The organism is Devosia sp. Micro-HW1 (assembly GCF_056341075.1).
Genome location: NZ_CP094375.1, coordinates 2,269,753 through 2,315,000, shown reverse-complemented (window position 1 = coordinate 2,315,000; position 45,248 = coordinate 2,269,753). Strand labels below are relative to the sequence as shown.

Below are 45,248 nucleotides of genomic sequence, written 5' to 3'. Positions count from 1 at the left end.
AGACGCTGCTCAACCTGTTCAAGAACGCCTTCACGATCTTTCTTGCCGGTATCGGGCTGATGCTGGCCCTGGGACAGATCGGGGTGAACATTGCCCCGCTCCTGGCTGGCGCGGGTGTGGTGGGCCTGGCCATCGGCTTTGGCGCGCAAAAGCTGGTGCAGGACATCATCACCGGGATCTTCATTCAGTTCGAGAACATCATGAACGAGGGCGATACGGTGGAAGTGGCCGGCAAGACCGGCGTCGTGGAGAAGCTCACCATCCGCTCGGTGACCCTGCGCGACATGTCGGGCACGGTGCATCTCATCCCCTTCTCGTCGGCCGATCAGGTCAGCAACATGATGCGCGGCTACTCGTTCTACGTGTCGGAGATCGAGATTGCCTATGACGCCGACATCGAGGGCGCCAAGCAGGCCATGCGCGATGCCTTCGCAAAGGTCATGGATCGTCCCGAATTCAGCGAGGTCATCCTTGACGATCTCGACCTGCAGGGCCTGACAGCCATTACCCCGACCTCGGTGACGCTGCGCTCGCGCATCAAGACCCTGGCCGGCAAGCAATGGGGCGCCGGACGCTATTACAGCGAAGTGCTGATGGCGCTCTTTGCCGAGCGTGGCATTGATACGCCGACATCCAAGGTGCGCTATGTTCCCGGCCGGGGCGAAAGCCGCCCGCAACTGGAGCCGCCTCCGCCCATCGGGTGACCGGCACCACTGACACTGATGTGATCGGCCTGTCCCTGCGTGCCTTAAGGGCATCTTAATCGGATGCATTAATGCTTTGATACGAACGCGACCGCTGGCCGGCGCATGATGCCTGCCACTGGCGGCAGCGGCGAACCCGGATCATGCCCGATGCAAGGCGGCCCAGCGCGATCGTGACTTTCATGTAGCGTATCACGAGGCCCGACATGACCCGACCCGGCGGATTCCCGCGCCCAGGTAAGACAATCGCAGCCTTGGCCATGGCCATGCTGGCAGGTTTCGGCCTGGCTGGCCCCTCCCTGGCCAATAGCGCCGATTTTGTGCGTGGACTTTGGCCCGAGGCCGAACGCGCCGGTGTGAGCCGCCAGGCTTTCGAAGCGGCTTTTGCCAGCTATAGCCCCATCCCGCAGGTGATCGAGCTGACCGGCAAGCAGCCCGAATTCACCCAGACGGTGCAGCAATATGTCGACAAGCGGGTCACCGCTGCCCAGGCCGCCAAGGGCCGGGCGATGCGTGGAGAGTGGGCGCAGACCCTCGCCGGGGCGCAGCAGCGTTATGGTGTCCAGCCCGAAATCGTGCTCGCGATCTGGGGCATGGAAACCAATTTCGGCGGCTATATGGGGGGCAACAATACCATTCATGCCCTGGCCACGCTGACCGAGAAAGGGTATCGGGCCGACTTCTTCCGCTCCGAACTGGTCACCGCCCTGCGCATCGTTTCGGACGGGCATATTTCGCCCAATGCCATGGTCGGCTCCTGGGCCGGCGCCATGGGACATACCCAGTTCATGCCCTCGAGCTTCATGCGCTATGCGGTCGACTACAATGGCGACGGGCGCAAGGATATCTGGAATTCGGTGCCCGACGCGCTCGGCTCGACCGCGAACTATCTCAAGAGCTTTGATTGGCGTCCGGGCGAGACCTGGGGCTATGAGGTGAAGATCCCCAGCGGTTTCAATTTCGCGGCGGCCCGTGACATGGGCAAGGCGCCGCTGAGCCAGTGGCAGGCCATGGGCATTACCCGCGTGTCCGGCAGCGCCTTCCCGCGCCCCAATGATGTCGGCCGGCTCTATATGCCTGCCGGTGCGGCTGGCCCGGCCTTCCTGTTGCTGCCCAATTTCGATGTGATCAAGCGCTACAATAATTCGGACTCCTATGCCCTGGCGGTCGGTCACCTTGCCGACCGCATCCTGGGTGGCGGCGGTTTTGCCACGCCCTGGCCGGCCGGGGACTACGCGCTCAACAAGGCGCAGCGTGGCGAGCTGCAGGCCCTGCTCGGACGCGCCGGCTACGATGTCGGCACGGCCGATGGCGTGATCGGACCCAAGACGCGGGCCGGCATCGTCGCCTACCAGCAGGCCGCCGGACTGCCCGCTGACGGACATGTGTCCGGACTGCTGCTCGATCGGCTCAAGCGCTGAGAGTTTGTTAACCTTTCGTTAACGAACTCGGCGCAATCTTTGCGGGCTTAAGTAGAGGGCAGGTCAGCGACCAAGATTGGCGCGCCTGCCCTCGCCCATTCTGGGCGTCACAAAATCCCCCGCTTCATCATTCATGACGCTCTCCTGCGCCGCTTCAAACATCAGAATTTCCGCCACCATGTTCGCTGTCCGACCCTTCATCTCCGTCCTCCTCGTCCTGGCATTGATCCTGCCCGCCCCGGCCTTTGCCGTGTCGATGATGGATCCCTTCAACCTGCCAGCGGCGATGGATGCCGGGACGTCGAAAGTGGCCGATGGCGTGGCCTATGCCGACGGGCCGCGGCACAAGCTCGATGTCTATGCCCCCGAACAGCGTGGTGCCCCCGCGCCGGTCGTGTTCTTCATCTATGGCGGCGGCTGGAGCCGTGGTGACCGGGCTGACTACCAGTTTGTCGGCCGGGCCCTGGCCTCGCGCGGCTTCGTCACCGTCATCGCTGACTACCGGCTGGTGCCGGAAGTGCGCTATCCGGACTTCCTCACCGACAGTGCCAATGCGCTCAAATGGGTGCAGGACAATATCGCCAATTATGGTGGCGACCCCAATCGCCTGTTCCTGGCGGGCCATTCGGCCGGGGCCTACAACGCTGTCATGCTGGCGCTCGACCCCTCGTTCCGCCAGGAATTCGGCGTCACCATGCCGATCCTGGCCGTCGCCGCCCTCTCTGGCCCCTATGATTTCTATCCGTTCGAATATTTCGAAGTGCAGGAGGCCTTCGGTCAGGCGCCCAATCCGCAGGGGACGCAGCCGATCAACCTGATCACAGCCGAGGCGCCGCCCATGTACCTGGCGACCGGCACCAGCGACCCCATCGTGCGCATGCAGAATACCGACAATTTCGCCGGGCGCCTGCGCGCCCAGGGCGTCTGGGTGACGACCCAGTATTACGAGGGTTTTGGGCATATGGAGCCGGTCATCGCCATGGGCGCCCTGTGGCGCTGGCGCATGCCCGTGCTCGACGACATGGTCGGCTTCTTCCAGCGCTTTGGCGCCTTCCCCAGCGGCGTGCCCTACCTGGCCGTGGCACCCGAGGCACCGCAAATGCTGCCTGAATCGGTGGCGCCGACCGAGGAGGTCATCGACAAGCTCAACGCCATGTTCCAGCCCATCGAGGAGTAGCATTTCCAGCATCCGGGCGTGCGAAACGGCCCGGCGATAGTGCCCCGAGTCCTCAGGAACGATTTGCCCTATCGGGCCGGGTCGAAGGGTGACGATCGGCCGGGGTGAGGGGCCTTGTCGCTGACAGTTGCTACGCCACCGCGGTCACCGGCTTGAGCAGTCCGCACGTCCGGCCGCAGGGGGATGGGCTATGGCGCTGGATCAATGACCACCGAAGCCGCGGAGCGCCTGCTGGGGCCGTGAAAGACGGCTTCGATATTGTTGCCGTCGGGGTCGAGCACGAAACAGGCATAGTAGCCGGGGTGATAGTCGCGGGGGCCGGGGGCGCCGTTGTCGGTGCCGCCGGCGGCGAGGGCAGCCTTGTAGAAGGCGTCGACCGTGGCCTGGTCTTTCGCCTGGAAGGCCAGGTGGACATGGCTGGGCATGGTTCTGGCGTCGGCGGCATCGACGAAGAGCTCGTCCACCTGGAACCAGCCATCGCCCTTGGCGGTGATCGGAATGCCGAGCACGGAGAGGCACTTTTCGTAGAAATAGCGGGTATTGGTGATGTTGCGTGCGCGCAGATGCACGTGATCGATGAGCCGGCCAGTGTGGTATTGCATCTTCGTAATCCTTGGTTCCGCCGGAGAGGGGCGGCAGGGGTCGCGACAGTCAGGACCGCGTCAGGCCCCGGCGTGGAACCCGGCCTGCGCCGGGGTGACAATTGTGTGCGGGCAGGCATTCGAGCGCCGCACGCAAAAAGACCGTCCGGCACGCGTGCCGGACGGTCTTTTCAACTGGCAGAAAAATCCGCGGTCACTCGGCCTCGTCGGCCGGGGCCGAATTCAGCTGGCCGTATTTTTCGGCGCCGATCTTGTCGAGCAGTTCGAGCTGGGTCTCGAGGAAGTCGATATGGCCTTCCTCGTCGGTCAGTAGTTCCTCGAAGAGGTTCTTGGAGACATAGTCGCCCAGCTCTTCACAGAGCTCACGGCTGGCCTTGTAGGCCTTGCGGGCGTCATATTCACCGGCGAGATCGGCCTCGAGCACTTCCTTGATGGTCTGGCCGATGCGCAGGGGCGCAACACGCTGCAGATTGGGATGACCTTCAAGGAAGATGATGCGTTCGATCAACCGGTCGGCGTGATGCATTTCCTCGATGGATTCGGCGCGCTCCTTGGCGGCGAGACGCTTGTAGCCCCAGTCGTCCAGAAGGCGATAGTGCACCCAATATTGATTGACTGCGCCGAGTTCGAGAAAGAGGGCTTCGTTAAGCCGCTCGATGACTTGTGCTTCGCCTTTCACGACGTACTCCGTTCCGTTGCTTCTTGAGCTTTTCCAGCCCTGTCTGGAGCTGAACCAGTTCAGCGGGCTGATGGGCTTGCTGTGCGTGATAATTTTCGGTGACGCGGACGATAATGTCCACCACATTCGGCACACAGCCCGAGCATTTCGCGCGACGGTTGAGTTCGGCGTAAACCTTGGCAGGCACAACGAGTTGCCAGGGATCTGCCTGGAGCAGATCGAGCACGATGTCCTCGATCTCCTTGGAAGTGATCATGTTGCACTGGCAAACAAGCATAGCGGGGCCGTCAGGTTCTCAACGGCCCCGTTAAACGCCGCTCATTCCTGAATGTCAACGTCATAAATTGTCGCAAAGAACGGCAGCCCGGGGTGAAACCCCGTGTGTCGCGCCAGCGTATATTGAGGACATAGACGCAGGAGCGACCCATCAGCATCACAGATTTGATCAGCGCCATTGTGCCCAAGGATAGAGGGGTGCGGCGGATCGCGCGGGACCTCGCCTATGGGCCGCAAGCGCGGCAGAAGCTCGACATCTATGCGCCGATAGCCGGCCAGGCCGTGGCGCGGCCGGTGATCGTGTTCTTTTATGGCGGTGGCTGGACCGATGGCACGCGCCGCCAATATGGCTTTGCGGCCCACGCCCTGGCGTCGCTGGGTTATGTCGTGGTGGTGCCCGACTATCGGTTGGTGCCGGAGGTCGAATACCCTGGTTTCGTTGAGGATTGTGCGCGCAGCGTGCGCTGGGTGCATGACCAGATCGACCTGCATTGCGGGGATCCCAACCGGATCGTTCTCATGGGTCACTCGGCTGGCGCCTACAATGCCGCCTCGCTGGCGCTCGACGGCCGGTGGATCCAAGATGCAGACGTGCAGTCGGCGATCATGGGTGTCATCGGCCTTTCGGGCCCTTACGATTTTCACCCCTTCGACGGGCCGATTTCCCGTCGCGTCTTCGGCGCTGCCGAAGATCAGCTCGCGACGCAGCCCATTGGTCATGTGTCGGAAGAGGCGCCGCCCACGCTGCTGGTCACCGGAGGTCGCGACGAGTTGGTGCTGCCCAAGAACAGCATCAATCTGGCCGCAGCGCTCGAAAGCGAGGGGGCTGTGGCACGGCTGCGGACCTATCCACGCCTGCGCCATGCCGGGACGCTGTTTGCCCTAAGCCTGCCCTTGCGCTGGCTCGCGCCGGTGCGCCGGGAATGCGCGGATTTTCTCAGCGCTGTTACAGTTCGCTAGACCCCGGCTTGCGAACCGGCGCCACCGCCTGACGGTGCCGGGCGGCAAGCACCGCGGCCGAGGCGGCGGTGCGATGGGCCGAGGAGAAGAATTCGCGATGGGCCAGGATCAGCATGGTGATGATGCAGGCGACGACGCCCAGCCATTCTGAGACGAACCAGGCGATGGTGGCGACGGAGAAATAATAGGCGCGGATGCCGGAATTGAAATTGCGCGCGCCCAAGGCATTGATCTGGGCGATGGCTTCAATTTCTTCTTCGGAGGTGACCCGATCGTGGTCGATCGCACCGAGCATGATGCAGAAATGGTTGAACTGCCGGAGCGAGAGGGTGAAGGCAAAGAAGGCCAGGACGAACATGACGAGCATGACGCCCAGATGGAGCTGGACGTCGAGCTCGGTATAGGTGCGGTCGAGCGAGAGGGAATCGAGCGCGCTCATCAGCGCCGGCAGCTGGCCATAGACGGCGAACACGGCCAGCACCAGCAGCACGGCCGTGGACGCCAGAAAGCTCACCGACTGCATGATATTGCCCGAGAGAATGGCGTCGAACGGGGTTTCGCGCCGCGTCGCATTGGCCACCCAGCGGCGGCGCTGCATGTTCATGATGACCGACAGGGAGGGCCTGAGCTTTTCGACCTGCGGCACAATGATATTGTAGGCGATATAGGCCAGAAGCGGGGCAATCGAGGTCAGAAGGGTGGTCACAGATGGCTCCGCCGGGAGATGCTACAGGCCGCGACTATAGCGCCGCGGCCGCGTTTGGCGAGGGCCCCTGTTTGCGCCCGTGCCGGAACCGGCCACCCCTTCCGGGTGAGCATGCGGACGCTCAGATCGGCCGGGGATGAGCGCGGAAGGTGGCGTCGATCTCTGCCAGCACGTCGGGCGAGAGCGTGAGGTCCTTTGCCGCGAGGACATGGGCGAGCTGGTCGGTGCTGGTGGCGCCGATAATGGTCGAGGTCATGAAGGGGCGGCTGCGGCAGAAGCCGATGGCCAGATGCACGGGATCGAGCCCATGGCGCGCGGCAACCGCGTGATAGGCGCGGGTGGCGGCTTCGCTATATTCGTTGATGCGCCAGAACCCCTTCTGGAAATCCTTGCGGCTCCCCCTGGGCGTGGCGCCATCGAGATACTTGCCGGTCAGCATGCCGCCGGCGAGCGGCGAATAGGCGAGGAGCCCCACATCCTCGTGGTGGCTCAACTCGGCCAGGTCATGATCGAAGATGCGGCGGAGGAGGCTATATTCGTTCTGCACCGAAACGACCCGCGGCAGGTCGTGCTGTTCGGACAGTTTCAGCCACTGGGCAATGCCCCAGGTCGACTCGTTGGACAGGCCGAACTGGCGGATCTTGCCCTCCCCGACCATGTCGCCCATGGCGCCGAGCACGTCCTGCATGTTGGCAAGGGTCGCGGCCCTGTCCTGTTTCTCCGGGGCGAAGCGCCAGTAATTCTCGAAATTGTAGTGGCCGCGGCTGGCCCAGTGGATCTGGTAGAGGTCGATATAGTCGGTCTGGAGGCGACGAAGACTGCCCTCGACCGCCTCGCGCACCGAAGCGGCGTCCGGGGCGCGGCCACCTCGGATATGGGCACTGCCGCCACCGACGATCTTGGTGGCCAGCACCCACTTGTCGCGATCGCCCTCGCGCGCAAACCAGTTGCCGATGATCTCCTCGGTGCGGCCGCTGGTCTCGGGGCTGCCGGGCACGGCATAGACTTCGGCCGTATCCATGAAATTGATGCCGGCATCGCGCGCCATGGCGATCTGGGCGTGACCCTCGGCCTCGGTATTCTGGCTGCCCCAGGTCATGGTGCCCAGGCAAATGTCGGTAACCTGGATGTCGGTGCGGCCAAGGGTGTTGAAATGCATGAAGAAAAATCCGTGTGGGGAGCAGGATGGGCGATCTGGCGCGGACCCTAGACGAGGTGGCGCTGGTATGGAAGTGGTCCAGCGGCATTGACCGATGAAAGGGTTTATCCACAGGCCGCGGCACGGTTTGACGCGGCATTCGGCGCAGCGTTCAAAAAACCGTCACGGAAGGCTCAAGAGGGGTTGAGGTCTGGGCGCTCTCCCCCTATATAGCCGTCACACCGCGCCGCAAGGCCAGTGTTTGACGCGGGATGGAGCAGCCCGGTAGCTCGTCAGGCTCATAACCTGAAGGTCGCAGGTTCAAATCCTGCTCCCGCAACCAAAGAGGCCCAGTGAACCAGCCGGTTCGCTGGGCTTTTCCTTTGGCTCCAAGCCTTCAGCAGGCCACGACGTTGACGGCCAACCCGCCGAGGCTGGTTTCCTTGTATTTTTCGTTCATGTCGTGGCCGGTCTGGCGCATGGTCTCGATACAGGCGTCGAGGGGGACGGCGTGGGTGCCGTCGCCTTTCAATGCCAGCGAGGCGGCGGTGACGGCCTTGACGGCGCCGAAGGCGTTGCGCTCGATGCAGGGGATCTGGACGAGGCCCCCGACCGGATCGCAGGTCATGCCCAGATGATGTTCGAGCGCGATTTCGGCGGCGTTTTCGACCTGTTCGGGCGTGCCGCCCATAATGGCGCAAAGGCCGGCGGCGGCCATGGCCGAGGCGGAACCGACTTCGCCCTGGCAGCCCACTTCAGCGCCTGAGATCGAGGCGCGGTGCTTGATGATGCCGCCAATGGCGGCGGCGGTGAGCAGGAAATCGCGGATGGCGGCGTCGCCGGTGCCGGCATTGAACTTGACCGCATAGCGCAAAACGGCGGGGATGACGCCGGCCGCGCCATTGGTGGGCGCGGTGACGACGCGGCCGCCGGCGGCATTTTCCTCATTGACCGCCATGGCAAAGACCGAGAGCCAGTCATTGGCCATCAAGGGGTCAATCTCGTTGCGCTGCCAGCGTTCGGCCAGCTGCGCGTGGATGGCGGCGGCGCGACGCCTGACCTTCAGACCGCCGGGCAGTTCCCCGCGCTGGTCAAGGCCGCGGTCTATGCAGCCGGACATGACCGACCAGATGGTATCGAGGCGGCGATTGAGTTCGGCGGGCGAGAGGCGCGCTTCCTCATTGGCGCGCTTCATGGCGGCAATGGAAAGCCCTGAGCGCCTGGCCATGTCGAGCATTTCGCGCGCATCGGCAAAGGGCCAGGGCACGTCGGCATCGGCAGGAGAGGCGTGGCGCAGCGCGTCCAGCTCTTCGGCGGTGACGACAAAGCCGCCACCGATGGAGAAATAGACGCGGCGCAGCAGCAGCTGGCCGTCGGTGTCGAAGGCGGAAAACTGCATGCCATTGGGATGGCCGGGCAGGGGTGTCTGCTTGTCGAGCACGAGATCGACGGCCGGCCGGAAGCGATAGGTGCTGTGGCCGGGAGGGGAGACCGTGCCGGTCTCGCGCACGCTGGCAATGATGGCGTCCATGGCGTCGGGATCGACGGTTTGCGGGTTCTCTCCGGCGAGACCCAGAATGACGGCGCGGTCACTGCCATGGCCAATGCCGGTAAAGGCGAGGGAACCATGCAGGCTTGCCGTGAGGGCGGCGGGGCGGGCCTGGGCGGCGCGCGGCCAGTTGCCGGCGCCCAGGTCGTCAAGGAAGCGGCGGGCCGCGGTCATCGGTCCCATCGTGTGGGAACTCGAGGGGCCGATGCCGATCTTGAACACGTCGAATACGGACAGGAACATGGGGCCATCATAGAGGGGATGGCGTGGTGTGCAATCGGGGATGCTTCTGCCCCCTGCGCACCCTCCCCGACCCTCTCCGCCAAGGGGGATGTTGCATCGGGTGTGGGAAGAGCGGTGAGAGGGGAGGAAGCAAGCGGTCGATTGTTTCGCATCGGGCAACAGTGCGTGGCGTGGCCCGCGCATTGCCCGGGCGGTGAAATCGGCCAATATCGGGGCAAAGGAGATTGCCATGTCCCGCTATCAGTTCCGCGACGATCCTCAAGTCGATCCGACCGCCCCGGTCTTCTTCCTGTTCCACGGCACGGGTGGCGACGAGAACCAGTTCTTCGATCTCGCCGGGCAGCTGCTGCCGGGCGCAAGGCGGGTGGCGCCGCGTGGCGATGTCAGCGAGCACGGGGCGCTGCGGTATTTTCGTCGCACCGGCGAGGGGGTCTATGACATGGAGGACCTGAAAGTGCGCACGGCGGCCATGGTGGACTTCGTGCGCGAACAGGCGGGCGAAGCGAGCCGCGTCATCGGGCTGGGCTATTCCAACGGCGCCAATATCCTGGCGTCGGTGCAGTTCGCCGCGCCCGATCTCTTCGACGCGACGGTGCTGATGCACCCGCTCATCCCTTTCGCGCCGCCCAAGGCGGACTTTGGCGGACGCAGGGTGCTGATTACCGCCGGACGCCGCGACCCCATCGCTCCGGCCCAGGCGACGCAGGCGCTGGCCGACTATTTTGTCGCCAATGGTGCAGAGGCAAAGCTGGCCTGGCACGAGGGCGGGCATGAGCTGCGCAACGAGGAACTGGCGGCCATCCAGGCCTTCATTTGATGAGCTGAAAATGGTCGAGCGTTAACAGGATATTGAGGCGTCTCCGACCACTGTTGCGGGGTGAATTCCGCGCTCAGGACCCTTCGCCATTTCCGGGATCAGACATCGCATAAGCGACACCCTGTCATTGCGGGTATTGCTCTTTGTGCTCCTCGGCCTTGCCGCGGTGGCCGTCCCCGCCTTTCTTGCGTTCAACTGGGTGGTCAATTCCACGGTCATCCAGCTCGGCACGCTGTTTGCGGAAAAGCAGGTGCTCTACGATCGCCATCGCGGCCTCGGCACGCTGGTGCGCGAGGTCTCGCTGGCCGAAACGCTGGCGGGCAGCCAGGCTATCAGGGACTGGGCACGCAATGAAGACGATCCGGAGATGCGGAAACGGGGCCTGGCCGAGCTTGAGCACTATCGGCAGAACTTTGCCGACCGCTCGTATTTCTTCGTCATCGATGCCTCGGGCAATTACTATTTCAACGATGCCGCCAATGCCTATGCCGGCGACCAGCGCCGCTATGCGGTGGAGGCGAGCAATCCGCGCGACGCATGGTATTTCTCGACAAGGGCACTGGGCGAGGGCTGTCATCTCAATGTCGACAATGACGCCAATCTGCGCGTCACCAAGGTGTGGATGAATTGCGTCATCCGCGAGGGCCGCAATGTGCTGGGCGTCCTGGGGACCGGGATCGATCTTTCCGCATTCATCCAGGAAGTGGTCAATGTCCCGCAGCGGGGCGTCATTTCGATGTTCGTCGACCGACAGGGGCTGGTGCAGGCGCATCGGGACGAGAACCTCGTCAACCTGGCCAGCCTTTCGAGCGAAATGCGCGACAAGCGCACTGTGTTTTCCTTGGTCGACAGCGACGCGGACCGGCAGGTGCTGCGGGAACTGCTCCAGAGCGTGACCGCAGGCGGTGCGCTGGCCCGATCGGCCTTTGTCACCATTGGCGGCAAGCAGACGCTTGTCGGGGCCGGCTATCTCGACAAGCTTGGCTGGTACAATGTCACCGTGATGGATCTCGACGCCATCATCGACCGGCGCCTGTTCGTGCCGATCGGCCTGCTGCTGCTGGCCGTGATGATACTGGTGACCGGATTGGCCCTGTTCGTCTTCAAGCGCGCCGTGCTCAACCGGGTGGAGGCGCTGGAGGGCGTGGTGCAGAGCGCCCGTGCCGGAGACTATGGTCCGGCTCTGGGCATGGGCCGGGGTCACCGGGATGAGATCGGGCGGCTCGCCGCCTCGTTTACGCAGATGGCGGCAGCGGTGGACGACAATACGCGGCTGCTCGAGGCGCGGGTGCGCGAGCGCACGCGGGAGCTCGAACAGCTGGCTTCAAGGGATGGGCAGACCGGCATTCTCAACCGGCGCGGGCTCGTCTCTGTTCATGCCGAGGCGGCGGCCACTGGCGGCTACGGCCTGCTGCTGGTCGATATCGACCGATTCAAGTCCATCAATGACCGCTTTGGCCATGCCGCGGGCGACGCCGTCGTGCAGGACGTGGCGCAACGTATCACGCAATCGCTCGGGCGCGGAGATAGCTGCGCGCGCTGGGGCGGGGACGAATTTGTGGTGCTGCTGCCGGGCTGCTCGCCCGAAAGCCTGAGGGCGGCAGCGGCGCGGGTCATGGCCGCCATGGACGAGCGCCCCGTCCTCATGGGCGAGGCTGGCGCGGCGATGGTTTCGGTCAGTGTCGGGGCGTGCCTGGCCGAACGCGGCGACAGCCTCGACGTGGTCACCGACATGGCGGACACCGCCCTCTACATGGCCAAGGCGCAGGGCCGGAACATGATTGTCGTGTTCGATGCCGACCTGATGGTGCCTGCGCGCAAAGCCCGGGGCTGATGACGTTCGTGCGCTGAGCGGCTATCCTCGCCCACCATCAGGATATTCAAGAGGCAGGCATGGTTCGCAACGGGGTATGTGCGGTGATTTTGGTGGGCGGGATGTCGGCGACGCCGTCGGCGCCGGCTCTGGCGGCCAGTTTTGACTGCGCCAAGGCGACGACACCCTTTGAACAGGCCATCTGTGGGGACGCGGACCTGTCCAGGGCCGACGAGCGGCTTGCCAAGACCTATGCCACGGCCATAGGCGGGCTCTCGGAACCCGCCCTTGCCCAGATGCGCACGAGCCAGCGCGACTGGCTGGGCTATGCGCAGCGCGCCTGTACGCGGGACGCGGAACCGCTAAGCTCCGGCAGCTATGACGAGCGGGGCGTCAGCTGTCTCAATGATCTTTTCGACAGCCGCAGCCGGGCGCTCGAGACCAGCCGCATGATCGATGGCGAGCGCTTCTACCCCGTCGCAACCTTTGCGGCCCTGCCCGACCCCTATGAAGCGGATAATCCGGACAGCAGCTGGCCGGTGGCGCAGCACGAATTGTCCATGGTGCAGATCGACAGCGACGAGGGCTATGCCCATGCCTTCAATGACCTGGTGCGCGCCGAAGGCGCGTTCATTTCGGGGTCTGCGGCGGCACAGGGCGCGCCGGAAACCTTGGCCGAAGACGCCAGCAGTGACACGACCAATTCCATCACCGTTGATGAACTGTCGGGCAATCGTATCGCCCTGCTGGTCAACACCTATTGGTATGGTCATGGCGCGGCGCATGGCAATTACACCATCACCTATCGCCACTATCTCAAGGAAGAGGGGCGGTTCCTTGAGGCGCGCGACCTGTTCCAGGGCAAGGGATGGCAGAAGGCGCTGCTGACCCTGGCGGTCGAGGCGGCCAAGGCCGAGCATGGCGACAACCTGATGCTCGACGACACCAGCTATATCGCTGAATCGGTGATCGACCCCGGCCGCTGGGACCTGTCCGATCCCTATGGGCTGGTGATCCAGTTCCAGCCCTATGAAATCTCGGCCTATGCCTATGGCGCGCCCACCGCGCGCATCAGCTGGGAGGCGCTGGCGCCCTATCTTACGGAAAATGCAGACCAGATTCGCTACGGCTGGTAGCGATCAGGCCCGCAGGTCGGCCCATTCGGGATGGCGGCGGAACTGGGCGACGACATAGGAACAGACCGGGGTGATCCTGAAGCCCTCCGTGCGCGCGTCCGATATGGCGGCATTGACCAGTCTGGCGGCTATGCCCCGGCCCTCGAAGGCCGGGGGCACGCCGGTATGGTCGATGATCATCGGGCCGCCCCCGCTTTTGCGGTAGGTCATCTCGGCCTCGGCGCCGGGCGCCAGACGGATGACATAGCGGCCCCTGGTGGGGCCTTCCTCGCGGTGGACTGTCAGTTCGGCATCGATCATCGTTATGGTATCCTTATCTTGGGTCAACTGCGGATCGGGGGATCCGCCAGTTCGGGAAAGAGCGCCCGCTCGGGCAGGAAAGGGTGGACGTCGAGGGCATCCTCGATGGCCTCCAGCGCTTCATCGCGCTTGCCCTGTTCATGCAGGATCAGCGCCCGCCCGGACAAGGCGCCGAAGTGCCGGGGCTCGCGCTTGAGGGTTTCCTCGATGTCGGCCAATGATTCCTCATATTCGCCACGCATGAAATGCGCCGTGGCCCGGAGGTTCCAAGCCTCTGAATAATCGGGGTAATCGGCGACGAGCGCATCGATCAGCGGCATTTGGCTGGCTGGTCCGGCAAAACCGCCGGCAGTGAAGATCTCGTCCACCCGGCCGGCCAGGACCGGGTCGTCGGGCTTGATCCAGATCGTCCAGATCTGGTCGGCCAGGACGCGGGCCTCGGCCTCGCTGGAGGCGGCGGAAAGCTTGTCGAAGAGCTCGTCGAGCTGGGCGGACTGGGCCGCGCTGACCGTATAGGCCTCGGCGAACACCATTGGCGCGGGCGCCGTGGACAGCAGCAGGGTGGCAATCGCGAGACGGGTAAACATGCGCATTTGCATTTGAGTGTGCTCCCATGGTGCCGCATTCGCAAGCATGGGTAATTTGCTAGCAGACTGCTAACGCCTGACAGCGCATTTAGGATGCCACGTTACACCAATGGGGAATGCCGCATGTCGGATCTGCTTCACTACATGATTGCCTCGGGGCCGCGTCCGGTCGCCCCCTTCAGCCATGCCGTCGAAACCAATGGCTTCGTCTTCGTCACCGGACAGATGCCGACCGACCCGGAGGCGCCCGATGCGCCGCTGCCCGAAGGGATCGAGGCGCAGACGCGGCGGGTAATGGCCAATCTGAAAATTGTCCTCGACGGAGTGGGGCTCGGCTTCGAGCATGTCGCCATGGCGCGGATCTACCTCACCCATTTCGAGCGCGACTATTCCGCCTTCAACGCCATCTGGCCGACCTATTTCGTGGCGGGCAAATTGCCGGCACGCACCACGGTCGGGGTGACGGCGCTGGCGGTGGGGGCGCTGGTGGAGATTGATCTCGTGGTGAGACGGGCGTGAGGGGCGGGTAGGACTCGGACACGCCCACACGCCTGATCCGCCCTCGGGCTCGACCCGAGGGCCAGTCCAAGGCCGAAGGTGGCTACGAGTGGCCCTCGGGTCAAGCCCGAGGGCGGTGTTGTGGTGTTGTCAAATCGCGGACGTTTTTCGACCAGCTCCGGGACGGCTCGACGTCAATCGCCCCGCTTCGACAGTTCGATCATGCGTTCGACTGCCAGGCGGGCCGGCGCGATGATGTCTTGGGGAACCGTCACTTCCTCGCTCATCGTATGCAGCGACCACAGGACGTTTTCGAGATTGATGCGCTTCATGTGCGGGCAGATGTTGCAGCCGCGCAGGAAGTCGACGCCCGTGGTTTCCGAGGCGACATTGTCGGACATGGAGCATTCGGTGACCATGACCACGCGCGGCGGCTTGGTGGACTTGACCCAGTCGATCATGGCGGCGGTGGAGCCGGCGAAATCGACGGCGTCGATGACCTCGGGCGGGCATTCGGGATGGGCGATGATCTTGGCCGTGGGATAAGCGTGGCGAAGCTCGGAAATATCCTCGGCGGTAAAGGTCTCGTGCACTTCGCAGGCGCCGGCCCAGGTGATGATCTTCTTGTGCGTCTTCTTGGCCGTGTTGGCAGCAAGATACTGATCGGGGATCATGATGACCGTGTCGCCCTCGACCCGATTGACGATGTCGAGGGCGTTGGACGACGTGCAGCAGACGTCAGTGACGGCCTTCACGGCGGCCGAGGTGTTCACATAGGTCACGACCGGGGCGCCCGGATACTGGGCGCGCATGGCCAGGACGTCCTCGGCGGTGATGCTTTCGGAAAGCGAGCAGCCGGCGCGGCTGTCGGGGATCAGCACGGTCTTGTCGGGGTTGAGCAGTTTTGAGGTCTCGGCCATGAAGTGCACGCCGCACTGGACGATGACCGACTGCCTGACCCTGGTGGCCTCAATGGCCAGCTGCAGGCTGTCGCCCACCACGTCGGCGACGCCGTGATAGATCTGCGGCGTCTGGTAGTTATGGGCAAGGATGACGGCGTCCTTCTCCTGCTTCAGCCGGTTGATCTGGAAGATCAGCGGCGCATAGAAGGGCCATTCCACCTCGGGGATCTTGTCCTTCACGCGGTCGAAAATCTTGTCGGTGGCGCGTTCGACCGATTTTGAGAACTTGAGGTCGAAACTGCCGGCGAGAATGGCGCGGGCTTCCGCCAGGGGCGTCACCGCATTGATCGTCTGCACCATTGGGGGCTCCTCCCGACTGGACCGGGCGGAACCTAGGTATTTTCGTCCGCGATTTCAATGAATGGTCTTGCAGTAAAAACACGGGACGCCTAACGCTGTGCCAATTCCAGCCGAGGACTTTACCGATGCCGCAGGACGCAAACGCCATCCGTTCCATCCTTTCGCTTGCTCCGGTCGTGCCGGTCATCATTCTCGATGACGTGGCGCAGGCTCGGCCCCTGGCCGAGGCGCTGGTCGCCGGTGGACTGCCGGTGCTGGAAGTGACGCTGCGCACGCCCAATGCGCTCAAGGTCATGGAGGAAATGGCCAAGGTGACCGGCGCCATTGTCGGCTCGGGCACGGTGCGCAATGGCGCCCATATGAAGGCCTCGGTCGATGTCGGCTGCCGCTTCATGGTCTCACCCGGCGCCTCGCCGCGCCTGCTCGATGCGGCAGAGGATGTGGCCATTCCGCTCTTGCCGGGCATCGGCACGCCGAGCGAAGCCATGACCGCCGCCGAGCGCGGCTATTCTTTCCTCAAGTTCTTTCCGGCCGAAGCCCTGGGTGGCGCTCCGGTGCTGAAGGCCTTTGCCTCGCCGCTGCCCGACATCACCTTCTGCCCGACCGGCGGCATCGATCCTGTCAAGGCCAAGGTCTATCTCGGCCTGCCCAATGTCATCTGCGTGGGTGGCAGCTGGATCATGCCGGCCGATGCGCTGGCCAGCGGTGATTTCGCGCGCATCGAGGCGCTGGCCCGCGAGGCGAGTGCGCTCAGGGGGTAGGCTGGTTGCCTATGGGTACCCCCACCCAGCCTTCCCCTGACAGGGGGAGGGGCCGGGCTGGTGGTGCTGGCGCGATCGTGCTCCTGACCGTGTTGTTGGCCGCAACCTCTCTGCCAGCACGTGCCGAAACCGCCCATGTGGCGGTGGCGGCCAATTTTACCGCAGTGGCGGAAGAGCTTGCATCCAGGTTCGAGGCCGATACCGGGCACGAGATCGTGCTGAGCTTCGGGGCGACCGGGCAGCTCTATGCGCAGATCAGCCAGGCGGCGCCGTTCGGCGTGTTTCTTGCCGCCGATACGGAGCGGCCGGAACTGGCTATAGGCGAAGGGTTCGCGATCGAGGGCAGTTTCTTTGTCTATGCCGAGGGGCGGCTGGCGCTTTATGCGCCAGGCGCGGACCCCGAGGCGCTGCTGCGGGCGGGCGATTTCGCCAAGCTGGCCGTGGCCGATCCGGAGGCGGCGCCCTATGGCAAGGCGGCGGTAGAAACCCTCGTGGCGCTGGGACTTTATGACGCCATAGAGCCCAAGCTGGTCATGGGCGAGACCATTTCCCAGACCCTGCAATTTGTCGAAAGCGGCAATGCGGAACTGGGTTTCGTCGCGGCGAGCCAAGTGCTCGGCAAGCCCCACCAGTGGCTGGTGCCTGGGGAGCTGCATGCACCCATTGCGCAGGGGGCGGTGCTGCTCACGGCTGGCGAGGGGAATGCGGCGGCGGTGGGTTTCCTTGAGTTTCTGAAATCCGAGGAGGCGGTGAAGGTAATCGAAGGGGCGGGATATTCGGTGCCGTAAGGGACGGGCGGGGAAGCGTGTTGCCGGACGGTCCGACACCCCCACCCTTGATCCCTCCCCACAAGGGGGAGGGAGACGATGAACACCGGCGACTAGTGCCTGCGCCTCCCTCCCCTTGATGGGGAGGGACTGAGGGTGGGGTAACGCAGGAGGCAGAACAGCGGTCCCCGCTTTCGCGGGAATGACCCTGCGAGTATGAACAGAGCATGGACCTCGCCCCCCTCATTTCCCCCATCCTGCTGACCCTTGCTTTGGCGCTGTGCGTCACGGCGATCCTCGTGGTCGTGGCGACGCCGCTGAGCTGGTGGCTGGCGCAGGGCAGGGGCGGTGGACGCGAAGCGGTCGGCGCGGTGGTGACGCTGCCGCTGGTGCTGCCGCCTACCGTTCTCGGATTCTATCTGCTGCTGGCGCTGGGGCCGAACGGGCCGGGCGGATGGATTGCGGGTCTTTGGGGCGCGAGAACCCTGGCGTTTTCCTTTGCCGGGCTCGTCATTGGCGGTGTGATCGCCTCGCTGCCCTTCATGGTGCAGCCGCTGCGCAACAGTTTTGCGGCGATCGAAGGGGAAGTGCTGGAAGTCGCCCAGACGCTGGGCGCGTCGCGGGCGCAGCGGTTCTGGCGCGTAGCCCTGCCGCTGGCGCGGCCGGGCTATCTCGTGGGCGCCATCATGGCCTTTGCCCATACGGTGGGCGAGTTCGGCGTGGTGCTGATGATCGGGGGCAATATTCCGGGCCAGACCAAGGTCCTGTCCATCGCCATCTATGATTTTGTCGAGCGGCTCGAATGGGACAAGGCGCATGTTCTGGCCGGCGGCATGGTGGTTTTTGGGTTTGTGGTGATTTTTGCGACGCTGGTGGTGGGGCGGGGGACCGAGCAAAGGTGAGGTGGCCAGGAAAGACCCCCACCTTACCTCCCCCTGAAGGAGGGGGAGGGGTAGAGAGGCTGGTGGCTCGTTGCATACCGCACCCCCCTCGGGCTTGACCCGAGGGCCAATCGCGCAGTGCAGATCATTGGTGACGCGCACATGCCGGCAGGCCCTCGGGTCAAGCCCGAGGGGGCCCTGTATTGGTGCCGATCAGGTGCCAGAGGCGGGCAGCTGTACGCAGATTGACTGCTAACATGTTAGTTGGTACGGCATGCCCGACTGCATTCCGGAGCGCCCAAAATGACCGCCATCGACAAGGTTCTCACCGTTGAGGAAATGAAGCGTCTGGCGCATCGCCGGGTGCCGAAAATGTTCTTCGACTATGCCGATAGCGGCTCCTATACCGAGGGGACCTATCGGGAGAACGAGAGCGATTTTTCGAAGATCAAGCTCAACCAGAAAGTGGCCGTGAACCTTGAGGGGCGCAATCTCAAGGTCAAGATGCTGGGCCAGGAGATCACCATGCCGGTCGCCATCGCTCCGGCGGCGACCGGCGGCATGCAGACGGCCGATGGCGAGATCAAGGCGGCCAGGGCGGCCGAAAAATTCGGCATTCCCTTCACGCTCTCGACCATGAGTGTCTGCTCGATCGAGGACATTGCCGAGAATACGACGGCGCCGTTCTGGTTCCAGCTCTACGTGATGCGCGACCGTGACTTCATCAATCGCCTGATCGACCGCGCCAAGGCGGCACAGTGTTCGGCGCTGGTGCTCACCATGGACCTGCAGATCCTCGGGCAGCGCCACAAGGATATCAAGAACGGGCTGTCCACCCCGCCCAAATTCACCCCCTATTCGGTCTGGCAGATGATGCAGCACCCGCTCTGGTGCATGCGCATGCTGGGCACCAGGCGCCACACCTTCCGCAATATCGTGGGTCACGTCGGCGGCGATCATGACCTGGCCTCGCTCTCGGCCTGGACCGCCAGCCAGTTCGATCCGACGCTCAACTGGAGCGATGTCAGATGGATCAAGGAGCGCTTTGGCGGTCCTGTCATCGTCAAGGGCGTGCTCGACGCCGATGACGCGCAGGCGGCTGTCGACAACGGCGCCGACGCCATCGTGGTGTCCAACCATGGCGGCCGCCAGCTCGATGGCGCGCCCTCGACCATCCGCGTGCTGCCCGAAATCGTCGACCGGGTCGGAAGCAAGACCGAGGTCTATCTCGATAGCGGTATCCGCTCGGGGCAGGACGTGATCAAGGCCCTGGCCACTGGCGCCAGGTCCACCTTCATTGGTCGGCCGATGCTCTATGGCCTGGGCGCCGGCGGGGAAGCCGGTGTGTCCCGCGTGCTCGAAATCATCCGCAAGGAGATCGACACGACCATGGCCTTGTGCGGCGAGCGCGACATTCTCAATGTCGGGCTGCACAACATCTATTCGAACGACATTCCGCCGAGAAACGCACCGAAGCGGGGGTAACGGCCCAGGACCGGGTCCAACCACTGATCCGTCCTCGCGCTTGACGCGAGGACCACTCGGCACGCCAACTGATGCCATGAGTGCGCTGGGACAGGCCCTCGGGTCGAGCCCGAGGGCGGCGTTGTGATGGGTACGGGCAGGGGAAACTCTCTATGACTCGCGATAATCGGGCGCGGTGGATGATGGGGTCAGCTGCGCGAAAACGGCGTTGGCCAGGGTCCGCAGGTCCGACGGCGATTGCGGGCCGACGATGGTGCAGGTGATGATGTCATTGGCCCAGTAGAGCACATTGTCCGCGCCCAGTTGCACCGTTTCGAGGTCAGGGCCATTCGCGCCGGTGGCAGGGGTGACGTAGAGGGTCAGGCGCTGGCCCGCATCATCCTCATACATCAGCTGGGCCGCACGGCCGCCGGGCACGGCAGGGGCGGGCAGCAGGCGTCCGCCGAGGAAGGTGAGGCCAGCAGCGGCCAGGTCCGGCATGACCAGATCGGTTTCGAGCCGATTGGACAGCCAGGAGGAAAGGTGCTCGGTATCGGCACCGGCGACCTCCACCGCATGGCGGTTTTCGGCCACATAGACGGTATGGGCGCTGACGGCGTCGGCAATGAGCCGGTCGTGCAGCGCCGGCGTCTGCGTCATCGGACGCAGCAGCCAGCCGGCGACCATGCCCACGCCGAGAACCCCGACGATCATGGCGGCACGGGCCATGCCCTGCCGGCGCTGGCGGGACTGCGCCACGGCCAGGCGATGGGGCGAGAGGCGCGGGGGCACCGGTTCGCTGGCGGCTGGCCCATAGAGCGTCCGGATCGCATCGGCCTGGCGCTGGAGCTGGGTGAGCTCAAGCGCAATATCGGGATTGGCGGCCAGATGTGCCTCGATCCGGGCGCGCTCGGCCGTGTCGAGCTGCCCGTCGATATAGGCCATCAAGCTGTCGCGGGTGATCTCGCTCATTTGACGGTCCTCAAATGCGGCTCCTGGGCCGTGCCGGTCAATTGCCTGAGGGTGGCACGGGCGCGGCCCAGCCGGCTCATCAGCGTGCCCAGGGGAATGTCCAGAATGGTGGCGGCTTCGGCATAGGCAAGGCCTTCAAGGGTAACGAGCAGCAGGGCCTCCTTCTGGTCAAGCGGCAGGGTGCCAATGGCGCGATCGAGTTCGACAAGCGCCAGGTGTCCCGGCTGGGGCGCGGGCGCACCAAGGTCCGGCAGGGCGTCGATGTCCAGCGGCTCGCCGCGGCGGCGTTCGCTGCGACGGGCATTGCGGTGCAGGTTGGTCAGGATGGTGAAGAGCCAGGGGCGCAGGGGCCCGCGCGGACGGAAGAGACCGCGGCGGGCGAGGGCGCGTTCGAGGCAGTCCTGAACGAGGTCATCGGCATGGTCGGCACTGCGCGTCAGCGCGCGGGCATAGCGGCGCAGCGCCGGTATGCAGGCTTCAAGCTCGTCGAGAAAATCGACCACTGCCTTCCTCAACCATGGTTCAGCAACCTGGGAAAGCGAGACCCCTCATCCGGCCCTTCGGGCCTTTATCGGCTGCCATCGCTCCACTGGAGCGATGGCGGTCGCCTCGACGTCTCCCACAAGGGGAGAAGGGGAGTCGCGGCAGGCGTTTCTACTCGATGGCAAGATGCCAGACGCCGCCGACGCCGTCACCCTTGATGTCGCCGGCCGCCATGTCCTCGTACCAGTAGTAGAGCGGCCAGCCCTTGTAGGCCCACATGGTCGAGCCGTCGTCGCGGGTAACGATGGTGAAGTCGCCCTCGGGGGCAGCGTCGGCATCGGCCATCAGCGGGGGCCATTTGACGGCGCAGTCGTCGTTGCAGACGCTCTTGCCATCGCCATTGGTGTCCTTGTCGAAAGTGTAGAGCGTCATGCCATTGGCATCGGTGAGCACCATCTTGCCGTCAATGTCGACGGACTTGACGGCGCCACCCAGATAGTCGGCGGCAAAGGCCGGGGCGGCGAAGAGAACCAGCGCGGCGGCGCCGGCCAGAAGCGAAGGCATATGCATGGGAAATTCCTCCGGTTGCGGAGCCGCTCAAGCGGTTCCACCGATACCAACACCGCAGGCGCGCGCTTAATCCCGATCGTGCGCGATTTTTACAGGCGGGCGGCGGTGGGGCGCAATTTGCTATGGGCTGTAACAACATGCTGGACAGGATCGTCGCGGATTGCTTTGTTAGCGCCAAGCATTCCGAGGATCGGCACAGATTCTGGGGTGAAACAAACGACTTGGTCTCTCGGGAGGAAACCCAATGAAAAGACGTGAATTCTTCAAGCAGGCTTCGGTTGCCACGATCGGCGCCGCCGCTGCGGCCACGCTGGCGACCCCGGCGATCGCCCAGGGCAATGTGACCTGGCGCATGGTGACCACCTGGCCGAAGAATTTCCCGGGGCTGGGCGTGGGCGCGCAGCGCCTTGCCGACCGCATCACCAAGGCTTCGGGCGGTCGCCTGACCATTCAGGTCTTTGCCGCCGGCGAAATGGTGCCGGGCCTGCAGGCGCTGGATGCCGTGATCGACGGCTCGGCTGAAATGAGCCACGGCGCTGCCTATTACTGGCAGAACAAGAGCCAGGGTCTCTCCTTCTTCACCGGTGTGCCCTATGGCATGACCAGCCGCGAGCTGACCGGCTGGGTCCGCCACATGGGTGGCCAGGAAATCTGGGACGAAATCTACGACCAGTTCGGCGTGCAGGGGTTCCTGTCGGGCGATACCGGCACCCAGGCCGGTGGCTGGTTCAAGAACGAGCTGACCGGTGTGTCCGACGTGCAGGGCCTGCGCTTCCGCACCCCCGGCCTTGGTGGCCAGGTCTGGGCCAAGCTCGGCGCTTCGGTGACCAACCTTGCCGCCGGCGAAATTTTCGCCGCGCTGCAGTCGGGCACGCTGGATGCCGCCGAATTCGTCGGTCCCTATAACGACCTGGCGCTGGGCTTCTACCAGATCGCCAAAAACTACTACTTCCCCAGCTTCATCGAGCCGGGCCTGGCCACCGAACTGGTTGTCGACAAGGCCAAGTACCAGGCGCTGCCGGAAGACCTGCAGGCGATCGTCAGGGATTGCTGCCAAGCCGAATATGACAATGTAGCCGCCGACTTCGCCGCCAATGACCCGCGTGCCCTGCAGGCCCTGGTCAGCGAGCATGGCGTGACCGTGCGTCAGTTCCCCGAGGAAATCCTCGAGGCCGGCGCCAAGGCCGCGACCGAATTGCTGAGCGAAATCCGCGAAGGCGGCGACGCCCTCACCAAGAAGACCGCCGAAAGCTTCATCTCGGCGCTCAACATCGTGCGTGAAAAGACCGACGGCACCGACTCGCTGTTCCTGGCCGCGCGCCAGAAGTACTTCACGCTGAGCTAAAGCTTATTCGTCCAGCGCGCTCCGGTGCGCTGGACCGAGCAACGATTGGAGACCTCGCTGCTGCGGCAGCGGGGTTTTTTGCTTTTTGGGCGCCCGGTTTCCTGATGAAATGGCCTGCCCCGCATCGCGAGAGGAGAAGCGAGAATGAACGAAGGCCCCGATAGAAGGCAGGTGGTGGTCGACATCACCATTGCAGCCCCCATCGAAGCCGTCTGGGAGGCAGTGCGCGACCCGAAACTGATCGAGACCTGGTTCGGCTGGGATGCGCCCAGCCTTGCGGAAGAGATCAAGTTCATCTTCCTCGACCATGCCAGGCTGGATGCGGCCAGACGGGTGGTGCAGTTCGGCGAGTGGGAGGGGTCGAGCGATGCCATCGAACTCAGCGAAGAAGGCGGCGGCACGCGGTTGCGGCTGATGCGATCGGGCGGCGCCCCGCTCGACTGGGATGGGGTCTACGAGGATATCAGGGAAGGCTGGGTCAATTTCTTCCAGCAATTGCGGCTGGCGCTGGAACTGCACGAAGGCGAAGGGCGGCGGACCATCTATCTTTCGGGTGCGGCAAAGCCCGGCATGGGCGAACCGAGCGCGGCACTTGGGCTTGATGGCCCTGCGGCCTACCGGGCGGGTAGACCCTATACAGCCACGCTGGCGACCGGGCTCAATGCGCGGGGGCTGGTCTGGTACACGACGCATTTCCAGACGGCATTGGTGGTCGAGCAGTTCGGCAACGGGCTGCTTGTCGTTTCCGACATGGGCGTCTCGCCCAAGCGGCCCCATGGCGGCGGGTCGGTGCTGATCACCACCTATGGGCTGTCGGACGGGGAGTTCGAGGCGCTGGAGGCGCGGTGGAAAGACTGGTGGGGGGAGAGGTATGCGAAGGCGGAGGCTTGATACCTCGATCACCCCTGCGTCCCGCCGCCCCATTTGAGCCATCCAGCCATAATGCTGCCAAGTACGGCAATAGCTTTTGGCCAATGGTTGGCAGGACGCGGTGGCGGTGGCGGGTTGTTGATAACCACAACTAGGGGACGACGATTTCGGCGGGAGTAACGGTTGTACTTTCCCATAATTGGGACTCCGAAGGCGTTGAGATACTTACGGCATGACTTAATTTGACGTCGTGAGTCTTGCTCGATCTGCAAGCGCGGCCAGGATTCAAGTGCCCGCCTGTGAACTCTGGGAACAACGGGGAAAGCGCCCCTCTGAGGTGGACTTGTCAGCTGAGCGATTCGCCCTGCGACCACCGTGCATGGCTGACGATTTTGTGGCGGGGTTGCTCGAACGGGCGGGGGATGCTTTAGGAGCGGCTGATTTTTACCGCATGGCCGGGACCCCCACCCAACCTCCCCCTGAAGAAGGGGGAGGGGCGAAGGACCGGTCGTTCAGCAGGCACCACGTTTCATGATCCGTCTCGAATCCATTTCCAAGCAGAACGGCAAGCAGATCGTTTTCATCGAGGCCTCGGCTTCGTTGCAGAAGGGCGAGAAGATCGGCCTTGTGGGGCCCAATGGCGCGGGCAAGACGACGCTGTTCCGCATGGTCACCGGCGAGGAAAGCCCGGATGAGGGCCAGGTCTCGGTCGATCGGGGCGTTTCCATCGGCTATTTCAGCCAGGATGTCGGCGACATGGAGGGCAAGCCTGTCGTTGCCGAGGTGATGAACGGGGCCGGGCCGGTCAGCGAGCTGATGGCCGAGATGGCTGGGCTGGAAGCCGCCATGGCCGACCCCGACAGGGCCGACGAGATGGACGCCATCATCGAGCGCTATGGCGAAGTGCAGGGGCGGTTCCAGGAGCTCGATGGCTATTCGCTCGATGGCCGGGCCCGCGAAGTGCTGGCGGGCCTCGGCTTTTCCAATGAGATGATGGATGGCGATGTGGGCGCGCTCAGCGGCGGCTGGAAGATGCGCGTGGCGCTGGCCCGCATTCTTCTCATGAAGCCTGACGTGCTGCTGCTCGACGAACCGAGCAACCATCTCGACCTCGAGAGCCTGATCTGGCTCGAACAGTTCCTGAAAGACTATTCGGGCGCGCTGCTGATGACCTCGCATGACCGCGAGTTCATGAACCGCATCGTCAACAAGGTGCTCGAGATCGATGCCGGCACGCTGACGTCCTATACCGGCGACTATGATTTCTACCAGAGCCAGCGCGAAATTGCCGATCGCAACCAGCAGGCCCAGTTCGAGCGGCAGCAGGCCATGCTGGCCAAGGAAATCGCCTTTATCGAACGCTTCAAGGCGCGCGCCAGCCATGCGGCACAGGTGCAGAGCCGGGTGAAGAAGCTCGACAAGATCGACCGCGTCGAGCCGCCCAAGCGCCGGCAGGTCATTGCCTTCGAATTCCGCCCGGCGCCGCGCTCGGGCGAGGACATTGTCCGCATCGAGGGCGTCAAGAAGGCCTATGGCAGCCGCTCCATCTATGACGGGCTGGATTTCCATGTGCGCCGGCGCGAGCGCTGGTGCATCCTGGGCGTCAATGGCGCCGGCAAGTCGACACTGCTCAAACTGGTGGCCGGGGCCTCGGAGCCGGATGCCGGCTCGGTGTCGCGGGGCCCCAGCGTCAAGCTCGGCTATTTCGCCCAGCACGCCATGGATGTCATCGATGGTGACATGACGATTTTCCAGACGCTGGAAGCAGCTTTCCCGCAGGCCGGACAGGCGCCGCTGCGGGCGCTGGCCGGATGTTTTGGGTTTTCGGGCGACGATATCGAGAAGAAATGCCGGGTGCTGTCGGGCGGTGAGAAGGCCCGCCTCGCCATGGCCCTGATCCTTTTCGATCCGCCCAATTTCCTGGTGCTCGACGAGCCGACCAACCATCTCGATATCCAGACCAAGCAGATGCTGATCGAGGCGCTGTCCAATTTCGAGGGCACGATGCTGTTCGTCAGCCACGACCGGCATTTCCTTGCCGCGCTCAGCAATCGGGTGCTGGAGCTGACCCCGGAAGGCGTCCATGCCTATGGTGGCGGCTATACCGAATATGTCCAGGCGACCGGGCAGGAGGCGCCGGGCCTGCGGAGCTGACCTCGACGGCGGGGCTAACAGTCTGCTAGATCGGCTCGTCCCCAACCGCCCCAACCCGCAGGTCCTGAAAATCCTCCGTCCCGTCTATTTTGCCTTTGGCTGCCTGTGCGTTGTCCTCGGCATCATCGGTATCTTCGTGCCGCTGATGCCCACGACGACATTCCTCATCCTGGCCGCCTGGTGCTTTGCGCGATCGTCGCGCCGGGCCGAGGAATGGCTGCTCAAGCATCCCCGCTTCGGGCCGACAATCGTGGCCTGGCGCGAGAATGGCGCCATTGCGCGTCGGCATAAACTCTATTCGCTGGGCGGCATGGCGCTGGGTTTTGCGCTGTTTTTCATCACGGCCAAGCCGGACCTGTGGCTGGCGCTAGTGGTGGCGGCGGCGCTGGGAGCCATTGCGGTCTTCGTGGTGACGCGGCCCGAGCCGGCTCCCGAAGCCTGAGGCCGATCACATTTGGGGTCGGGAGCCGGAATCGGCACCCAATATAATATTGTGCAATTGACGGATCCGGCAGGCATGCCCACGGTCGATGTCGAAAAGGCGTCTAGCAGCAGCTGGCGTGTTCCCAGACAAATGGCAAGGATAAGGCCAATGGACGACATCGCCAGCGCGCTGACCGGTTGTGACCGCGAACCCATCCACATTCCCGGCGCCATCCAGCCCTTCGGGGTGATGCTGATCGTCGATGCGAGGGGCGTCGTGGTTGGTGAGGCGGGGAGCCCGGTCGCGGTTCTGGGCGAGAGCCTCGAGCGGCTGATCGGCAAGCATGCGTCCGAGATCGTGCCGCGCCTGCCGGCGTCGGGGATCATCGTGGTGGGCAATGTGCGCTTCGACGGGGCGGACAAGGATTGTGTCGCCTATCGCAGCGGCGAGCATCTGGTGGTGGAGCTCACTGACAAGACCGGCACGCAAGTGCTCGATGCCGCCGTCCTGGCCGAAATTGAATCGCTGGGCGGGCGGCTCGAACAGGCCGGCACGCTGGCCGATCTCAGCACCCAGGCCGCCAAGGTATTCCAGGAGCTGACCGGCTATAGCCGCGTCATGATCTATCGCTTTGTCGATGGCGATGCCGGCGTGGTGCTGGGCGAGGCGATTTCGGACCAATCCAGCAGCTTTCTCAACCACCATTTTCCGGCCACCGACATTCCCAAGCAGGCGCGGGCGCTCTATGTGCGCAACAAGGTGCGGGTGATTGCCGACGTGCATTATACGCCGGCCGCGGTGCGCAGCGCCTCGAGCGGTCTCAGCCAGATCGACATGAGCGATTCCACGCTGCGCAGCGTCTCGCCCGTGCATCTGCAATACCTCAAGAATATGGGCGTGGCCGCCTCGGCCTCAATGTCCATCGTCAATGACAACATGCTCTGGGGGCTGATCGCCTGCCATCATCATGAGCCAAGGCCGCTGTCGCTGACGACGCGGCTGGCCTGCCAGACCGTGGCCTCGGCGCTGGCACGGCAGGTCAAGGCGCGCGATGACCGGCAGCTCTTCCGCGAACGGATCCGCCTGCGCGGGCAGGAGGATGTGGTGGTGGGGCGGCTGGGCTCGGATGAGCGGCTGGCGGATTTCTTTGCCAATTCGGGCAAGGAACTGGCCAACCTGCTGCAGGCCGATGGCTTTGCCGCGGTGCAGGGCAGGGACCTGTTCTGCATCGGCAAGTGTCCGGCGGAAGCGGACGTCCGCGCAGTGGCCGAGTTCGTGCGCGAGCCGGGCGCCATCAAGCCTATCGTATCAAGCAGCCTCGGTACGATCATGCCGGAAGCGAAGGTCTTTGCCGACGTGGCCAGCGGTGTCCTGGCCGTGACCATGTCGACCGAGGTGCCGACCATTCTCATGTGGTTCCGGGCCGAGCAGTTACAGGTGGTCAAATGGGCCGGCAATCCGCACAAGGACGTGCCCAACGATCCGCAGGCACAATTGCAGCCGCGGACCTCGTTCGAGGCCTGGTCGGAAAGCGTCAAGGGACGCTCCAGTGAATGGACCCATGCCGAGGTGGAATCGGCGCAGCGCATCGTCAAGCTGATGCTGGAGGCGCGCAACAACCGGCGCATGCGCCAGCTCAACCGGGAACTGACGACGAGCCTCAGAGAAAACCAGATCCTGGTCGAGCAGAAGGACTACCTGCTCAAGGAGGTCAACCACCGGGTGCAGAACAGCCTGTCGCTGGTGGCGGCCTTCCTCAGGATGCAGGCCCGCACTGCCGGTCCCGAGGCGCAGGAGCAACTGGCAGCGGCAGAGCAGCGGCTGATGGCCGTGGGCCTCGTGCATCGCCGGCTCTACCAGGATGACAGCGTCCGGGTGGTGGACTTGTCGCGCTATCTCAGCGAGCTGGTCGCCGAATTGCGCACCAGCATGGACGCGGACTGGGACGAGAACCTGGTGACCGACCTGGCGCCGGTATTGATCAGCACCGACCGGGCGGTGCGGGTTGGCCTGATCGTGAACGAGCTCATCGTCAATGCCTCCAAATATGCCTATGGCGGACAGCCGGGGCCGCTGCATGTGCGGCTCGACCAGTTCCGCGACAGCATGCGCCTCGTGGTCTCGGATCGGGGCGGGGGGGCAGCGGGAGAGACCCAGGGCACCGGCTTCGGCTCGCGGATGCTGGCTTCCCTGGTGCAGACACTGGGCGGGACGCTGGAGCAGGAGGATAACGTCCCTGGCCTCAAGGTGTCGCTGAAGGCGCCGATCATGGCGGCCAGCGATCTGGGACGGGGGGATTAGCCAGCGAGCGCTGCTGGAATAGAGCGGGGCCGGATGGAATGCCATCCGGCCCCGCTTCATTATGGCATTGCCTTGTGGGCCCGCCTCACCGGTAGAGCATGCCCGGTAGCCAGGTGATGAGCTGCGGGAACATGAACAGGAGGATGATGGCGATGAGCTGCAGGATCACGAAGGGCACGGCGCCCCGGTAGATCATGCCGGTCGACACGGCCGCACTGGCGACGCCACGCAGGTAGAACAGCGCGAAGCCGAAGGGCGGGGTCAGGAAGCTGGTCTGCAGGTTCACGCCCACCATGACACCGAGCCAGATCGGATCGACATCGAGCGCCAGAAGCACGGGGGCCGTGATCGGGATGACGATGAAGATGATCTCGAATGTGTCGAGGATGAAGCCCAGCAGGAACATGATCAGCATGACGATGATCATGGCGCCGATGGCCCCGCCCGGCATGGAGGACAGGAATTCGTGCACCAGGTTGTCGCCGCCCATCATGCGGAAGACGATGGAGAATACCGCTGCGCCGAACAGGATGATGAAGACCATCGAGGTGATGGTGGCAGTGGAGATGACAGCCTGCCGGAGAATGCCGAAATCGAGGCGACGCCGCAGCACGGCCAGGATCATGGCGCCGACCGAACCCACCGAGGCGGCTTCCGTCGGGGTGGCAATGCCGCCCAGGATCGAGCCGAGGACGGCCAGGATGAGCAGCAGCGGCGGGATCAGCGCGGTGACCACCTCGCGCAGCAGATGCTGCTTTTCATTTTCCGGAACCGGAGTGGCCGGGCAGGATGCCGGGTCGCGCCAGGCCTTGAAGATGATGAAGAGCGCATAGAGCCCCACCAGCAGCAGGCCGGGAATGATGGCGCCGGCAAACAGCGCGCCGACCGAGACCGGCTCGGGCGCGAAATTGCCCTTTTCCATCTGCACCTGAGCATTGATGCCGGCCAGCATGTCGCCCATGAAGATGAGCACGGTCGAGGGCGGGATGATCTGGCCCAGCGTGCCCGAGGCGGCGATGACGCCGGTGGCGAGCTTGGGATCATAACCGGCGCGCAGCATGGCGGGCAGGGAGATGAGGCCCATGGTGACCACGGTGGCACCGACAACGCCGGTGGATGCGGCAAGCAGGGCGCCCACCACGACCACCGAGAGGGCAAGGCCCCCGCGCAGATTGCCGAAGAGCTTGCCCATGGTGAGCAGGAGCTGTTCGGCAATGCCGGAGCGCTCGAGGATGACACCCATGAAGATGAAGAGCGGCACGGCGACCAGCACTTCATTGGTCATCAGGCCGATATAGCGGCCGGCCAGCGAGCCGTAATTGGACGGGTCGTAGACGCCCAGCCACCAGCCCACGAGGCCGAAGATCAGGGCCGTGCCGGCCAGCGAAAAGGCCACCGGAAAGCCCAGCATGAGCACGCCGATGACGCCGAAGAACATGAGGGCGGAGAGAATCTCGCCAAGAAGTACGGGATCCATCAGGCGATCTCTCCGGTCGGGTGTTCGGTCTCGGGCTGGCGCTCATAGCGCAGATGCGGGGGCAGGAGGTCCTCCTTGCCTGCCAGCACCAGGATGGAGCGGGCGGCCATGGCGATGCCCTGCAGGCCCACGAGAACGGCGAAAACCAGAATGAAGGTCTTGAGGATGAACAGGCCCGGCATGCCACCGATATTGGCCGAGCCTTCGTAATAGCCCCAGGATCGCGCGACGGCGGGGAAGGCGTAGGTCCACACGACGTAGATGAAGGGCAGGAGAAAGAGGCAGACGCCGATCAGATCGGCCGTGGCCTTCCAGCGCACCGAGGCGGGGCGGTAGAACACGTCGACACGCACATGGTCATTGCGCATCAGCGCAAAGCCGGCGACTCCGGTAAACATGGCCCCGCCGAGCCAGACATAGAGGTCCTGCATCCACAGGGTCGAGGTGCTGAAAGCGTAGCGCTGCACCACGACGGCAAAGCAGACCAGCACGCAGCCCAGTGCGAGCCAGGCCAGGATCTGGCCAACCAGCCAGTTCAGACCGCTGATCATCCGGACCAGCACGGCAAGCGCTTGCATGATAGAGCGCCTCCCCTTTTCCCAACGACATAGTGGCGCTTTTGCGCGCCTTATCCTGTCGTCGATTGAGCATTATCCGCCCGGTGGGTCAACGGATTACTGGGCGTTTTCGGCCGTTGCAGCCCCCGGGCCTGGTGACTTATCAGACGAAAGTGGTATGCAGCCACCCAATCGCAGTGCTTGGGGAGGTTGGCATGTTCGTGGTGGGTGGCGAGAGCCTGATTGATCTGGTGCCGGTTTCCAACGCACCGGGCGCCGAACGCGTCGCCCTGGCGGGCGGATCGCCCTTCAACTGCGCCATTGCCCTGAGCAAGCTGGGCAACGAGACGGGCTTTCTGTGCCCGATCAGCCAGGACCAGTACGGCGACCTGCTGCTCAAGCCGCTGAACGAGGCCGGGGTCGAGGTACTGCTTGGGGAGCGTGTGCCCGAGCCCACGACCAAGGCCATTGTCAGCTTCAACGACAAGATGCAGGCCAGCTACGTCTTCGAGCGCCATGCCGACCGGGCCTTTACCCGCGAAGGTCTGCTGGCGGCACTGCCGGAGATGCTCGAGCTCTACCAGATTGGCGGCTTTGCGCCGATCCTCGCCGAAGACGCCGAAAAATGGATGGCCGTGGTCAAGGCCGCCATCGGCCGGGGCGCTACCATTTCCATCGACATCAATGTGCGCGACAAGCTGGTGGACGATGAAGCGGGCTATCGCCGGCGGCTCGCCGACTTCCTCGACCTGGCCCATATCATCAAGCTCTCGGAAGAGGACCATGAGTGGCTGGAGCCGGGCATGAGCATTGACGAGCACGCCAAAAGCCTGCTCGGCCTGCCCAATTGCGAACTGGTCGTGGTGACTTTGGGCGAGCATGGCAGCCGCGCCTATTCCAACGTGGCCAGCGCCGAGGCGGGCATTTTTGCGCCACCGGTCTTCGGCGACACGGTGGGCGCCGGCGACAGCCTGATGGCGGGCATCCTGACCTGGCTCCACGAGACGGGCGCCCTCAAGTTTGGCGTGCTCGGTACGCTCGACAAAGCGGCGCTGGAGACGACGCTGCGCTTTGGCGCTGTCGTGGCCGGAATCAATTGTGGCCGCAAGGGATGCCAGCCGCCTAGCCGCGCCGAAGTGGACGCGGTTCTGGGCGCAGCTGCCTGACAGAAGCGTTAGTTGCCAATATCTTGCGCCTCTGCTCTGATCCGGGCGGGTTCAGGCGGGGCGGGGCATGCAAAAGAGCTGGTGGGCATTATTGGCCATGGCGCTGGTCGGCACGGCGGCCGCGGCCTATTTCCTCAGGCCGGTGACGGGCCCTGAACGCGACCTGACGCTGGCCGGCGACGCAGCGCGCGGCGCCTATGTGATGCGGCTTGGCGGCTGCGTGGCCTGCCATACCGATGCGGCGTCGGGCGGGCCGGAACTGGCCGGGGGCGTCGGCCTCGTGACTGCATTCGGCACCTTTGTGCCGCCCAATATTACCTCCGATCCGCAGGCCGGCATCGGCCGGTGGACCCTGGCGCAGTTTTCAGAGGCGATGAGCAATGGCATGGGGCCGGAGGGGCACCTCTACCCGGCCTTCCCCTACGAGAACTACACGTTGATGAGCGACCAGGAGGTCGCCGACCTCTACGCGGCCCTCATGGCGACAGAGCCGGTGGCGACGCCGGCGGCAGAAAGCCAGATCCCGTTCCCGTTCAATATCCGCCTCGCCATGGCCGGCTGGCAGAACCTGTTCTTTTCCCCTGATCGCTTCGAGCCGGCGGCAGGACAGGACGAGATCTACAATCGCGGCAAGTACCTGGCCTATGGCCCCGCCCATTGCGTGGCCTGCCATACGCCGCGCAATGCCCTGGGAGCCCTCGACTGGGACAGGGCGCTGTCCGGTTCTCCCGGCGGTACCGGGGGGCGCGCGCCCGACATCACGGCGGCGGCGCTGGCGGATAAAGGCTATGACGTGCCGACGCTGGTCCAGACCCTCAAGGACGGGTTCACGCCGGGCTTTGACGTTCTGGGCAGCACCATGGCCGAGGTCATCACCGACTCGACCTCGCACTGGACCGACGCGGATCTGACGGCGCTGGCGACCTATCTGCTGACGGAGTGAGGTCTATTCGGACAGCAGGTCCGGCGTGATGTCGCGGGCGGCGTGGAGGATGCGGACGATTTCGACCTGACCGGAGATCACGCGGTACACGATCGTCACGTTGGACACTGGCAATATCCGTATGCCATGACCAAGGTTGGGGCGCTCGGGGCCGAGTTCGGGATAGTCTGCCAGTTTGTCTATCGCCACATCCAGTCGATCGGTGGCGGTGTCAGCCGCCGACATGTTGTCAGCGGCAATTCGCAACCAAATCTCCAGGGCGTCGGAAAGCGCCCTGGGAAGCCGCGTGACCTTATGCGGCATTTGATTTCTTGCGTTCGGCCAACAGGCGACGGCCTTCGGCCTTGATATAGTCCGCGCCTTCCCATGGCTCGGGCTCCCCGCTGTCGAGCCCTTCCTGGATTGCCTTTTTCAGTTCGTTGAGCTTCCAGGCGCGGAGGGCTTCGCGCTCTTCCATGAGCCGCAGGCCGTCGCGGAGGACTTCGCTGACGCTGGCATAGCGGCCGGAGGCCACGAGGTCCTTGGCGAAGGCTTCATAGTGGTCGCCGATGGAATAGCTGGAAGGCATGGTCGGGCTCCGATCTCAATATCATTTAATGATAGGATCGGAGCATCGCCCCTTCAAGCCCCGGCGCGAATGGCGAGGGCTTCGCCCAGGGTCATCTCGGTATGGTGTTCCCAATCCCCGCTCGGATCGGGGAAGTCGGTGCGGAAATGGCCGCCCCGGCTTTCGGTGCGCCTGAGCGCGGCAGCGGCGACCAGGGTGGCCGAAGTGGTCATGTTGAGATAGGCGGTAGTGACCTGCTCTGCGGTCGCTTCAAGGTGGGCGATGCGCCTCAGGGCCTGGCGCAGGCCGTGGGCGTCGCGCTCGACCCCGACGAGGTCGGTCATGATGCGCCGCAGATCCTGGACGGCGACGGTGTTGCGCAACACGGTCTCGGCCTTGTTGCCCTCTTCCTCATCCCATTCGATGCCCCGGAATGGGGAGAGATCGCGCTGCGCTTCGAGCCCGCCAATGTCTTCGGCAATGCGGGCGCCATAGACAACGGCTTCGAGCAGGGAGTTGGAGGCGAGGCGATTGGCGCCGTGAAGCCCGGTGCAGGAGGCCTCGCCGCAGACCCAGAGGCCGGGAAGGGACGAGCGGCCGCGTTCATCCACCTTGACCCCACCCATGTGGAAATGGGCGGCCGGGGTGACCGGGATCATGTTCGCGACCGGGTCGATGCCGGCATCGTGGCAGTATTTCGAAACCGTGGGGAAGCGGGTGAGAATGGTCTCGCCCAGGGCCGCGCGGGTATCGAGGAAGACCCGCCGGCCGGACTGGATCTGACGAAAATTGGCGCGGGCGACCACATCACGCGGCGCCAGTTCGGCATCGGGGTGGATTGCCGGCATGAAGCGCTCGCCCAGGTCATTGACCAGAATGGCCCCCTCGCCGCGCAGGGCCTCGGTGGCGAGCGGGGCCGGATCGGCATGGGTCAGAATGGCCGTGGGATGAAACTGCACGAATTCGGGATCGGCGATGATGGCGCCGGCTCGGGCCGCCATGCCCATGGCGTGGCCGCGCACGCCCGGCGGATTGGTGGTGACGGCATAGAGGCCGCCAAGTCCCCCTGCGGCCAGCACGGTGGCGCGGGCGCGGATGAAAACGGGCTCGGAATAGCGGTCGCCGAGCTTGCGGCCATAGATGCCGACAATGCGGCCATTGTCGCGCGCCAGGCTCAGGGCGGTAATGCCTTCGACCACGCGGATGGACGGAGTTTTCCGCACCTGGGCGATAATGGCCTGCATGATGGCCCAGCCGGCGCGGTCGCCCTCGACCTTGACGATGCGATTGGCCGAATGGGCGGCCTCGCGCCCCAGTTCGAAATTGCCGAAATCGTCGCGGTCAAACGGCGTGCCCCAGCGCGCGAGGTCCTCGATGCGGGCGACGGCTTCCGAGGTGACGCTTTCGGCAATGCCGTGATCGACAATGCCGGCCCCGGCCATTTCGGTGTCAATCGCATGGGCGTGGGACGAGTCGCCTGCGCCGATGGCTGCCGCGACCCCACCCTGGGCCCAGGCCGACGAGGCCCCGGTGCCGAGCGGTTTTGGCGACAGGACGGTGACGGGGCGCGGCGCGAGTTTCAACGCGGTGAAGAGGCCGGCGAGACCGGCACCGACGATGAGGGCGCCATCGGCGTTGAGCGTGTTGTCGAAAGTGGTCACAGGTTCCTCCCTGAGATGGGAGGGGCTTAGCTTGTGCCGACAGTGGGGGCAAGCGGAGCTTCACACCCACCGTGCCACCCTCGGGCCTGATCCGAGGACCTTTCGTCATCCGGTGGATGCTTTGAGTGGTCCTCGGGTCAAGCCCGAGGATGGTATTGTGGTTGGGGTGATACCCCCACCCGGCCTCCCCCTGAAGAAGGGGGAGGGGAAGAAAGGTCAGGCGCTGTATGCCTTGACGTTCTGGCGCTGCTCGCCGAGGCCTTCGATACCCAGATGCATGACATTGCCGGGCTTGAGCCAGACCGGTTCGGGCTTGATGCCCATGCCGACGCCGGGCGGGGTGCCCGTGGTGATGACGTCGCCGGGCTGCAGGCTCATGAACTGGCTGACATAGGAGACGATCTTGGCGACGCCGAAGATCATCGTTTTGGTCGAGCCGTTCTGGTAGCGATGCCCATCGACTTCGAGCCACATGGCGAGGTTCTGGGGATCGGCCACTTCGTCCCTGGTGACCAGCCAGGGGCCGATGGGGCCAAAAGTGTCGGCGCCCTTGCCCTTGTCCCAGGTGCCGCCGCGCTCGGTCTGGAAGTGGCGCTCGGAGATGTCGTTGCAGACGCAATAGCCGGCCACGTGGTCCATGGCGTCGGCTTCCTCGACATAGCGGGCTTCCTTGCCGATGACGACGGCCAGCTCGACTTCCCAGTCGGGCTTGATGGCGTTCTTGGGGATGATGACATCGTCATTGGGGCCAATGATGGCACTGGTGGCCTTCATGAAGATGATCGGCTCTTCCGGAATCTTGGCGCCGGTTTCGGCCGCGTGGTCGGCATAGTTGAGGCCGATGCAGATGAATTTGCCCACATTGGCTACGCAGGGGCCGATGCGCTCGGAAGCCGAAAGGGTCGGCAGGGCGTTGACGTCCGTGGCGGCGATCCTGGCGAGCCCCTCGGGCAGAAGAGTGGCGCCGCCGATATCGGAGACGACGCCCGAGAGGTCGCGGATCGAGCCGTCAGCGGCAAGGATGGCGGGCTTTTCGGCGCCCCTGGCGCCGACGCGAAGCAGTTTCATGGCGGGTCTCCTCCTGGTGGGATGAACGCGAGCATTGAGCCCGTCGTCACCCCCACCTAGCTTCGCTAAGGCCTTCGGCCTAGCTGCGCTACCTCCCCCTTCAAGGGGGAGGTGTGGGGGCGGTGTTTGTCAAAGTTTCCGGGGCCTCTCTAAGGCTAACATGTTAGCTTGTCGAGGCCGGTTTGCGGCAAAGCGTCAGCCCCTGGGGCGGATCACGCCTTTCTTGAGGATGATATTGCCATAAAGGCGCGCCTCGCCGGTCTGCACGACGGCGGCGGCCTTGCGGGCACGGTCGTAGAAGGCGAAGCGCTCGATGGTGGAAAAGCCCTGGCCGGGCTCGTGGCGGGCCAGCAAAGCCTTGAACTCACCAAAGATCGGCGGCTCGGCACTGGGGTCGCCGACCACGGCCATGCTGATGGCGGCCTCGTCGACAAAATCATCGAGCGGCATGACGGTGAGGATCGCGTCCACGATATCAGTGGCCGAAATGCCATCGGCGCGGATCACCAGTGGTCCCAGGAACTCGGCCGGAAAGTTGGCATCGGCAATGACGATCTCGTCGCCATGGCCCATGGCGCGCAGCGTTGAGAGCAGTTCGGGGCCGAGCAGCGGCGGAATGTTTTTCAGCATTTCTTGTCTCTTGGGTCAGCCGAAGGGGAAGTCATTGTCTTCGGCAGTGAATTCTTTTCCGTCGGCGAAGAGCGAGGGATGCTCCCCGGCAAAGGCGAAGAGCTCGATCATCACGGCGTCGATATGGGCGCGGATGGCGCGGGCGGCCTGGGCCTGATCCTGCGCCAGGATGCCGTCGAAAATGGCCTGATGCTCGGCAATGGTATCGGCGAGGCGGCGCGGGGTGATGATGAGGCGCCGGGCGCGGTCGAGATTGGCACGGGCCTTGTCGATGATCGCCTTGACCTTGGTCAGCCGCATGGAGCGGAAGATGATGTCGTGGAAGTCGACGTCGATCTGGTGGAAGGCTTCCGCATCATCGCGAGAGGCGGCCTCGCGCTGGGCCGCCATATTGGCATGGAGCGCGTCGATCACCTCGGCATCGCTTTTGCCGATCAGCACGCGCAGAGCCTCGCTTTCAAGGCCCTTGCGGATCAGCATGTATTCGCGCACGTCGGCAATTCTGACCAGCGAGACGGTGGAGCCGCGCTGCGGGGCAATGTCGACAAGGCCCTCATCGGCAAGGCGCGCCAGCGCTTCGCTGACCGGGAAGCGGGAGACGCCCAATTGAGCGCAGATGGCGGATTTGTCGAGGGCGGTTCCGGGCGGCAAAGCCAGCGTAACGATGCCATGGCGCAGCGCATTGGTGACGTCGACCGTGACCGTGCCGCGCGAGAAATCGCCCGAGGACCCAAGAAATTCATAGGGACTGGCTTCCGTTTTCATGCTAACATGTTAGTTAGTGTGGCGTTGAATGACAATGCCGGTCCTCCCGTTTGCGGCGGCAATCTGGCGAGAAAAGCCGGCGACGTAAAGCGCTTGAGATTTCTCCAAAGGCCCAAATTCATGAACGAACATGTCATCCAGCCGCAGGGCAAGACGCTCGTGCTCAATGCCGCCGACAATATCGGCGTGGCGCTGGCCAATCTCGAGGTTGGCACCGAAACGGCGCAGGGCGTGACCATTGTCCGCCGCGTGCCGCGGGGTCACAAATTTGCCACGCGCCCCATTGCCGCCGGTGAAGCGGTGATGAAATTCGGCCAGATCATCGGCTTTGCCAAGGAGGGGATTCCCGCCGGTGACTGGATCCATGAGCACAATTGCGGCATGGGCGGCGCGGATGGTTCGCTGACCCATGATTATGCCTTTGCCGAGGGCGCAGTGCCGGTCGAGATGCTGGCCGCGAGCCAGCGTGCAACCTTCGAAGGCTATGTGCGGCCCAATGGCGATGTGGGCACGCGCAATTATGTGGGCATTCTCACCTCGGTGAACTGTTCGGCGACGGTCGCCAAGTTCATGGCGGAAGCCATCAACAAGTCCGGCGTGCTCGACGACTATCCCGAGATCGATGGCGTCATTCCGTTCGTGCATGGCACGGGCTGCGCCATGGACCTCTCGGGCGAGGGCTACCAGATCTTCCGGCGCACGCAGTGGGGCTATACGTCCAATCCCAACCTGGGCGCGGCCCTGCTGGTGGGCCTTGGTTGCGAGGCCTTCCAGATCGACAAGATGAAGGAAGCCTATAACCTCAAGGAAACCGACACGTTCCAGACCATGACGATCCAGGAGATCGGCGGGACGCGGAAAATGATCGACTGGGGCGTGGAGAAGATCAAGGACATGCTGCCCATCGCGGCCAAGGCGCGACGCGAGACCGTGGATGCCAGCCACCTGACGCTGGCGCTGCAATGCGGCGGCTCGGACGGCTATTCGGGCATTACCGCCAATCCGGCCCTCGGCGTTGCGGCGGACATCCTGGTGCAGAATGGCGGCACGGCCATCCTCTCGGAAACGCCAGAAATTTACGGTGCCGAGCACCTGCTCACCCGTCGCGCCGTCAACCGTGACGTGGGCGAAAAGCTCATTGCGCGGATCAAGTGGTGGGAAGACTATACGGGGCGCAATGGTGGCGAGATGAACAACAATCCTTCGCCCGGCAACAAGCTCGGCGGTCTCACCACCATTCTGGAAAAATCGCTGGGCGCGGCGGCCAAGGGCGGCACGACGCCGCTGACGGCGGTCTATGAATATGCCGAAAAGGTCACCGAAAAGGGCTTTGTGTTCATGGACACGCCGGGCTTCGATCCGGTTTCGGCAACGGGCCAGGTGGCGGGTGGCGCCAACATTCTCGCCTTCACCACCGGTCGCGGCTCGGCCTATGGCTGCAAGCCGGTGCCGTCCATCAAGCTGGCGACGAACTCGGACATGTATGCCCGCATGACCGAGGACATGGACATCAATTGCGGTGACATCGTCGAGGGCGTGAGCATCGAGGCCAAGGGGCGGGAGATTTTTGACCTGATGCTCAAAGTGGCGTCGGGCGAGGAGACCAAGTCGGAAGCGCTGGGCTATGGGGATAATGAGTTTGTGCCGTGGCAGGTCGGGGCGGTGATGTGAGGGGTGGGTAGCCCCACCTAGGTGTCGAAGCTATGAAGGTTGTTCATTCGGAGAAGGACTGAGAAGCTGGGGTTGCGAAACCAATCCATCTGTCTCGGAGCTCCCCGAATGAACGTGCACAAGAATGCGCGCCTGACGCCCTCAGGTCGAGTGCTTTTGGTCAACCGTATGCAAGCAGGCTGGCCAGCCAAACGTGCCGCCGAGGCCGCCGGTGTGTCGTCTCGAACGGCGCATCGCTGGCTGGCGCGGTATCGTTCTGGCGACCGGCAGTTGCGTGACCGCAGCTCGGCTCCCCGTTATTGTCCGCATCGCCTGGCTCAGGAGCATGTTGCCGCGATCGCACAGCTGCGCCACCAGCGTCAAACCGGTCCAATGATCGCCCAGGCCCTGGGGCTGGCCCGCTCAACGGTGGGGCTGGTTCTGCGTCGGCTTGGACTGAACCGCCTGGACCGGCTGGACCCCAAGCCAGTGGCCGTCCGCTACGAACGCGAGCGTCCCGGCGAGTTGGTGCATATTGATATCAAGACCCTGGGACGCTTCAAACGCACGGGGCACCGCATCACGGGCGCGCGGATCGAGCACAACAGGGGGCGAGGCATTGGCTGGGAACATCTGCATGTGGCAATCGATGATGCGAGCCGGCTGGCCTATACCGAGGTGCTGCCCAGCCTGGGCAAGGAGGACGCCACCGCCTTTCTCAACCGGGCTGTGCGCTGGTTCGAGCGGCTCGGCGTGACCGTCGAGCGCATCATGACCGACAATGGCTCGGCCTATAGCTCAAAGCTCTTTGCCAACGCCATCCAGGCTGCCGGCATCCGCCATATCCGCACCCGACCCTACCGTCCCCAAACCAATGGCAAGGCCGAGCGCTTCATCCAGACTTCTCTGAGGGAGTGGGCCTATGCACAGCCATACGAGACCTCAGAACATCGCAAACAGGCCATCGGCCCTTGGACCGACGACTACAATCTGAACAGACCTCACTCCGCCATCGGCGGAAAAACTCCGTTCCAAAGACTGAACAACCTACTTGGAAACGACACCTAACCTCCCCCTGAAGAAGGGGGAGGGACCGATCGTGTTTGCCTCGATCTCTTCCCCATCGCCACCACCCGGCTTCGGGCAGAGCGCGGGCGGCTCGGTTCCTGCGCCTCCCTCCCCTTGAGGGGGAGGGATTGAGGGTGGGGTGGAGCCACAGGCATCGCGCTCAGACGTCACCCCACCCAGCGTCGCTATGGCCTGACGGCCAAGCTTTGCTACCCTCCCCCTCGAGGGGAGGGAGGTGATGGAGCCGAGAGACCTGTGTCAGGTAAATCTTACCTTCCCAATGTGCGGCAGGTTGCGGTTGCGCTGGGCGTAGTCGATGCCATAGCCGACGACGAATTCGTCGGGGATGTCAAAGCCGATCCAGCGGGCCGGGACTTCGGCTTCGCGGCGGCTGGGCTTGTTCAAGAGGGCGCAGACTTCCATGCGGCGGGGGTGGCGGGTCTCGAGGATTTCGAGCACGTGTTTGAGCGTATGGCCGGTGTCGATGATGTCTTCGACTACAAGCACGTCGCGGCCATGGATCTCGCCGCGCAGGTCCTTGAGGATGCGTACTTCGCGTGAGGATTCCATCCCGTCGCCATATGAGGAGGCTTCGAGGAAGTCGACTTCGACCGGCAGGTCGATCTCGCGCACGAGGTCGGCGATGAAGATGAAGGAGCCGCGGAGCAGGCCGACGACGACGAGCTTGTCGGTGTCCTTGAACGTCTCGGTGATCTCGGCGGCCAGCGCTTCGACGCGGGCGGCGATGGCCTTGGCGGAGATGAGCTGGTCGACGACATAGGGGGCTTGGGGCATGGGAAAATCCGGGTCACGGAGACGGAAATGCTAGCAGACCGCCAAGGCCAGCGGTAGCGACTGAAAACTCACCGCAGGCCGCAACACACCAGGTGTCATCCCGGCGAAGGCCGGGATCCATCTTGAGATCTCAGAATGGGCCCCGGCCTTCGCCGGGGTGACATCGTGGCTGAGGTGAGGCGAGTGCCAACCCGCTGCTCACCTCGGCAGATCCGTCTTGCCCATCAGGTCGAAATCGATGGACCTTGCGGCCTGCCGGCCTTCGCGGATGGCCCAGACGACGAGGGACTGGCCGCGGCGCATGTCGCCGGCGGCATAGACCTTGTCGACCGTGGTCTTGTAGCTCATCGTGTCGGCGAAGAGATTGCCGCGCTTGTCATACTGGGCGCCCAGCTCGGTCAGCATGCCATCCTGGACCGGACCGGCAAAGCCGATGGCGAGCAGGACCAGATCGGCCTTGATGACGAATTCGGTGCCCGGAATGGGCTGGCGCTTGCGGTCGACGCGGGCGCATTCGACGCCGGTGACGTGACCCTTGGCATCCGCGATGATCTTCATCGTGCCGGCGGAAAATTCGCGAATGGCGCCTTCGGCCTGGCTGGACGAGGTGCGCATCTTGACGGCCCAGTTGGGCCAGTTGGTCAGCTTGTTCTCCAGCTCGGGCGGCATGGGACGCACGTCGAGCTGGGTAACGGCAATGGCGCCCTGACGGAAAGAGGTGCCGACGCAGTCGGAGGCGGTGTCGCCACCACCCACGACCACGACATGCTTGCCGGCGGCCGAGAGCTGGAATTCGTTCGACACATCCTCGCCGCCGACACGGCGGTTCTGCTGCACGAGGAAGGGCATGGCGAAGTGGACGCCGGCATACTGCTTGCCTTCGACATCGACATCGCGCGGCTTTTCGGCGCCGCCAGCCAGCAGCACTGCATCATGGGCGCGCTGCAGGTCGGAGAGGGGCGTGGTGACGCCGACATTGACGCCATAGTGGAAGGTGACGCCTTCGGCTTCCATCTGGGTGACGCGGAAGTCGATATGGTCCTTTTCCATCTTGAAATCAGGGATGCCATAGCGCATGAGGCCGCCCGCCTTGGGCTCGCGCTCATAGACATGGACGTCATGGCCGGCACGGGCGAGCTGCTGGGCGGCGGCGAGGCCGGCCGGGCCGGAGCCGACCACGGCGACGCGCTTGCCGGTCTTGACTGATGGGACCTGCGGCTTGACCCAGCCGGACTTGATGGCGCGGTCGGCAATGGCCTGTTCGACGGTCTTGATGGCGACCGGCACGTCCTCGAGGTTCAGCGTACAGGCTTCCTCGCAGGGGGCGGGGCAGATGCGGCCGGTGAATTCTGGGAAATTGTTGGTGGAATGGAGGTTGCGCGCAGCCTCTTCCCAATCGCCATTGTAGACGAGGTCATTCCAGTCCGGGATCTGGTTGTGCACCGGGCAGCCGGTATCGCCGTGACAGAACGGGATGCCGCAATCCATGCAGCGCGCGGCCTGATCCACTACCTGCGCCTCGCGCAGCGGAATGGTGAACTCGCCGAAATGGCGGATGCGATCGGAGGCCGGCTCGTAGCGGGGCTCTTCGCGGTCGATTTCGAGAAAGCCGGTAACCTTGCCCATGCTTGTCTCCCCTAAGTCGCGCAATGCGCGGAGTTGATCTCAACTGAGAGAGTGAAGCGCATGCCCCACCCTCTCCCGGCCTCCCCCCTGGAAAAGGGGGAGGTGAAGAAGGAGCCGCTACTCGGCCGGCACGTGTGCGCCTGAGCCGCGCTTCTTTTCCATTTCCTGGATGGCGCGGCGATATTCGAGCGGCATGACCTTGACGAATTTGGGTCGCATCTCGGCCCAGTGTTCGAGGATCTGCTTGGCCTTGGTCGAACCGGTATAGTGCAGGTGGTTCGAGATGAGCTGGTGCAGGCGCTCGTCGTCATGCTTGGTCATGTCGCCGGAAATGTCGACACGGCCATGCCATTCGAGGTCGCCACCGTGATGGTGGAGCTTGCGCATGAGGTCTTCTTCCTCCTGCACAGGCTCGAGATCGACCATGGCGAGGTTGCAGCGCGACCGGAAGGTCTCGTCTTCGTCCAGCACATAGGCGACGCCGCCCGACATGCCGGCAGCAAAGTTGCGGCCGGTCTTGCCGATGACGACGACCAGGCCCCCGGTCATGTATTCGCAGCCATGATCGCCCGTACCCTCGACAACCGCGATGGCGCCGGAATTGCGCACTGCGAAGCGTTCGCCGGCAACGCCGCGGGCATAGAGCTCGCCTGATGTGGCGCCATAGAGAACGGTATTGCCGACAATGATCGAGTTCTCGGGGACAATGGAAATCTTGTCGGAGGGACGCACGACGATGCGGCCACCCGAAAGACCCTTGCCGACATAGTCATTGGCGTCGCCGATCATGTCGATGGAAATGCCCTTGGCGAGGAAGGCGCCAAAAGCCTGGCCGGCCGTGCCGCGCAAGGTGATCGAGATCGTGTCCTCGGGCAGGCCCGCATGGCCATACTTCTTCGCCAGGGCGCCGGAGAGCATTGCGCCGGCCGAGCGGTCGCGGCTGCGGATGGGCAGGTCGATCTGCACGGCCTTGCCCTCTTCGAGCGCCGGGGCTGCCAGTTCGACCAGCTTGCGGTCGAGCACGGCTTCCAGATGATGGTTCTGGGTTTCCGAGTGGAACAGCGTGTCGCCACCGAGCGGCTCGGGCTTGTGGAAGATCCTGGAGAGATCGATGCCTTCGCTCTTCCAGTGGTCTTCGGCGCGGCGCTGGTCGAGCAGGTCGGAGCGGCCGATCAGCTCGTTGAGAGTGGTTGCACCCATCTGGGCAAGCAGGGCCCGCAGCTCTTCGGCGACGAAGAAGAAGTAGTTGATGACATGCTCGGGCGTGCCCTTGAAGCGCTTGCGCAGCACAGGGTCCTGGGTGGCGACGCCAACAGGGCAGGTGTTGAGATGGCACTTGCGCATCATGATGCAGCCGGCCGCGATCAGCGGTGCGGTCGAGAAGCCGAATTCGTCGGCGCCGAGCAGGGCGCCGATGAGGACGTCGCGACCGGTCTTGAGACCGCCATCGACCTGGAGACGGACGCGGCTGCGCAGGCGGTTGAGCACGAGGGTCTGGTGGGTTTCGGCCAGGCCGATTTCCCAGGGCCCGCCGGCATGCTTGAGCGAGGTCAGCGGCGAAGCGCCGGTGCCACCGTCATAGCCGGAAATGGTGATGTGATCGGCGCGCGCCTTGGCGACGCCGGCCGCGACCGTGCCGACGCCAACTTCGGACACCAGCTTGACCGAGATATCGGCCGCTTCATTGACGTTCTTGAGATCGTAAATGAGCTGGGCGAGATCTTCGATCGAATAGATGTCGTGGTGCGGCGGGGGCGAAATCAGGCCCACGCCGGGCGTCGAGTGACGGGTCTTGGCGACGATCCAGTCGACCTTGTGGCCGGGCAGCTGTCCGCCTTCGCCGGGCTTGGCACCCTGCGCGACCTTGATCTGGATCTGGTCGGAATTGACCAGGTATTCGGTGGTGACGCCGAAGCGACCGGAGGCGACCTGCTTGATGGCGCTCCGGAGCGGGTTCTGCGAGCCATCGGCCAGGGGCTTGTAGCGATCGGGCTCCTCGCCGCCTTCGCCGGTGTTCGACTTGCCGCCGATCCGGTTCATGGCAATGGCCAGGGTCGTGTGCGCTTCGCGGCTGATCGAGCCGAAGCTCATGGCACCGGTCACGAAACGACGGACGATCTCGGCCGCGCTTTCGACGTCCTCGATGGCCACGGGGGCGCCGATCGGCTTGATGTCGAAGAGGTGCCGGATGGCGAGATAGCCGTTTTCGCCCGAGTTCACGCGGGCAGCATAGCTGTCATAGCGTTCCTGCGCGGTTTCCGGGCTTTCCTCGGCGGTGCGCACGGCGTGCTGCAGGTCGGCCACCACATCGGGTGACCAGGCATGCTTTTCGCCGCGGATGCGATAGGCATATTCGCCACCGACATCGAGCGCCTTGCGCAGAACGGCGTCGTCACCAAAGGCATCGGCGTGACGACGGACGGTTTCCTCGGCGA

The 45,248-nt window shown here is 64.1% G+C and carries 43 protein-coding genes, 1 tRNA gene and 1 pseudogene (2 of these 45 only partly in view); 22 read left to right on the top strand and 23 right to left on the bottom strand.

Translation table 11 applies throughout. The features are described 5' to 3' along the window. The 3 genes from MQW79_RS10990 to MQW79_RS10980 form a co-directional block, all read left to right on the top strand. Positions 1 to 704 carry the final stretch of a mechanosensitive ion channel domain-containing protein gene (locus tag MQW79_RS10990; RefSeq protein ID WP_476584523.1) on the top strand. 1,546 nt of this gene lie to the left of the window's left edge, so 704 of the gene's 2,250 nt are visible here — the last part of the coding sequence; the start codon falls outside the window, past its left edge; the stop codon is at positions 702 to 704. 260 nt (positions 705 to 964) lie between these two features. Continuing rightward, positions 965 to 2,125, top strand: coding sequence for a lytic murein transglycosylase (locus tag MQW79_RS10985; RefSeq protein WP_476584522.1), 1,161 nt, complete (start codon positions 965 to 967; stop codon positions 2,123 to 2,125). A gap of 178 nt (positions 2,126 to 2,303) precedes the next feature. Then, positions 2,304 to 3,302 (top strand): alpha/beta hydrolase, encoded by a 999-nt coding sequence (locus tag MQW79_RS10980; RefSeq protein WP_476584521.1) that lies wholly within the window; start codon positions 2,304 to 2,306, stop codon positions 3,300 to 3,302. A gap of 188 nt (positions 3,303 to 3,490) precedes the next feature. On the opposite strand, the gene MQW79_RS10975 is transcribed toward MQW79_RS10980, so the two are convergent. From MQW79_RS10975 to MQW79_RS10965, 3 genes are all read right to left on the bottom strand, one after another. Beyond that, the gene (locus MQW79_RS10975) at positions 3,491 to 3,913 is read right to left on the bottom strand and encodes a VOC family protein (RefSeq protein ID WP_476588220.1); all 423 of its coding nucleotides are present in this window, start codon (positions 3,911 to 3,913) and stop codon (positions 3,491 to 3,493) included. Between the two features lie 184 nt (positions 3,914 to 4,097). Then, on the bottom strand, positions 4,098 to 4,583 hold the full coding sequence (gene bfr, locus MQW79_RS10970) for a bacterioferritin (RefSeq protein ID WP_476584520.1): 486 nt from the start codon (positions 4,581 to 4,583) through the stop codon (positions 4,098 to 4,100). Beyond that, positions 4,549 to 4,860 (bottom strand): (2Fe-2S)-binding protein, encoded by a 312-nt coding sequence (locus tag MQW79_RS10965; protein ID WP_476584519.1) that lies wholly within the window; start codon positions 4,858 to 4,860, stop codon positions 4,549 to 4,551. The genes bfr and MQW79_RS10965 overlap by 35 nt, the downstream gene beginning before the upstream one ends. Positions 4,861 to 5,057: 197 nt before the next feature. Here MQW79_RS10965 and MQW79_RS10960 point away from each other — a divergent pair, with 197 nt between their 5' ends. Continuing rightward, positions 5,058 to 5,819, top strand: coding sequence for an alpha/beta hydrolase (locus tag MQW79_RS10960; protein WP_476584518.1), 762 nt, complete (start codon positions 5,058 to 5,060; stop codon positions 5,817 to 5,819). On the opposite strand, the gene MQW79_RS10955 is transcribed toward MQW79_RS10960, so the two are convergent. Together MQW79_RS10955 and MQW79_RS10950 are read right to left on the bottom strand one after the other, a co-directional pair. Next, a complete protein-coding gene (locus MQW79_RS10955) occupies positions 5,806 to 6,525 on the bottom strand; it encodes a DUF599 domain-containing protein (protein ID WP_476584517.1) in 720 nt (239 codons plus the stop codon). The genes MQW79_RS10960 and MQW79_RS10955 overlap by 14 nt on opposite strands. A 121-nt stretch (positions 6,526 to 6,646) precedes the next feature. Then, the gene (locus MQW79_RS10950; RefSeq protein ID WP_476584516.1) at positions 6,647 to 7,684 is read right to left on the bottom strand and encodes an aldo/keto reductase; all 1,038 of its coding nucleotides are present in this window, start codon (positions 7,682 to 7,684) and stop codon (positions 6,647 to 6,649) included. Positions 7,685 to 7,929: 245 nt separating this feature from the next. On the opposite strand from MQW79_RS10950, the gene MQW79_RS10945 reads away from it, so the two are divergent. Continuing rightward, a tRNA-Met gene (locus tag MQW79_RS10945) sits at positions 7,930 to 8,006 on the top strand. Between the two features lie 54 nt (positions 8,007 to 8,060). On the opposite strand, the gene MQW79_RS10940 is transcribed toward MQW79_RS10945, so the two are convergent. Beyond that, on the bottom strand, positions 8,061 to 9,455 hold the full coding sequence (locus tag MQW79_RS10940) for an L-serine ammonia-lyase (protein ID WP_476584515.1): 1,395 nt from the start codon (positions 9,453 to 9,455) through the stop codon (positions 8,061 to 8,063). A gap of 229 nt (positions 9,456 to 9,684) precedes the next feature. On the opposite strand from MQW79_RS10940, the gene MQW79_RS10935 reads away from it, so the two are divergent. The 3 genes from MQW79_RS10935 to MQW79_RS10925 all read left to right on the top strand — a co-directional run bounded on the left by MQW79_RS10935 (position 9,685) and on the right by MQW79_RS10925 (position 13,221). Beyond that, positions 9,685 to 10,272: an alpha/beta hydrolase gene (locus MQW79_RS10935; RefSeq protein ID WP_476584514.1), complete on the top strand. Its 588-nt coding sequence runs from the start codon at positions 9,685 to 9,687 to the stop codon at positions 10,270 to 10,272. Between the two features lie 127 nt (positions 10,273 to 10,399). Further along, complete coding sequence (locus tag MQW79_RS10930; RefSeq protein WP_476584513.1) at positions 10,400 to 12,106, top strand: sensor domain-containing diguanylate cyclase; 1,707 nt, start codon at positions 10,400 to 10,402, stop codon at positions 12,104 to 12,106. A gap of 101 nt (positions 12,107 to 12,207) precedes the next feature. Continuing rightward, positions 12,208 to 13,221, top strand: a complete 1,014-nt coding sequence (locus MQW79_RS10925; protein WP_476584512.1) for a lysozyme inhibitor LprI family protein — start codon at positions 12,208 to 12,210, stop codon at positions 13,219 to 13,221. 3 nt (positions 13,222 to 13,224) lie between these two features. Here MQW79_RS10925 and MQW79_RS10920 read toward each other — a convergent pair whose 3' ends face one another. Further along, positions 13,225 to 13,521, bottom strand: coding sequence for a GNAT family N-acetyltransferase (locus MQW79_RS10920; RefSeq protein ID WP_476584511.1), 297 nt, complete (start codon positions 13,519 to 13,521; stop codon positions 13,225 to 13,227). A 23-nt stretch (positions 13,522 to 13,544) separates the two neighbouring features. Continuing rightward, entirely contained in the window at positions 13,545 to 14,120 is a 576-nt protein-coding gene (locus tag MQW79_RS10915) for a tetratricopeptide repeat protein (protein ID WP_476584510.1), read from the bottom strand. Between the two features lie 111 nt (positions 14,121 to 14,231). On the opposite strand from MQW79_RS10915, the gene MQW79_RS10910 reads away from it, so the two are divergent. Next, positions 14,232 to 14,627, top strand: coding sequence for a RidA family protein (locus MQW79_RS10910; RefSeq protein ID WP_476584509.1), 396 nt, complete (start codon positions 14,232 to 14,234; stop codon positions 14,625 to 14,627). Between the two features lie 173 nt (positions 14,628 to 14,800). Here the strand turns inward: MQW79_RS10910 and nadA are convergent, their stop codons facing one another. Then, on the bottom strand, positions 14,801 to 15,868 hold the full coding sequence (nadA, locus tag MQW79_RS10905) for a quinolinate synthase NadA (RefSeq protein WP_476584508.1): 1,068 nt from the start codon (positions 15,866 to 15,868) through the stop codon (positions 14,801 to 14,803). A gap of 125 nt (positions 15,869 to 15,993) precedes the next feature. On the opposite strand from nadA, the gene eda reads away from it, so the two are divergent. From eda to MQW79_RS10885, 4 genes are all read left to right on the top strand, one after another. Next, entirely contained in the window at positions 15,994 to 16,629 is a 636-nt protein-coding gene (gene eda / locus MQW79_RS10900) for a bifunctional 4-hydroxy-2-oxoglutarate aldolase/2-dehydro-3-deoxy-phosphogluconate aldolase (protein WP_476584507.1), read from the top strand. Positions 16,630 to 16,718: 89 nt separating this feature from the next. Further along, entirely contained in the window at positions 16,719 to 17,417 is a 699-nt protein-coding gene (gene modA / locus MQW79_RS10895) for a molybdate ABC transporter substrate-binding protein (RefSeq protein ID WP_476588219.1), read from the top strand. Positions 17,418 to 17,623: 206 nt separating this feature from the next. After that, positions 17,624 to 18,298 (top strand): molybdate ABC transporter permease subunit, encoded by a 675-nt coding sequence (modB, locus tag MQW79_RS10890; protein ID WP_476584506.1) that lies wholly within the window; start codon positions 17,624 to 17,626, stop codon positions 18,296 to 18,298. Between the two features lie 282 nt (positions 18,299 to 18,580). Then, positions 18,581 to 19,762, top strand: coding sequence for an alpha-hydroxy acid oxidase (locus tag MQW79_RS10885; RefSeq protein WP_476584505.1), 1,182 nt, complete (start codon positions 18,581 to 18,583; stop codon positions 19,760 to 19,762). A gap of 150 nt (positions 19,763 to 19,912) precedes the next feature. Here the strand turns inward: MQW79_RS10885 and MQW79_RS10880 are convergent, their stop codons facing one another. From MQW79_RS10880 to MQW79_RS10870, 3 genes are all read right to left on the bottom strand, one after another. Beyond that, positions 19,913 to 20,713 carry an anti-sigma factor family protein gene (locus MQW79_RS10880; RefSeq protein WP_476584504.1) on the bottom strand — a complete coding sequence of 267 codons (801 nt, stop codon included), beginning with the start codon at positions 20,711 to 20,713 and terminating at the stop codon, positions 19,913 to 19,915. Next, entirely contained in the window at positions 20,710 to 21,216 is a 507-nt protein-coding gene (locus MQW79_RS10875; protein WP_476584503.1) for a sigma-70 family RNA polymerase sigma factor, read from the bottom strand. The genes MQW79_RS10880 and MQW79_RS10875 overlap by 4 nt, the downstream gene beginning before the upstream one ends. Before the next feature lie 151 nt (positions 21,217 to 21,367). Then, on the bottom strand, positions 21,368 to 21,766 hold the full coding sequence (locus MQW79_RS10870; protein WP_476584502.1) for a COG4315 family predicted lipoprotein: 399 nt from the start codon (positions 21,764 to 21,766) through the stop codon (positions 21,368 to 21,370). A gap of 244 nt (positions 21,767 to 22,010) precedes the next feature. On the opposite strand from MQW79_RS10870, the gene MQW79_RS10865 reads away from it, so the two are divergent. The 5 genes from MQW79_RS10865 to MQW79_RS10845 all read left to right on the top strand — a co-directional run bounded on the left by MQW79_RS10865 (position 22,011) and on the right by MQW79_RS10845 (position 28,860). Beyond that, positions 22,011 to 23,111 (top strand): TRAP transporter substrate-binding protein, encoded by a 1,101-nt coding sequence (locus tag MQW79_RS10865; protein ID WP_476584501.1) that lies wholly within the window; start codon positions 22,011 to 22,013, stop codon positions 23,109 to 23,111. 144 nt (positions 23,112 to 23,255) lie between these two features. Continuing rightward, entirely contained in the window at positions 23,256 to 24,002 is a 747-nt protein-coding gene (locus MQW79_RS10860; RefSeq protein ID WP_476584500.1) for an SRPBCC family protein, read from the top strand. A gap of 510 nt (positions 24,003 to 24,512) precedes the next feature. Beyond that, the gene (locus MQW79_RS10855; protein WP_476584499.1) at positions 24,513 to 26,135 is read left to right on the top strand and encodes an ABC-F family ATP-binding cassette domain-containing protein; all 1,623 of its coding nucleotides are present in this window, start codon (positions 24,513 to 24,515) and stop codon (positions 26,133 to 26,135) included. Next, positions 26,092 to 26,577 (top strand): YbaN family protein, encoded by a 486-nt coding sequence (locus tag MQW79_RS10850; RefSeq protein ID WP_476584498.1) that lies wholly within the window; start codon positions 26,092 to 26,094, stop codon positions 26,575 to 26,577. Before MQW79_RS10855 ends, MQW79_RS10850 begins: the two co-directional genes overlap by 44 nt. A 150-nt stretch (positions 26,578 to 26,727) precedes the next feature. Next, positions 26,728 to 28,860, top strand: a complete 2,133-nt coding sequence (locus MQW79_RS10845) for a histidine kinase dimerization/phosphoacceptor domain -containing protein (protein ID WP_476584497.1) — start codon at positions 26,728 to 26,730, stop codon at positions 28,858 to 28,860. Positions 28,861 to 28,945: 85 nt separating this feature from the next. Here the strand turns inward: MQW79_RS10845 and MQW79_RS10840 are convergent, their stop codons facing one another. Beyond that, positions 28,946 to 30,337, bottom strand: a complete 1,392-nt coding sequence (locus MQW79_RS10840; RefSeq protein WP_476584496.1) for a TRAP transporter large permease — start codon at positions 30,335 to 30,337, stop codon at positions 28,946 to 28,948. Further along, entirely contained in the window at positions 30,337 to 30,915 is a 579-nt protein-coding gene (locus MQW79_RS10835) for a TRAP transporter small permease subunit (protein WP_476584495.1), read from the bottom strand. Before MQW79_RS10835 ends, MQW79_RS10840 begins: the two co-directional genes overlap by 1 nt. 194 nt (positions 30,916 to 31,109) lie before the next feature. Between MQW79_RS10835 and MQW79_RS10830 the strand changes: the two genes are divergently transcribed. Continuing rightward, on the top strand, positions 31,110 to 32,060 hold the full coding sequence (locus MQW79_RS10830) for a carbohydrate kinase family protein (RefSeq protein ID WP_476584494.1): 951 nt from the start codon (positions 31,110 to 31,112) through the stop codon (positions 32,058 to 32,060). A 67-nt stretch (positions 32,061 to 32,127) separates the two neighbouring features. Further along, the gene (locus MQW79_RS10825) at positions 32,128 to 33,003 is read left to right on the top strand and encodes a c-type cytochrome (protein ID WP_476584493.1); all 876 of its coding nucleotides are present in this window, start codon (positions 32,128 to 32,130) and stop codon (positions 33,001 to 33,003) included. Positions 33,004 to 33,006: 3 nt separating this feature from the next. Here the strand turns inward: MQW79_RS10825 and MQW79_RS10820 are convergent, their stop codons facing one another. The 6 genes from MQW79_RS10820 to MQW79_RS10795 all read right to left on the bottom strand — a co-directional run bounded on the left by MQW79_RS10820 (position 33,007) and on the right by MQW79_RS10795 (position 37,674). Beyond that, positions 33,007 to 33,306, bottom strand: a complete 300-nt coding sequence (locus tag MQW79_RS10820) for a type II toxin-antitoxin system RelE/ParE family toxin (RefSeq protein WP_476584492.1) — start codon at positions 33,304 to 33,306, stop codon at positions 33,007 to 33,009. Beyond that, positions 33,296 to 33,571 carry a type II toxin-antitoxin system ParD family antitoxin gene (locus MQW79_RS10815; protein WP_476584491.1) on the bottom strand — a complete coding sequence of 92 codons (276 nt, stop codon included), beginning with the start codon at positions 33,569 to 33,571 and terminating at the stop codon, positions 33,296 to 33,298. The genes MQW79_RS10820 and MQW79_RS10815 overlap by 11 nt, the downstream gene beginning before the upstream one ends. A gap of 53 nt (positions 33,572 to 33,624) precedes the next feature. Beyond that, on the bottom strand, positions 33,625 to 35,211 hold the full coding sequence (locus MQW79_RS10810) for an L-aspartate oxidase (RefSeq protein WP_476584490.1): 1,587 nt from the start codon (positions 35,209 to 35,211) through the stop codon (positions 33,625 to 33,627). A gap of 216 nt (positions 35,212 to 35,427) precedes the next feature. Beyond that, a complete protein-coding gene (locus MQW79_RS10805) occupies positions 35,428 to 36,279 on the bottom strand; it encodes a fumarylacetoacetate hydrolase family protein (RefSeq protein WP_476584489.1) in 852 nt (283 codons plus the stop codon). A gap of 195 nt (positions 36,280 to 36,474) precedes the next feature. Next, complete coding sequence (locus MQW79_RS10800; RefSeq protein ID WP_476584488.1) at positions 36,475 to 36,909, bottom strand: RbsD/FucU family protein; 435 nt, start codon at positions 36,907 to 36,909, stop codon at positions 36,475 to 36,477. A gap of 15 nt (positions 36,910 to 36,924) precedes the next feature. Continuing rightward, positions 36,925 to 37,674, bottom strand: coding sequence for a GntR family transcriptional regulator (locus tag MQW79_RS10795; protein ID WP_476584487.1), 750 nt, complete (start codon positions 37,672 to 37,674; stop codon positions 36,925 to 36,927). A gap of 120 nt (positions 37,675 to 37,794) precedes the next feature. On the opposite strand from MQW79_RS10795, the gene MQW79_RS10790 reads away from it, so the two are divergent. Together MQW79_RS10790 and MQW79_RS10785 are read left to right on the top strand one after the other, a co-directional pair. Continuing rightward, a complete protein-coding gene (locus MQW79_RS10790; protein ID WP_476584486.1) occupies positions 37,795 to 39,345 on the top strand; it encodes a UxaA family hydrolase in 1,551 nt (516 codons plus the stop codon). A 108-nt stretch (positions 39,346 to 39,453) separates the two neighbouring features. After that, positions 39,454 to 40,392 (top strand): IS481 family transposase, encoded by a 939-nt coding sequence (locus MQW79_RS10785; RefSeq protein ID WP_476584485.1) that lies wholly within the window; start codon positions 39,454 to 39,456, stop codon positions 40,390 to 40,392. A gap of 258 nt (positions 40,393 to 40,650) precedes the next feature. On the opposite strand, the gene hpt is transcribed toward MQW79_RS10785, so the two are convergent. The 3 genes and pseudogenes from hpt to gltB form a co-directional block, all read right to left on the bottom strand. Continuing rightward, positions 40,651 to 41,187 (bottom strand): hypoxanthine phosphoribosyltransferase, encoded by a 537-nt coding sequence (hpt, locus tag MQW79_RS10780; protein WP_476584484.1) that lies wholly within the window; start codon positions 41,185 to 41,187, stop codon positions 40,651 to 40,653. 198 nt (positions 41,188 to 41,385) lie between these two features. Beyond that, complete coding sequence (locus tag MQW79_RS10775) at positions 41,386 to 42,813, bottom strand: glutamate synthase subunit beta (RefSeq protein WP_476584483.1); 1,428 nt, start codon at positions 42,811 to 42,813, stop codon at positions 41,386 to 41,388. Between the two features lie 117 nt (positions 42,814 to 42,930). Beyond that, a pseudogene (gene gltB / locus MQW79_RS10770) lies at positions 42,931 to 45,248 on the bottom strand (glutamate synthase large subunit); its annotated part runs 2,329 nt beyond the window's last position; the annotation flags it as partial.

What these genes read in the sequence shown, in the direction of transcription:
- hpt (WP_476584484.1), bottom strand. Translation starts at nt 41,187, where the DNA reads ATGCCCCAAGCCCCCTATGTCGTCGACCAGCTCATCTCCGCCAAGGCC.
- MQW79_RS10855 (WP_476584499.1), top strand. Translation starts at nt 24,513, where the DNA reads ATGATCCGTCTCGAATCCATTTCCAAGCAGAACGGCAAGCAGATCGTT.
- MQW79_RS10790 (WP_476584486.1), top strand. Translation starts at nt 37,795, where the DNA reads ATGAACGAACATGTCATCCAGCCGCAGGGCAAGACGCTCGTGCTCAAT.
- MQW79_RS10835 (WP_476584495.1), bottom strand. Translation starts at nt 30,915, where the DNA reads ATGCAAGCGCTTGCCGTGCTGGTCCGGATGATCAGCGGTCTGAACTGG.
- MQW79_RS10950 (WP_476584516.1), bottom strand. Translation starts at nt 7,684, where the DNA reads ATGCATTTCAACACCCTTGGCCGCACCGACATCCAGGTTACCGACATT.
- eda (WP_476584507.1), top strand. Translation starts at nt 15,994, where the DNA reads ATGCCGCAGGACGCAAACGCCATCCGTTCCATCCTTTCGCTTGCTCCG.
- MQW79_RS10870 (WP_476584502.1), bottom strand. Translation starts at nt 21,766, where the DNA reads ATGCATATGCCTTCGCTTCTGGCCGGCGCCGCCGCGCTGGTTCTCTTC.
- MQW79_RS10940 (WP_476584515.1), bottom strand. Translation starts at nt 9,455, where the DNA reads ATGTTCCTGTCCGTATTCGACGTGTTCAAGATCGGCATCGGCCCCTCG.
- MQW79_RS10910 (WP_476584509.1), top strand. Translation starts at nt 14,232, where the DNA reads ATGTCGGATCTGCTTCACTACATGATTGCCTCGGGGCCGCGTCCGGTC.
- MQW79_RS10815 (WP_476584491.1), bottom strand. Translation starts at nt 33,571, where the DNA reads ATGCCTTCCAGCTATTCCATCGGCGACCACTATGAAGCCTTCGCCAAG.
- MQW79_RS10795 (WP_476584487.1), bottom strand. Translation starts at nt 37,674, where the DNA reads ATGAAAACGGAAGCCAGTCCCTATGAATTTCTTGGGTCCTCGGGCGAT.
- modB (WP_476584506.1), top strand. Translation starts at nt 17,624, where the DNA reads ATGGACCTCGCCCCCCTCATTTCCCCCATCCTGCTGACCCTTGCTTTG.
- MQW79_RS10865 (WP_476584501.1), top strand. Translation starts at nt 22,011, where the DNA reads ATGAAAAGACGTGAATTCTTCAAGCAGGCTTCGGTTGCCACGATCGGC.
- MQW79_RS10820 (WP_476584492.1), bottom strand. Translation starts at nt 33,306, where the DNA reads ATGCCGCATAAGGTCACGCGGCTTCCCAGGGCGCTTTCCGACGCCCTG.
- MQW79_RS10920 (WP_476584511.1), bottom strand. Translation starts at nt 13,521, where the DNA reads ATGATCGATGCCGAACTGACAGTCCACCGCGAGGAAGGCCCCACCAGG.
- MQW79_RS10805 (WP_476584489.1), bottom strand. Translation starts at nt 36,279, where the DNA reads ATGAAACTGCTTCGCGTCGGCGCCAGGGGCGCCGAAAAGCCCGCCATC.
- MQW79_RS10965 (WP_476584519.1), bottom strand. Translation starts at nt 4,860, where the DNA reads ATGCTTGTTTGCCAGTGCAACATGATCACTTCCAAGGAGATCGAGGAC.
- MQW79_RS10850 (WP_476584498.1), top strand. Translation starts at nt 26,092, where the DNA reads ATGTCCAGGCGACCGGGCAGGAGGCGCCGGGCCTGCGGAGCTGACCTC.
- nadA (WP_476584508.1), bottom strand. Translation starts at nt 15,868, where the DNA reads ATGGTGCAGACGATCAATGCGGTGACGCCCCTGGCGGAAGCCCGCGCC.
- MQW79_RS10800 (WP_476584488.1), bottom strand. Translation starts at nt 36,909, where the DNA reads ATGCTGAAAAACATTCCGCCGCTGCTCGGCCCCGAACTGCTCTCAACG.
- MQW79_RS10880 (WP_476584504.1), bottom strand. Translation starts at nt 20,713, where the DNA reads ATGAGCGAGATCACCCGCGACAGCTTGATGGCCTATATCGACGGGCAG.
- MQW79_RS10775 (WP_476584483.1), bottom strand. Translation starts at nt 42,813, where the DNA reads ATGGGCAAGGTTACCGGCTTTCTCGAAATCGACCGCGAAGAGCCCCGC.
- MQW79_RS10885 (WP_476584505.1), top strand. Translation starts at nt 18,581, where the DNA reads ATGACCGCCATCGACAAGGTTCTCACCGTTGAGGAAATGAAGCGTCTG.
- MQW79_RS10980 (WP_476584521.1), top strand. Translation starts at nt 2,304, where the DNA reads ATGTTCGCTGTCCGACCCTTCATCTCCGTCCTCCTCGTCCTGGCATTG.
- MQW79_RS10785 (WP_476584485.1), top strand. Translation starts at nt 39,454, where the DNA reads ATGAACGTGCACAAGAATGCGCGCCTGACGCCCTCAGGTCGAGTGCTT.
- MQW79_RS10845 (WP_476584497.1), top strand. Translation starts at nt 26,728, where the DNA reads ATGGACGACATCGCCAGCGCGCTGACCGGTTGTGACCGCGAACCCATC.
- MQW79_RS10925 (WP_476584512.1), top strand. Translation starts at nt 12,208, where the DNA reads ATGTCGGCGACGCCGTCGGCGCCGGCTCTGGCGGCCAGTTTTGACTGC.
- MQW79_RS10935 (WP_476584514.1), top strand. Translation starts at nt 9,685, where the DNA reads ATGTCCCGCTATCAGTTCCGCGACGATCCTCAAGTCGATCCGACCGCC.
- MQW79_RS10915 (WP_476584510.1), bottom strand. Translation starts at nt 14,120, where the DNA reads ATGCAAATGCGCATGTTTACCCGTCTCGCGATTGCCACCCTGCTGCTG.
- MQW79_RS10985 (WP_476584522.1), top strand. Translation starts at nt 965, where the DNA reads ATGGCCATGCTGGCAGGTTTCGGCCTGGCTGGCCCCTCCCTGGCCAAT.
- MQW79_RS10830 (WP_476584494.1), top strand. Translation starts at nt 31,110, where the DNA reads ATGTTCGTGGTGGGTGGCGAGAGCCTGATTGATCTGGTGCCGGTTTCC.
- MQW79_RS10840 (WP_476584496.1), bottom strand. Translation starts at nt 30,337, where the DNA reads ATGGATCCCGTACTTCTTGGCGAGATTCTCTCCGCCCTCATGTTCTTC.
- MQW79_RS10860 (WP_476584500.1), top strand. Translation starts at nt 23,256, where the DNA reads ATGAACGAAGGCCCCGATAGAAGGCAGGTGGTGGTCGACATCACCATT.
- MQW79_RS10825 (WP_476584493.1), top strand. Translation starts at nt 32,128, where the DNA reads ATGCAAAAGAGCTGGTGGGCATTATTGGCCATGGCGCTGGTCGGCACG.